Origin of the sequence: Massilia sp. CCM 8734, assembly GCF_011682155.1 — a bacterium.
Lineage (GTDB): Bacteria > Pseudomonadota > Gammaproteobacteria > Burkholderiales > Burkholderiaceae_D > Telluria_A > Telluria_A rubra.
Genome location: NZ_WHJI01000040.1, coordinates 1 through 57,671, shown reverse-complemented (window position 1 = coordinate 57,671; position 57,671 = coordinate 1). Strand labels below are relative to the sequence as shown.

Sequence of the window (57,671 nt, the reverse complement as noted above, 5' to 3'; positions counted from 1 at the left end):
TGTGCTGCCCTACGGCGTGCTGGCCCAGTCGGGCGTGGCCGAGGTGGTCGGCGTGGCCACCGGGGCCGGCCCGCTGCTGCTGCCGCCCTTGAAAATACGGCCCGGCGCCAGCGTCGCCGAATTCGACCAGCGCTATCCCGATGGCGCCGACTACGTCATCATCCCCGCCGTCAAGCACGCCGATGACCCGGCCTTGCTGGCGTGGATCGGCGCGCAGGCGGCCAGGGGCGCGACCATGGTCGGCATTTGCAATGGCTCGATCGTGCTGGCCCACGCCGGCCTGACGCGCGGCCACCGCGCCACCGGGCATTGGAGCACCCACGCGGCGCGCATCAAGCAGTTCCCCGGGACGACCTGGCTGAAAAACACGCGCTATGTCGCCGACGGCAAGATGGTGACCAGCGCCGGCATCAGCGCGGCGCTACCGACCTCGCTGGCGCTGGTCGAAGCGATCGGCGGCACCGAACGCGCGCAGGCCCTGGCCGCCCGGCTCGGCGTAGCCGACTGGAGCGCCACGCACGACAGCGACGCCTTCCGCCTCACCTTCGGCGACCGCGTCAGCGCCGTGACCGCGTATTTCTTGCGTCCCAGCGACGATATCGGCATCGAGGTCGCCGACGGCGTCGATGAACTGGCGCTCGCCCTGAGCGCCGACGCCTACACCGCCACCCTGCGCGCCCGCGTCCATGCGCTGGCGCACAGCGGCGCGCAGGTCACAACGCGCAACGGCTTGCTGCTCATGACCGAGCCGATTGGCGGACAAGCCAGGCCGATGGACTGGACCCTGCCCGCCTTCGATGCCACGCCGTCCGCCCAGGTGCTGGACAAGGCCCTGACCGACATCACCACCCGCTACGGCGCGGCGGCCGCCCGCTTAGTGGTGCTGGAAACCGAATACCCGTGGCAGCGGCGATAATGCGGGTCCGGATCAACTAACATCACACGCATGCTCGTTTCCCCACCGCGCCGCATCGTCTTCCTGGCCTACGACGACATGAACCTGCTCGACCTGGCCGGGCCGCTGCAGGCGTTTGCCACGGCGGACCGCTTGAGCCAGGCCGCCGGCGCGCCGGCCTTGTACCAGACCGTCATCGCGTCGATTGGCGGCGGCAGCGTCATGTCCAGCGCCGGGCTGGCGGTCGACACGCAGTCCGTCGCCACGCTCGATGCCGCCGGCATCGATACGCTGATCGTCGCCGGCGGCTGCAAGGGAGAAGAATTTACCGTCAGCCCTCGGCTGGCCGGCTGGATCGCAGAAAACGCGGGCGGCGTGCGCAGGCTTTGCTCGGTGTGCAGCGGGGCCTTCGTGCTGGCCGCCGCCGGCCAATTGCAAGGGCGCCGCGTGGCGACCCACTGGGCCTGGGTCGAGCGCTTGCGCCAGCGCCACCCGGATGTGGACGTCGATGCCGACGCCCTGTTCATCCATGATCGCGGCGTCTGGACCTCGGCTGGGGTCACGGCCGGCATCGACATGAGCCTGGCGCTGATCGAAGCCGACTACGGCCACCAGATCGCCATCCAGACCGCGCGCCAGCTGGTCATGTTCATCAAGCGCGCCGGCGGACAATCGCAGTTCAGCGTGCCGCTGGCGGCGCAGGCGCGCGACGACGGCAATTTTGCGGCTTTACATGCGTGGATCGCCGCCCATATCGATGAAGACCTGAGCGTGGCGCGCCTGGCCGGGATGGCCAATATGTCGCTGCGCACCTTCGTGCGCGTGTATGCCGCCACTGTGGGCCGTACCCCGGCCAAGACGGTCGAGGCGATCCGCATGGAAGCGGCGTGCCGGGCGCTCGAATCGAGCACCCTGCCCTTGAAAGCCATCTGCAAAAAAATTGGCTATGCCGAAGAACAAACGCTGCGCCGTGTCTTCCTGCGCAATTTCGGCGTCAATCCGCTGCAGTACCGCGCGCGCTTCTCGCAGCGCGCGCCGTTGTGAGTGGCCGGCTGGCTTACCACATCAAGTCGTCGGGGATCTGGAACGCCGCGTACGGATCGTCCGCATCGACCTCGGTGCTCGCTTTGTTCACGCGCACCACGATCGACGCATCGCGCTCGGCGATCTTGTCGGCGATCACGCGCGGCACCAGTTCGGTCGAATCGCCCTGGCGGATGATCACCAGCCGCCCGGCCACCAGGTGCGCCTGCACTGCCGCCGACACGTAAAAACGCTCGATCTTGTTATTGTGGGTGAAGTTGTAGGCGATATCGCCATTGCCCTTGCTCTGGCGGTTCTTCTGCACCATCTGGGCGATCTGCGCCACGATCGCTTTTTCGTTGGCGGCCGCGTCGCGCTGGGCATTGAGTTCGCGCGCCCGCTCGGCGTTCTTGCGCTGGGTTTCCAGTGCGGCCAGGCGGGCCTCGTCGACGCTCTGCGTACCGGTGCGACGCTCGACCTTCTTCTGCTTGGTCTTTTCCTGGTTGGCCTGTTTGGCCTTGTTTTTGTCGACCAGGCCGGCTTTCAAAAACTGCTCTTGCAACGAGGCCATATGCACTACTCCGTAAATGAGGTTCGCCGGCCCGCGCAAGGGCGCCAGCCGGTGGAAAGTCGATAGCATAGCAAAAATGCGGCCGCTGTTAGAATCCCCGCATGACATTCTTCGCTCCACACTGCCGTTCCACCCATAAGCCGCTGCGCTGGCTTCTCGCCAGCCTGGCCCTGGCCACGCTGCCGGCCGGCGCCCAGCAACGCACCACGCTCATCGAACTGATCAACGCCTACCGCGCCGTCCCGCACACCTGCCACGGCGCCACGCTGGGACCGGTGGCGCCATTGCTGGCGCATCCGGCCTTGTCCAGCGTCCAGGTGGCGTCCGGCACCCTGCTGGCGCCGGCGATCGAGCGCGCCGGCTATCCGGTGGCCCAGGCCGACGCGATTTACGTGGCGGGGGTGTCCGATCCGGTGCGGGTCATGGCCAGCATCGAACGCAGCTACTGCAAGACACTGTTAAACGCCCGCTTTGCGCACGTGGGCGCGCGCCGCACCGGCGACAGCTGGCTGATCGTGCTGGCCGAGCCGGCCCCGCCCTCGGCCGCCTCGCGCCTGCCGCCTTCGCGCGAAGCCGGGCTGCGCATCCTGGAGGCGGCCAACCGGGCCCGCGCCAGCGCCCGCAACTGCGGCGCGCAAGCGTTCGAGGAGGCGCCACCGCTGGTGTGGAACGAGGAACTGGCCGCCGCGGCGCTGGGCCACAGCGCCGACATGGCCGCCAGGCGCTATTTCAGCCATACCGGAAAAGATGGCCGCATGGTCGGCGAACGCGCGCTGGCGGCCGGCTACCAGTGGCGCCGCGTCGGCGAAAACATCGCGGTCGGGCAGGATTCGCCCGACGAGGTGGTCGCCGGATGGCTCGACAGCCCCGGCCACTGCGCCAACCTGATGGACCCGCAATTGAGCGACATGGGCGCCGCTTACGCCATCCACCATGCCGGCGCGAGTGCGCGGGTGTACTGGACCCAGGTGCTGGCCGACCCCGTCACGCCGCTCAACCCGGCCAAGTAAGCTGCTGGCCGCCAAGCGGCTGTTGCAATGCACAATAAATACACACGCACAAGATCTTAACCGCAACTTTTTCTCAAAATAAATAAATAGTTACCTGTAGAATTAGTTGGCTTCCCCGTAAAATTCCGGCTGGATATTTTTACAACAAAGGTCCTGTCGCTCAGGACCAATGACGGAACGGAAAACGGAAATGCTATCAAGGATTGTGATCGCCGGCGCCGTGGCGCTGTGTTTTAGTGCCTGCACCATGCCACCGACACGGGTCGCGCTCGACCCCGCGGCGAAAGAATTGACCCAGGTGCCGGTGACGAGCCTGCTGCCCCAGGACGAAATCATCGTGCGCGCCGAAGCGTTCGGCGCCGGCGCCGCCCTCGGTGGCGGCCTGATCGGCGCATTCATCGACTCGAAAGTGGCCGAATCGCGCCAGAACACCATTCATGGCACCTTGGCCCCGTTCTACGCCTCGGTCGACGACTACGATTTCCGCTCGCACTATCTGCAGGCGCTGGCCGCCAACCTGGCCAGCGGCACGCCGCTCAAGTTCGGCGCTGTCGAAACCCAGCCGATGCCGTCGACCATGCAGCAGATCACCGACCGCGTCAACGCGGTCGGCGCCGGCAAAGGCCTGATGGTCATCCAGACCAGCTACACCTTCTCGCCCGACTTCAAGCAGCTGAGCGTGCGCTCGGTGGCCACCCTGTCGCGCCCGAACGTGGAACAGAAGTCCTTCCTCAATACCTATGTCTTCCTTTCCAGCCCGCTGGGCGCGGGCGGCACGGACTCGCTCAAGGCATGGGGCGAGAACAAGGGCGCGGCCTACCGCAGCGCGTCCAAGGACGCCATCGACAACATCATGCTGATGATGAAACTCGACCTGATGGCCGGCCCGGCCGACGCCGCCGATCTGCCGAAAGGGACCATTCCGATGATCCAGGGTGTCAGTGTGGCCCAGCAGAACGCACCCGTGCTCGCATCCGGCAACGGCCGCGCCGTCCTCCGTGCGCTCAACGGCCACCTGTATTCCATCGCCCAATAAGAAGCGGAACCGACCATGATGAAACCATCGATCCACCTGTTTGCCCCCTTGTTGTCGTGCCTGCTGGCAGTGAGCGCCGGCGCGGCCGAAACCAAGGTAGCGCTCAATTATGAAGCGGCCAGCAGCGACGTTGTCGCCAAGCCGGTCGCGGGCGCCTGCGCCATCAATATCGTCAGCATCAGCGACCAGCGCCCGACCAAAGACGGTATCGGCGCCGACATGCCGGTACCGACCGACAGCCCGGAACCGTTTATCAGCGCCAGCCTCGATGCGCTGAAAGAATACGGTTTCACCGTTTCGCACAGCAAAACCGCCGTGCCGCAGGCCGTCAACCTCGATGTGCGCCTCATCCGCGCCTACACTTGGTTCGGCCACATGCGCATCAACGCCATGGTGGCGCTGGACGTGACGGCGCAAGGCGCGGCGCAGGAAAAATTCCGCGCCACCGGCAGCAAGGCGAATATGTGGGGCGCCCAGTCGGAGCACGTCACCGCCCTGAACTATGCCACCAACACCATGCTCGCCAGCATGGCGCCGGCCCTGGCGGCCCACTGCGGCAAAGCCGGGATCGCGGCGCGCTGAGGAACGCCGCTGTCGCCATCACGCCACCTTCGGGTGGCGTTTTTTTGGGCCAATCGCGTGTTTATGCAAGTAGCGTATATTGCTTGCTTGACCATACCGACATCAACGGGCCCGCGGCCCCTGGGAGAGAACATGCACCGTACCGGCCTTGCGCACACCCTGCTTCTCCTGCTGGCCGCCAGCGCACCGGCATGGGCTGAACCGCCCCCGCCGACCGGGACCAAGGTCGCGCCGCTGCCGCCGGGCTTTACCAAAAGCGTACTGGCGAGCGGCTTCGCCAATCCCCACAATATGGTGCTGGGACCGGATGGCCAGCTGTGGCTGACCGAGCAGACCGGCAAGCGCGTGCTGCGCGTCGATCCGGCCAGCGGCCAGAAAACCGTGATCGCCACCATCGACGAGGTGGTCTCTTCCGACAAGGCGCAAGACGGCTTGCTCGGCCTGGCGCTGCATCCGGACCTGCTCAGGAAACGCGGGCGCGATTATGTGTACGTGTCGTTTTCGTACGCCAGCGGCGACGGCGGCGCTTTTCCCAACCGTACCGCGATCCGCCGCTATACCTACGATGCGAAGACCCAAAAACTCGGCGCGCCGAAGGATGTCATCAAAGGCTTGCCGTCCTCGCACGACCACCAGTCGGCGCGCCTGCTGTTCGGCCCCGACCAGAAGCTGTACTACGCGATCGGCGACCAGGGCGCCAACCAGATGACCTATCTGTGCGTGCCGAACCAGGCGCAGGTGCTGCCGAGCGCCGCCGAGGTGCGCGCCGCCGACTGGAGCGCCTATCGCGGCAAGATCCTGCGCCTGAACCAGGACGGCTCCATCCCGCTTGATAACCCGGTCATCCACGGCGTGAAAAGCCATGTCTACGCCTGGGGCATCCGCAATACCCAGGGCATGGTGTTCAGCCCCGCCGGCCAGCTGTTCGCCACCGAACAGGGACCGAATACCGACGACGAACTCAATCTGATCCTGGCCGGGCGCAATTACGGCTGGCCGAACGTGGCCGGCTACAAGGATAACGCCGCCTACGCCTACGCCAATTATTCCAAGGCCGAAGGCGGCTGCGAGGGCGTGAAAGACCCGGCTTTGAACGGCGCCGGCGTGCCGCCGGGGGTGCCGGTGCAGAAGGAATCGGCATGGTCCGATCCCGATTTTGTGGAACCTTTGAGAACCTTCTACACGGTCGACAACAGCTTCAGTTTCAAGGACCCGGTGTGCGCCGAGAACAGCCTGTATTACATTTGCTGGCCCACGGTCGCGCCGTCCTCGGTCGCCTATTACAAGGGCGGCAAGGCCGGCGTGCCGGGATGGGAGAATTCGCTGCTGATCGGCAGCCTGAAACGCGGCGCCATCTACCGCGTGCGGCTCGATCCGACAGCTCACTTGCCGCTCGGTGACGCCGAGCCGCTGTTTCGCTCGGTGAACCGGTATCGCGATGTGGTGGTCAGCGCCGATGGCGCCACCATTTACGTGGCCACCGATGTCGAAGGCTCGCTCGGCACCGGCGAGAACGGTGCGCCGGCCACCAGGCTGGACAATCCGGGCGCGATCCTGGTCTTCAAATACAGCGGCGCCAGGTAAGCAGCGCCGCCGTATCCGGGGCCGTGCGCTGTCACCAGCGCGCCGGCCGGCCCTGGTCGCCGGCGCGATAGTCGCACACCCCTTGCGGGAAGATCCGCTCCAGCCACTGCCTGTCGTCCGCGTTGAAGCGGGCCGCGTCCGGATAAGTGCCATCGCCCATTGCGGCGGCCACCGGTTTGAGCTTGCATTTGAAGATATCGCCCTTGATCGAGTCGCCGGCCACCATGCGCGGGCTGGCAAAGATCGGAAAAGCCGCGCTGCAGGCGCCCTTGGGCTGCTGGTTCAACACCCCATCCCAGCTTGACGGTCCGCTGGCGATTACCGCACCGCTGGCATCGAAACACTGGTCGGTAAAGCCGGCGGGCGCTGCGCCTTCGCTCAGGTAACGGTCCAGCACCGCCAGCGCATCGAGGGCGCGCGCACTCTGGTCGGCTTTCTCGGCCGCGAACCAGATCACCTGGTTCTTGGCCGCCGTGCGGTTGGCGTCCAGCAGGCGCGCGCGCACCGAAAACGCCTGGCGCGCATTGTGCATATTGAGCGACGGCTCCAGGTACGGGCGCACGTCGATCATGGGAATATCCAGGCGCTGCCCGGTGAACACGTGGCCCGATGCATAGGCCGCGTGCATGGCCGCCATGTCGCCCGCGCGCCGTGGCGACGGCACGCCGCCCGGATCGCGGCAGCTTGCGCTGCGCTGCATGTTGCGCGCGTCGAAAGGATCGGCGGCCGACTCCCACATGACAAATTGCGACGGCTCCTTCCAGCTGCCCACGCAGGCATTGATGCGCAGGAATTCATCCTTGCCGATCTGTCCCTGCGCCAGCGCGCCAAGGCCGTACTGCACGCCGACGTTATCGACCGCGCTCGGGGCATGGCCGTCGCCATCGGTGCCATAGATATTGGCCAGGTCATTCCAGTGCGTCCATTTGACCTTGGCGAAGACGTCGGCCGGATAGCCGTAATTTTGTGCTACCAGCTCGTAGCGCGGATCTTTGAAGACGGGATTGAGCACGGTGGGCACCGCGCCCTGCCAGCCGTTGATGCATTCGGTCGATCCGGGTTTGCCGGTGACCGGGTTGCCGGCCGTGTCGCTGGCGTTCGAGCCTTCGATCAGGGCGCGCCGGCTCCAGCTTGTCCAGGACGAGGCCGGATCGCGCGCCACCTCGTCGCTGAAATACTGCTCCAGCAGCGGACAGTCGGCCACCGGAATGGTTTGCGTGACCATGTCCGGATACGATTGCACCGGAATCCCGGCGTCCAGCAGTCCCGGCCGGTTTTGGGCGAACAGATACTGCTGCACCGCCCCGCCCGAGCCGCCGATCCCGATCGTGAAGGTGGGCACGCCGACCGCTTCGATAAAGCGCTCCTTGCTCATCATGGCGGTTTCTTCGGCCAGGCGCATGTTGTAATGCACGCCCGCTTCGTTACCGGACGAACTGAGCACCGCATAGCCCTGCGCCAGGATGCGCGAAATAATCTGGCGCTCGATGCCGCGCAGGCCATTGCTGAACCAGATCGCCGTGCCCTGCTGGTGGCCCAGGCCGACGCCGCCGCGCAGCCAGTAGACCAGCTTGCGGTTCCAGGACGCGCTGTCGAAGCCCGGCGCCGCACCCTGGCCCTGCGCCACCGGCGCCAGCATGGCGATGGTGTACACAAAACGGTTGATGGTGCCCGCTTCGACCCGCACCACATACGGCACGCTGGCGCCATGGAGCGTGACGGTTTTCAGGTCGGCCGGGGGCGTGGCGTAGCCAGTGGCGGCATCGAATGGCTTGAAGCCCTCGCCGTTAAAATAGAAGTAGTGGATCTGGGTCTTGATGGCGCACGACTTGCTGTGGCCGATCGGGCGCCCGCCAACCGTGTCAAACACCGGATGGCCGACCCCGTCCTGGTTATCGACCAGCGGCTGGCCCAGGCCCGACTCCTGGGTGCGGCACACGAAGGGCTGCTGCTGCGGGCCGCTGAAAACCGGACCGTTCAGCGGATGGTTGGTCAGCACCAGCGCGGCCGAAGCACCCCGGCCGCCATCGGCGGCGTAGCGCACCTCGAGCGTATTGGCGCCGTCGGCCAGGCCCGACACCACCCCTTCCATGCGCGTGCCGGCGGCCACCATCGGCGGATCGATCGGCCGGCCATTGAGCAGGAAGGTCATCTTCCCGGGCGCATCCGGGGCCGCGTTGACGGCAATGCGGGCGTCGCCGCCGGAGACTTCATGCGGCTTGCTCGACAACACGGTCAGCGACAGCTTCCTGTCCGGCGCTTGTACCGCGCCGCCGCAGCCGGCCAGTACGACGGGCACGAGCATGGCGGCGAGCGCGCAGGCGAACGATGGGTTCCAATGGGTCATGGCGATTGCCTCCGGAGTGATTGAACGGGACCGACCAGTCTTCAATCCTGCTCTGCGACGCCCGGACAGCATTGACGATAGTCAATTTCGTGAAGCATGGAGCGCGACATTATCGGGCCAGGCGCGTGTAGCCGAGCAGGCGCTTGGCGCCCGCTTCAAACACCGGATGGCCGATGCCTAGCAGCCTGTCGGACTTGGGATCGTCGGCTGCAAAAATACCTGGGACGGTCCATATTTCGCCGCTTTCTCGGCCAATAGCTCGCTATTGGCACTGCGAAATCGTCAAAATCTGGCCTCGCCCAGCTATTTTTTCGCTTCGACTCCCCAAGTCCGACAGGCTGCTAGCTGGTTATCCAAATGAAGGGCTGTTGCTGCGGGCCGCTGAACATGGGGCCGGTCACGGGATAGTTGGTCAGCACCAGCGCATCGGTCCTGACCCTGCCGCGCGGATCGGTCAGCGCCACTTCCAGCAGTTTGCGCCCGTTGACCAGGCCGCTGACGACGCCCTCGCTCCGCTTGCCGGCCGCCGCCATGGGCGGGTCGATGCGGCGGCCATTGAGCCGGAATGCCAGCCTGCCTTCCAATCCGGCCGGCGCGGCCACCTCGACGCGCGCGTCGCCGCCGGATACATAGTCCGGCTCGCCGGAAAGCACCCGCAGCGTGATGCCCGGCTCCGGGGACGGGATGGCGCCCGTGCATCCGGCCAGGGCGATAGCGGCAAGCGTTCCGGGCTTCAAGCATGTCCAATGGTTCATGGCAAAAGTCCTCCGGCGGAGTGTGCAACACAAAGTATTGTCAATCTTGCTCTGCCGTTTGCCGCCAGCATTGGCGACAGTCAGTCGGCCGGACATTGTTCCAACCCCTTGCGTACGCTAAAACAACACCTTGGCAAGTAGCGTCGGGAGCAGCTTTTCTACGCACGCCGCATGGCGCGCCAGTCGCCCGTAGAGGAAACGGCGCGCCGCCCCTGCGCGCGCCGCGCCGGCATGTCCTGGACGCTGCGGATTCTGTTTGCATGGGGCATTACTCAGAGTAGACTGGATCATCAACGCAAGCTGGGGAACACCGAAGCATGCCTGCCCGATTTCGCACCGCTGTTCATCAACCGACGCACCCGGCACACCCCGGCGCCGGCGCCCTTGTCCTGTCCACGCCGTCCCGTTCGCACTCCCTTTCCTCACGCCGCGACTGACCTTCAAAAGGAAGCCCCATGCCCGCACTCTCCGCATTTTTTCAGAACGTCAAACTCCCGGTGATTTCCGAAGTGGCCCACGCGCTCATCAAGACGCTGGACGATGAAGATGCCTCGGCCAAGGCGATCAGCGCCATCATCGCGCGCGATCCGTCGCTCACCGCCAAACTGATGCGCCTGGCCAACAGCGCCCGCTTCGGCGTCTCGCGCGGCGTCAATTCGCTCGACGACGCCATCGCCATGACCGGCATGGCGCACGTGCGCACCCTGGCGCTGGCAGCTTGCTTCGCCGAATCGTTTCCCGACCTGCCAGGGCTCGACAGCGATGAATTCTGGAAAAGCAGCATGGCTTGCGCCGGCTACGCCAAGTGGCTCTCGACGGGCCTCGGCAACGACGGCCAGGATGCCTGGCTGGCCGGGATGATGGTGCGCCTGGGCGAACTGCTGATTTACCAGGCCGAGCCGACCGCGTTCGCCGAAATCGAACAGCAGCCGCACTTGCCGGGCGGACGCTGGGAGCGCGAGCAGCGCTTGCTGGGGTTTTGCGAAGGGGAAATTACTGCCGAGTTGGGCCGGCGCTGGAACTTTCCGGTGCCGATCGTGCGCGCGCTGGAATGCTCATCGGACCCGATGGCGGCGCACCCGTTCAGCAAACTCGGCGCCATCATCCACCTGGCCAGCCTGCTGGCCGATACCCCGAGCGACGACCCGGAGATTCTCGATACGCTGCCGGCCGACATCGTCACCGCCCTGCAACTGAACGATGAGTGGATGAAGAAGAAGTTTCCTTCGCATAGTTCGTTTTCGGCGGCGCCGTAGCGGACGCCGTAAGCGCCGGCGCGGATTAATCCCCCGCCAGCGCCAACCCGCCCATGGCCGGATCGCTGATCGCATCCTTGCCCGTTTCCACGCGGCCGGCAAAGCGCCGCACGTAGCCGGGCAATTCGCTCACGCGCACGCTGAAGTCGTACCAGTTGCCGCAATCGCACAGCGGCCAGGCTTGCTCCGATATGGCGCCGGCCGCCACCGTCACATTCCACGCCGGCGCATCAAAGTAGGCGTTGGCCTTGAGCACAAAGGTGGCCGCCACCGCGCCATCGTTGCGCAACTTGGCCGAGACGGCGCCGTTGACGATGTCGTAGCACACCTGGATTTCCGGCTGCGGCCCCTGGCGCGACGCCGTGCCGCTGAAGTGACGGTGAAAACCGTTCGGCCCAAGCACCCACAGGTCGTACTTGCCCATCTGCTCGCCCAGCGCCCAGGCCCCGTTCAAGTCCTTGCCCGCTTCCACCGTGTAGCGTCGTGGCGGCTTGTTCAGCTGGTTCTGGTCGTACACATGGAACACCGCCGCCGCCGCGCCCGTGTTCGAGAACAGCAGTTCGACCTCGACCTTGTCGGGATGCACGCGCGCGCTCACGTGCAGCTCGTACGGCAAGGCGCGCGAGGGCCGCGTGCCGGCCACCTGGGTCGGCAGTTCGGGCAAGGCCGGCAGGTCCGGGGTCTTGGTGTCGCCCAGCGCGCGGGCGCGCGCGGCCAGCGCCTTGGTGTCCGGCAAGGCGGTCGCAAACGCGGCGCCGTCCGGGTTCTTGAAGTTGAAGGCACTCATCAGGTCGCCGCACACGGCGCGGCGCCACGGCGTAATGGTCGGTTCCATCACCCCGAAACGGGTTTCGATGAACCGAATCACCGAGGTGTGGTCGAACACTTGCGAATTGACCCAGCCGCCCTTGCTCCACGGCGAAATCACATACATCGGCACGCGCGGACCGAGCCCGTACGGGCGGTGCATGAGGGCCGCCGCTTCGCTCGTTTCGGTGGAAGCGATCTCATGATATTCGCCTACGGTGCTGACGGTCGAGGCGCCGGCCAGCAGCGCTTGCTTCGGGTCGCTGTTCCATTGCACATACGATGGCGCGGCAGGCGGCGGCACGTGGTCGAAAAAGCCGTCGTTTTCGTCGAACATCAGGAACAGCACGGTCTTGCTCCAGACCTCGGTGTTCGAGGTCAGCGCGTCCAGCACGGCCGCGGTGTACTCGGCGCCCTGCGCCGGGCTGGACGGGCCGGGATGTTCCGAACCTTCGGCCGTGGCGACAATGAACGACACCTGCGGCAGCTTGTTGCCCTGCACGTCGAGCTTGAGCTGGTCGAGGTCGCGCGTGCTCATGCCCCGTTCGCGCAACTGCGGATCGGACCCGGGCAGGTTGGCGAAGGCATCGCGGAAGCGCCGGAAGCCGGCCAGCGGATTGTCGGTAAAATTGTCGGCCATGTTCTGGTACACCTGCCAGCCGATGCCGGCCGCCTGCAAGCGTTCCGGATAGGTGAGCCAGGCGTAGCCGCCGGTCGGGTCGTGCTCGACGCTGTCGTAGCTGTTGCCGATCACCGGGCCATGACCCTGCTTGAGCGGGTCGTTGGCGCCGGTCCAGGCGTACACCCGGTTCGGGTTGGTGCCGCCCTGGAACGAGCAGTGGTAGGCGTCGCACATGGTAAACGCGTTGGCCAGCGCGAACTGGAAAGGAATATCGGCTTCCTTGTAGTAGCCCATCGAATGGTTTTGCTTGTGGGTCGGCCAGGTGTCCATGATGCCGTGGTTCCACGCGTACTGCGCGTTCGGCCAGCTGTGCGGCGTGCCCGACACCCGCATGGCATTGAAGCTTTGCTGGGTATTCAGATGGAAGGGCGCGATCACGCGCGGCGCCGCCGGCACGCTGTCGTTGAGCTGGTACCAGACCCGGTGCTTGCCCATTGCATTCGAGGCCGGCAGCGGAATCGGGAAGCGGTCGCCGAAACCGCGCACCCCTTTCAGGGTGCCGAAGTAATGGTCGAAGGAACGGTTTTCCTGCATCAGGATCACGATATGCTCGACATCCCGGATGGTGCCGGTGCGGTTGTTGGCCGCGACCGCAAGTGCCCGGCTGATCGCGGGCGGAAACATGGAAAGCGCGGCGGCGCTAGCGCCGACCTTGGCGGCCTGGCGCAAGAACGCGCGTCTGCTGGTGGGTGTCATCGTCATTTTTTGTCGGTTTTATCGGGTGGCGCGAGGTCCCCGCGAGGGAAAGCGGCGCTCACGGGGCACAACGCATGCTGGCTGACTTGGCGCTGCAGGCGCGCGACGGATCGGCCGCGCCGGGCGCGGGCGCCGGTTCTTGCGCGACCGGCGCCGCCGGCGCCGGGTCGTCGTTGCCGCAGGCGGCCAGGCTTGCGCCCATCAGCGCGGCAAACAGGAGGCGCGCGGCAAGGGGCGTGCAGCGGGGTGTTGGCGGGCAATACTGCATGGCTGTCTTTCTTGAAAAATCATCAGGGTCGTGACCTGTCTTACAGGCAAGAAAGATAATATTGCTCTAATGTTACGGCAGAGTGACACCCGCATGACCTTGCTATTACACATTATTTCCAGATATCGATGAGATAACTATCCGGCGTGTTGCTTTTCAGGCGGGCCGACGCACTTTCCGCATGCCTGCGCCAGTCAATGTTTGACTGTCCACTTTCTATGGCGTAACTTTTCCTGAAAGTACTTTATTCAGGCTTGACGGCCGCCCGATCCGGCTTCCCCGTCAGACCCGCAGTGGCGTGCTCGCGCGATCCGCGCAAGCCCGGCTGGCCGCCTGCAGCGATGCGGGGCGGCAATCGCACTCTGTCGCCAGCCAGCCCCGGTGGCGTTCCAAACAGCTCCCAAAAACCCGTTGCGCATGCTATCTTTCACAAGACAGACCAGCTCGCAGATCGCACGCACAAGGACGTCACCATGAATATTGCCTTTCTCGAATCGATGAGCATTGCGAAGAAACTTGCCACATTGATCATCAGCAGCATCATCGGCATCGTGGTCCTGACCGCGCTCTTCCTCATTTCCGAAAAACGCATGATCCTGGAAGAGCGCCAGAACAATGTGCGCCAGGCGGTCGAGACCGCGCACGGCATCATCGCGTATTACCACGGGCTGTCCGAAAAGGGGGGCATGAGCCGCGCCGACGCGCAAAAAAACGCGCTGGCCGCCATCAAGGTGCTGCGTTACAGCAATACCGAATATTTTTGGGTGCAAGACCAAAGCCCGATGGTGTTGATGCATCCAATCAAGCCGGCGCTCGACAATACCGACGTCAGCGCCAACAAGGACCCGACCGGCAAGCATTTTTTCGTCGAGTTCGCCCAGACCGTGAAAACCAGCGGCGCCGGCTTCGTGTTTTACATGTGGCCCAAGCCGGGCAGTGAGAATCCTGTGCAAAAAGTGTCGTACGTCAAAGGCTTCGCGCCGTGGGGCTGGATTGTCGGCTCGGGCGTCTACATCGATACCGTCGACGCCGCCATCCACGCGCGCTTGCTCAGCTTCTCGCTGGGCGCGCTGGCGCTCGCTGGCGTGCTGCTCGGCATCGGCCTGCTGATCGGACGCGGCTTGCTGCGCCAGCTCGGCGGCGAACCCGGCTACGCGGCCGGCATCGCGCGCAGCATCGCCGAGGGCGACCTGAGCATCAATATCGACCTCAAGCACAACGACAGCAGCAGCTTGCTGCACGGCATCCGCACCATGCGCGACGACCTGGCCAAGATCGTGATGCAGGTGCGCATGGGGACCGACACCATCGCCACCGCATCGAGCCAGATCGCGTCCGGCAACCTCGACCTGTCCTCGCGCACCGAGCAGCAAGCCAGTTCGCTGGAAGAAACCGCCGCCTCCATGGAAGAGCTGACCGGCACCGTCAAGCAAAACGCCGACAACGCGCGCCAGGCCAACCAGCTGGCGGCCACTGCGTCCGAGGTGGCCATGCAGGGTGGCGCGGTGGTGGCCCAGGTGGTCGACACCATGGCCTCGATCAACGACTCGTCGAGGAAAATTGTCGACATCATCAGCGTGATCGACGGCATCGCCTTCCAGACGAATATCTTGGCGCTGAACGCGGCGGTGGAAGCGGCGCGCGCCGGCGAACAGGGCCGTGGGTTTGCCGTGGTCGCCTCGGAAGTGCGCAACCTGGCCCAGCGCAGCGCCGCGGCCGCCAAGGAAATCAAGACCCTGATCGGCGATTCGGTCGAGAAGGTATCGGTCGGCAACAAGCTGGTGGCGGACGCCGGCGGCACGATGGACAATGTGGTGGCTAGCGTACGCCGGGTGACCGACATCATGGCCGAGATTTCGGCCGCCAGCCACGAGCAGAGCGCCGGCATCGCCCAGGTCAACCAGGCGATTGCCCAGATGGACGCGGCGACCCAGCAAAACGCGGCGCTGGTCGAAGAAGCGGCAGCCGCCGCCGAGAGCATGCAGGACCAGGCCGCGCGCCTGTCGCAGGTGGTCGGCGTGTTCCGCCTCGACGGCATGGTCGGCGCCACGGGCGAGCGCGGCACCCTGCCGGGCCGCTCCCCGGCCCGGCGGCGCCTGCCATAAACAGCGCCGCTGTCCGCCACCGGCTGCATGAATTGCCAGATTCAATTGCCTGGTCACATGTGGACAAAACGCCTTTTAAACGGCGCGCCCGTCCCCATGTGGGTAAGACCGCGCTGCACTATCAGAGGCCGCGCCGCCCCCTTACCGACCCAAGGCATCGACAATGATCCCCTTTTCCGTACTCGACCTGTCCCCGATCACCCAAGGCAGCACCGCGCGCGTTTCTTTCCAGAACACGCTCGACCTGGCGCAGCATGCCGAACGCTGGGGCTTTAACCGCTACTGGCTGGCCGAACACCACGGCATGCCCGGCATCGCCAGCGCCGCCACCGCCGTGCTGCTCGGCTACGTGGCCGGCGGCACCTCCACCATCCGGGTCGGCGCCGGCGGCGTGATGCTGCCGAATCATTCTCCGCTGGTCATCGCCGAACAATTCGGCACGCTCGAGTCGCTCTATCCCGGCCGCATCGACCTCGGCCTGGGGCGCGCTCCCGGCTCGGACCAGGCCACCGCGCGCGCCATGCGCCGCAACCTGCAGTCCGACGCCGACGAATTCCCGCAAGACGTGGTCGAGCTGATGGATTATTTTGCGGAAAACTCGCGCCGCCCGGTCATGGCCGTGCCCGGCGCGGGCTTGAAGGTGCCGGTCTGGATCCTCGGTTCGAGCCTGTTCGGCGCCCAGCTGGCCGCCCACCTCGGCCTGCCGTATGCCTTCGCTTCGCACTTCGCGCCGGCCCAGATGATGCAGGCCGTGGACTTGTACCGCGCCCAGTTCCGCCCGTCGGCCCAGCTCGACAAGCCCTACGTCATGCTCGGCTTTAACGTCTTCGCCGCCGATACCGACGAGCAAGCCGCGCTGCTGGCGACCTCGATGCAGCAAGCGTTCGTGAACCTGCGCAGCGGCCGTCCGGGACGCTTGCAACCGCCCGTGTCAGGCTACCTCGACGCCCTCGGCCCGCAAGAACGCGCCATGCTCGACCAGGTGCTGTCGTGCTCGGCCATCGGTTCGCCGCACACGGTCGAGCGCCAGTTGCAGCAGTTCATAGAACGTACCGGCGCCGACGAGCTGATGATCACCTCGCAGGTGTTCGATCACAAGGCGCGCCTGCACTCCTACGAGATCGTCGGCCAGATCCACGCCGAGGCGCACGCGCCGGCCTGAAATCGCATATATTCCTCCCGCTTTCCATTCATTACTTCATACAGGAGCATGCACTTATGAACAGCAAAACCTCGCAAGCCCCCATGGTCGACCTCGGCATTGCCGACGACGACCGCAAGCAAGTCGTCGAAGGCCTGTCGCGCCTGCTCGCCGACAGCTACACCCTGTACCTGAAAACCCATCAGTACCACTGGAACGTGACCGGTCCCATGTTCCAGACCCTGCACACCATGTTCATGACCTTATACAACGAGCAGTGGCTGGCGGTCGACCTGATCGCCGAGCGCATCCGCGCGCTGGGTGAACTGGCGCCGGGTTCCTATCAGCAATTCGCCGCGCTGACCTCGATCACCCCGACCAGCGGCACGCCGAACGCCAAGGAAATGATTCGCGACCTGATGGAAGGCCAGGCCACCGTGGTGCGTACCGCGCGCGCCCTGTTCAGCGTGGCCGAAAAAGCCAACGACCAGCCAAGCTGCGACCTGCTGACCCAGCGCATGCAGACGCACGAAAAGTACGCCTGGATGCTGCGCAGCCTGCTGGAAGACTGATCCCCCGCGCCAGCCGCGCCGCGCGCCCGGCTGGCGCTTGCCTGCGACCGAACGTCGCATCGCGCGCACACGCGCCGTCGCCAACGCCCTTTGCTGCATCGCAGCATGCTAGTATTGAAAAATCAATCACTTTCCCGGGGCTGGCAGATGAAACGTGTGATTTTCAACCAGAAGGGTGGCGTCGGAAAATCGACGATTGCGGTCAACCTGGCAGCCATCGCGGCCCATGAGGGCAAGAAAACCCTGCTGATCGACCTCGATCCGCAGTGCAACGCCAGCCGCTACCTGCTCGGCGCGGCCATGAACGAGGTGGCCCCGACCATGGGCGCCTACTTCGAGCAGATGCTCAACTTCATCGTCTTCCCCAAACCAGCCGCCGACTTCGTCCATCCCACCCCGTTCGCCAATTTGTCGATCATGGTCTCGCACCCGGAACTGGGCGACTTGCAGGCCAAGCTCGAATCGCGCCACAAAATCTACAAGCTGCGCGATACCCTGAACGAACTGGCCAGGGACTTCGATGACATCTTTGTCGACACCCCGCCCGCCTACAACTTCTTCACCCAGTCGGCCCTGATTGCCGCCGACCGCTGCCTGATCCCCTTCGATTGCGACGATTTTTCGCGCCAGGCGCTCTACACCCTGGTGGCCAACGTGGCCGAGATCAAGGCCGACCACAATCCCGCGCTTGCGATCGAAGGCATCGTCGTGAACCAGTTCCAGGCGCGCGCCCTGCTGCCGCAGCGCCTGGTGAACGAACTGAGCGCGGAAGGCTTGCCGGTGCTCGCCAACAAGCTGTCGAGTTCGATCCGCATCCGCGAATCGCACGACCGCAACCTGCCCATGATCCACCTCGACCCGCGTCACAAGCTGAGCCAGGAAATGCTGGCGCTGTATCACGAACTGCAGGCCGCATAAGGCTGGCCTCGCACCGCGGTCGGTTCGCCGGGGCGCGCCAATGCTGATGCGGCCGCGCGCGCCGGCGCGCCCTGCGCACGGTGTTTGATCTATCTCAAACACCGTGCGCCGGACGGCCGCGCCAGGCGGCGCTGGCGAACCACTCCCGCCGCACCCGGTCAAACTCCCATCAGCTAATGAGCTAAACGGGAGAACACCATGATGATGTATCGATCCATGTTTCCAGGCGATGTGTTCGCCGAATTGGACCGCCTCCAGCGCGAAATCGAGCAAACCTTGGACCTCGGTCCCAGCATTCGCGGGCTGGGCCGTGGCGGGTTTCCGGCGCTCAATGTCGGCAGTACGCCGCACAGCGTCGAGATGTACGCGTTCGTGCCCGGGCTCGACCCGGCATCGATCGACGTCCAGCTCGAACACGGGGTGCTGACCATCGCCGGCGAGCGTGCCGACGATCTGTCGAGCGCGCAGCAGCAAGCCACGGTCCAGATCAACGAACGCTTCGCCGGCCGCTTCAAGCGGGTGGTCAGCCTGCCGGACGACATCGACCCCGAATCGGTGTCGGCACAGTATCGCGATGGCGTGCTGCACGTCACCGTGGCGCGCCGCGAGGCAACGCAGCCGCGCCGTATTTCAGTTCACTGAACAGGAGAGCGCACCATGACGAGCAACGAGAATGAACACAGCGAAGAACACAGCGGCGCGGCAAGCGCGGCAGGTACGGCCAGCCAGGCGGGCAATCCGGGGCCGATGGGTGATCCCTCAGATGCCGCCATTGCCGGCAGCGCGGGCAATACCGGCAATGTCGGCGGCGCTAGCGCGGCCACCGGCAGCGGCGCTGGCAGCGAGGTGGGCGGCGAGGAGATGCGTAGCGCCGGTACAGGCGGCGCTGGTGATGCCGGTTCAGGCGGCGCTGATGATGCCGGCGGCCAGTCCGCCGGTTCCGCCAGCGACCAGGGCGGTACGGCGGCGGGCGCCGGCGAGATGACCAGAACCCGCTCCACGGACCAGGCCGGCGGCGGCGGCATCGCGGCCCGCACCGGCATCCTGATACCGCCGGTGGACGTGATCGAAGACGCCAACGGCATCACGCTGCTTGCCGACATGCCGGGAGTGTCCAAGGACAAGCTCGACCTGCGGCTGGAAACGAACAGCCTCACCATCAACGGCGCCGTCTCGCTTGATGTACCGGAAGGAATGGAATCGCGCTACGCCGAGGTCAAGCACCAGCAATACCAGCGCACGTTTGCATTGTCGAAGGAGCTCGATGGCGAACAGGCCAGCGCGGAACTGACCCACGGGGTACTCAAGATCCGCATTCCAAAAACGGCGCACGCGCAACCGCGCAGGGTGCAGATCAAGGTCGCGTAACTGATGGATGGGTCCGTCGCCTTCGACCACGATGATCCGGACCGCAATCCCGGCGTGGCTGGCCGGCCTTGCCTTACGGGTGGCCGACCACCGACGCGCTGGCCATCAGTTCGTCGATCAGCGCCAGCGAATTCTTGCCCGACATGGCATGCGGATTCAATCCCGGCAAGTCTGAAAAACGCAGCAGGGTCGACGGATTGATGCGCGCCAGGTTGGCCTTGCCCATGGTCCAGCCGGCGTAGCGCCGCTCGTTGATTTCTTCATAGTGCAGCAGCACCACATCGGTATGGCGCGGATCGCGCACGATTTTCGCGTACAGCCCGTTGATCGCCTCGCGCCCGCCTTCGAGCACCTGCATGTAGACGTGCTCGCTGTGGCACAGGATGCCCGTGATGCCCTGGGCGGGATTGTGCGCGTGCGACTGGCACATGATGTCGTGGATCGTATCGGGCTGCGGCGAAGCAATGGCGCGGCTGGCGTACAGGAGACGGACGAGCATGGTGTGATTCTCCGAAGATCAGCGTTTAATCAGGGACAAAAACTCGCGCCGCAGCGCCGGATCTTTCAAAAACGACCCGTGCATGACGCTGTTGATCATTTTCGCATCCATATCCTTCACGCCGCGCCACTGCATGCAAAAATGGTCCGCTTCCATCACAACCGCCAGCCCGTCCGGCTGCATTTTTTCCTGCAACAAGTCAGCCAGTTGCACCACGGCTTCTTCCTGGATCTGCGGACGGCTCATGATCCAGTTGGCGATGCGCGCGTACTTCGACAAGCCGATCAGCGCCGAATGCTCGTTCGGCATCACCCCGATCCAGACCTTGCCGATCACCGGGCACAGGTGGTGCGAACACGCGCTGCGCACCGTGATCGGGCCGATAATCATCAGCTCGTTCAAATGCGATGCGTTGGGAAACTCGGTGACCGGCGGCATCGGCACATAACGGCCGCCGAACACTTCGTTGATGAACATCTTGGCCACGCGGCGCCCGGTGTCCTGGGTGTTGTGGTCGCTGACGGTATCGATCACCAGGCTCTCGAGCACGCCTTGCAGCTTGGCGCTGACCTCGTCGAGCAGCTCGTCGAGTTCGCCCGGCTCGATGAAACGCGCGATATTGTCGTTGGCGTGGAAGCGCGTCTTGCTGGCGACCAGGCGCGCGCGGATGCGCTCCGACACTGTCACGGTGCTGGGTTGGTATTCGGTAGTCAGTCCGTTCGACATGCTCAATTCCTGTTTAAAAAGATAAAAATGGCGGCCCGGCTCACGCCAGCCCATCCGGCAGCGGCAAGCCTTCGGCGCGCGCCAGCCGTTCCAATGCATGTTCCAGCAAGGCGCGCGCTTGCGCCGCGGCCTGCCCCAACTCCTGGTGCAAGGCCGCGTCGCCCGGATTGCGCGCTCCGCACTGCATACTGTAACGCTCAAAACTGCCGATCATCAGCAAAATCTCGGCCAGGTGACGCGGACATTCGCAGATCACGCTGTTGCTGGCCGCCGCCAAGGCCGCCAGCGCCTGCTCGTCCAGCCGGCGCGGCGCCACTGCGTCGGCGCGCTGCGCCAGCGGCGCGCGTGGCGGCGCGGCAAGAGGCGCGCGCCGGGACGGCAAGGCCACCTGGCACAACAATGCTACCTCGGCCATGTCGGACGGCGCGCGCGCCACCAGGCAACCGAGCGCGCGCAGGTGGCGGATCGTGGCGCTGGCGCAAAAGCGGTACAGCACCACCGCCGCCGGCGTGCCGCACGCCAGGCGCGCCGCCGCCACCAGCGGCAGGGCCGCATCGTCCAGTTCCGACAATTCGATCAGCAGCACGTCGGCGCCGACGCCGCGCAAGGCGACAGGCGCCTCGTCCAGCCGGGCGCAGGAATGGCGCACATCGAGCGTGCGCAACTCGCGCCCGCCGGCGGTCAACTGGCGCGCCAGTCCCGCGCCCACCACCGCTACCCGGATCGGGCCGCTGGCCCCGGCATCGGTTTCCAAAGGCTCGGCCAGGTGCTGGAGCTGTTCCAACGGCAAATGGGCCATGGCGCCGATCGGATGGCCCTGGTCGACCAACTGCTTGATCAGGCTCAGCCTGCGCACCTGGGCGCTCGAATACAACCGTTGCCCACGCGCCGAACGTTGCGGCGTCGACACGCCATAACGTCGCTCCCACACCCGCAAGGTTTCGACGGGCAAGCCTGCCAGACGCGCGGCCACGCCGCTGCGATAGGCGCCGGTGTCGTCGGAGCGCACCGTATCGTGATCGGTAGAAAGTTCATTCATGGCGTCATCCCTCATGTTGAACCGCTTGTGAACCGTGAAAAATCAATTATACCGCTTCAAATCATGGACAGTTGGAAGCGCCTCAAAAAGCGCCGGGCGCAAGAAAAAGTCGCGGCGAGCATGGCATCTGACGTATATTTATCTTGTTGCAAGTCGGAACAATCCAACAACCTGAGGACAATCATGATGAACAAGATGTTGATGAGCTGCGCCCTGCTGGCCTTCACCAGTGCCGCCTTCGCTGCGCCCGAGACAGCGGCGCCAGCGGCCAAGTCGGCGCAGCAGAACAAGATGGTGAGCTGCAACGCCGACGCCAGTGGAAAAAAGGGCGACGAGCGCAAAGCCTTCATGAAGGAATGCCTGAGCGCCAAGCCGGCGGCCCCGGCCGCCACGCCGCAGCAGAACAAAATGAAGACCTGCAATGCCGATGCGGCGGGTAAAAAGGGCGACGAGCGCAAGGCGTTCATGAAAAGCTGCCTGAGCGCCCCCAAATAACCCCACCCCGGTGTTCAGGCGCCGGGACGGCGCCCGCCCAGGTCTACTCCGGTGTCACTCCAGTCTCACTCCGGTGTCCACTCCGGTGTCAGGTCTGACAATCGGACACGAGCTGGACAATCCAGGGAGCGCCCAACTGCCTGGAAATGCCGAGGCCGTGTCCGATTGTCCGACCTGACACCGGAGGTGGAAATGCCGAGGCCGTGTCCGATTGTCAGACCTGACACCGGAGGTGGAAATGCCGAGGCCGTGTCCGATTGTCAGACCTGACACCGGAGGTGGTCAGGCGCCGGGACGGCGCCCGCCCGGCGTCACCCCGCCCAGCCGGTACGACAATCCCACATAGACCAGCCGTCCATCGGAGCGCCGCAGGCTGCTTTCGCGCAGGATGTCGCTGTCGATCCGCGTCTGGGTCTTGTTCGAATCGAACACATCCGTCACGTTCAGCACCACATTCAGGCGCGGCGTCAGGCTGTGCCGGAAGCTGAGATTGAGCGTCGCATTCGGCTCCCGAACGCCTTGCCCGATCAAGGTCTTGCCCTGCCTGTTGAGCACCACCTGCAACTGATCCGCCGCACTCACCTGATAATTGATGCGCCCGCGCACGTTGAGCGAGGTGGCCGAGCGCCGCACCGCCGCACCGCCGCTGTTCAGGTACGCCTGCTCGCTATACCCCACATTCCCGCTGGTGCTCAGCGACAAAGTCTTGCCGACTTTTCCGCCCAGCCTGAACTCCAGCCCGCCCGACTGACGGCTGCCGCCGTTGTCGCGCGTGGTCAGGAGCACGTTTTCGCCAATAAAATAGCGCCGCTCGGAAATCAGGTCGTGTTCCTTGCGCAAAAACGCGCGCAGGTTGGTCGCCACCGGCCCCAAGGTGGTATCGAGGCCGAGCTCGAGCGAATCGGCCTCCGACGGCAGCAATCCCGGATTGCCCGACGATACATTGAGCTCATCCCGGTACACCACGAAGGGATTGAGGTCCCCCGCCGCCGGACGCTGGATGCGATGCGCATAAGACAGCCGCACGGTGCTCTGGTCGGATGCCTTGTAACTGATAAAGAAGCTCGGAATCGTGCTCAGGTAGTCGTTGCGCGCTGCCGTGCGCGCCGTCAATTGCCGGATATCGAGCCGGGTATATTCGGCCCGCAAGCCGCCCAGCACGCCCCAGCGTTCGTCCACCCGCCACTGCCACGAGCCGTACAGCGCGGCCGTGGTTTCGTCGAGCTCGAAGCGGTTGCTGCGCGCCGCGTTATCGGTCTCGTCCATGGTGAGCGCATCGATGTTGACGTAGCGCGCGTCGACGCTGCCGGCGTTGCGCGCCAGTTTGTAGCCAAGCTTGAGCATGGCCGCATCCACCGAGCGCTCGTAGTCGCCGGTCCAGTCGGTCATCCGGTTGCGGATGCCGCTGCCCTGGCGGCTGAACGCGCGCTGTCTGCCGTCGCTGTCGTAGACATAACGATGCGCGTACGCGCTGTCGTTGCGGTTGCTGCTCGACGATACGCGCAGATCCATCTTGAACGGTTCGCCGTCGGCATCGCCCTTGTGCTCGCCGCGCACACCCCAGCTATTGCTCCCGCTACTGCCGCTGCGCTCGCTGGTGCGCGTGACATCGCTGTCCAGCTCGCCCGTCGCGCTGTGGTTCGCATAGTGGTCGCGCCCGTGCTGGTCGTTGCTGCGCTTGCTGTACGCGATCGTCGCGGCCAGCTTGCTGCGCGTGCCCAGGTTGTAGCCCACGCCGCCATTGATGCCGAACGCATCGTTGAGCCCTTCCCCGCGCGCTTCCTGGGTGCTGCGCCGCACTGCCCCGCTGACCGGATCGATGCGCTCGCGCGCCACCGTGGCACGCGTATCGCGCCCGTCATGGCGCACGTTGACGCCACCCTGGAAACTGAACCGTCCCTGGTTGTAGCTGCCCGACAGCGCCGTGTTGGCGCGCCCGCCCGTGCCCGCATTCAGGTTGGCCACGCCCATGCCGCCGGCACCCCGGTTGCGCCGCGTTACCAGGTTGATGATCGGCCCGCCGCCGCCGTCGTTGCCGAACTGCGCCCCCGGGTTGTTGATCACTTCCACCGATTCGATATCGTCGGCGGCCATCGCGGCCAGCGCCGCACCACGGTTCTCGCCCTGCAACATGGCCGACGGCTTGCCATCGATCAGGATCTGCACATTGTTGTTGCCGCGCAGGCTGACGCTGCCGTCCAGATCGACCGCCACCGATGGCACATTGCCCAGTGCATCGGCCGCCGAGCCGTTGCTCGTGCTCACGTCCGCCTTGATGTCGTAGACCTGGCGGTCGATGCGGTTGCTCGGGCGCTCGCCTTCGACCGTGACCGAGGGCACGGCAAGGTCGCCTTCCGGCGGCGGCTTGGGTGGCGCGCTTCGGGCGGCCTGCGTGATGGCGGGCGGAGTACCGGCGCCCGGCGTACGGGCGGCCGGCGTACGGGCAGCCGGCGTACCGGCGGCCGGCGTACGGGCAGCCGGCGTACCGGCAGCCGGCGTACGGGCAGCCGGCGTACGGGCAGCCGGCGCCAGCGCGCCTTGCGCCTGCGCGACATGCACCGCGCACAGGGCCAGCAGCGCCAGCAGTGCCAGCGACCATGGTCTTGCGTGGCGGGCGCCGGCGGCGCCGGGCAATCGAAACTGCTTCATCGGAAAACTCGGGCGACATCCAGGCGCTGGATGGGGATTGATGGAATTGTCCAGCGGGCACTATACACAGGCTGCGCTCATAACGTTCCGTCAATCAATTGATTCAGTCGCCGCCAGGGCCGCGCCCAACGCGTCAATACGTCGCTGGCGAAATAATTTGGCTCAACACAGGCACTTTCTTGCAGCATGCGTGTCTTATATGTTCGGTGGGCTCGGCCGAGCTCCTCCTCTCCCCGCAGAAACACCATGCAACGATGCTAGCGGCCCTATCCCACTCCCTCTCCGCCGTCACGATCGACGCCTTGCTGGAGCACATTGTCGTGATCGACCAGCGCGGCATGATCGTGTCGGCCAACAAGGCCTGGCGCGACTTCGCGCTCGCCAACGGCGGCGATCCGCTGCGCGTGTGCGAAGGCATCAACTACCTCGATGTGTGCGACCGCGCCGCCTTGTGCGGCTGCAGCGACGCCGCCCGGGTCGCCTCCCTGGTGCGCGACATCCTGGCCGGCCGCTGCCGCAGCGCCACCTTCGACTATCCCTGCGACGCCCCGCACGAGCCGCGCTGGTTTTCCCTCAAGATCAGCGCGCTCGACCATGAGGGCGCGCCGGCCCTGGTGCTGGTGCATGACAACATCACCACGCTCAAAAGCTGCGAACGCCAGATCCAGTTCCAGGCCAGCCTGCTGGCCTCGGTCGAGCAAGCCGTCATCGCCACCGACGTGGCCGGCACTATCCTGTACTGGAACCCGTTCGCCGAAAAGCTCTACGGCTGGGCGGCCGCCGAGGCGATGGGCCGCAACATCATCGACCTGGTGCCGGCCGAAACCTCAGCCGAACGCGCCGCCCAGATCATGGCGCGATTGCAGGCCGGGTGCAGCTGGTCGGGCGAATTCCTGGTGCGCAACCGCGACGGCACCACCTTTCCCATGCACGTGACCGCCTCCCCGATCCGCGACGACCAGGGCCGCCTGATCGGCGTGATCGGCATTTCCACCGACATCAGCGAATGGAAAAAGGCCGAGCGCGCGCTGAACCTGTCGGCCATGGTGTACGAGGCCATCGGCGAAGCGATCATGATCACCGCGCCGGACGAGCGCATCGTCGCCGTCAATCCCGCGTTTATCCGCCTCTCCGGCTATGCCGAGCCGGAGCTGATCGGCCAGCCGGCCCGCATGCTGCTGACGGGCGTGCTGGGCCGGGAGCACAACGGCGAATTGCTGCAGCGCCTGGAAAAATCGGGCCACGCGCAGGGCCGGGTGTGGACGCGTCACAAGAACGGCGACGAATGCGCCGAATGGCTGCGCATCGACACCATTTACGACGAACGCGGCCAGGTGAAGTTCCGCGTGAATATGTTTTCCGGCATCACCGACCAGAAACTGGCGGAAGACACCATCTGGCGCCAAGCCAACTTCGACTTCCTCACCGGCTTGCCCAACCGCAGCATGTTCCACGACCGGCTCACGCACGAACTGCGCAAGTCGCACCGCTCCAACCTGCCGCTGGCGCTGATGTTCATCGACATCGACCACTTCAAGGAAGTCAACGACACCCTCGGCCACGATACCGGCGACAAGCTGCTGCGCGAGGTGGCGGCGCGCCTGTCGTCCTGCATCCGCCAGGCCGACACGGTGGCGCGTCTGGGCGGCGACGAATTCACCGTCATCCTCGGCGAGCTCGACGAGCTCGACAGCGTCGAGCGGGTCGCCCACGGCATGCTCGCCGCGCTCGCCAAACCCTTCGTCATCGGGGTCGAAACGCTGTACCTGTCCGGCTCGATCGGCATCACCCTGTTCCCGCACGACGCCAGCGACGTCGACACCCTGCTCAAGAACGCCGACCAGGCCATGTACGCGGCCAAGAATCGCGGGCGCAACCAGTTCAGCTACTTCATGCCCGCCATGCAGCGTGCCGCGCAGAACAAGATGCGCACCTTGAACGACCTGCGCGCCGCGCTCGCGCAGGGCCAGTTGCGGGTGCTGTACCAGCCCATCGTCGACCTTTCCAGCGGGCGCATCCGCAAAGCCGAAGCGCTGCTGCGCTGGGAGCATCCGCAGCGCGGCGCGGTCAGCCCGGCCGAATTCATCCCGCTGGCCGAGGAATCGGGCCTCATCGTCGGCATCGGCGAATGGGTGTTCCAGCAAGCGTTCCACCAGGCCATGCGCTGGCGCGGCAACATCGATCCGGAATTCCAGATCAGCGTCAACATGTCGCCGGCCCAGTTCCGGCGCCAGTCATGCGGCAACGGGCAACCCTTGCATGCGCCGCATCTGCGCAGCCATCCGGTGCTGGGGCGCTACGCCGGCACCGAAATCGTGGTCGAAATTACCGAAGGCATGCTCATGGAATCGACCCACAGCATCCACGAACAACTGCTGTCGTTTCGCGAAAGCGGCATCCAGATGTCGCTCGACGACTTCGGCACCGGCTATTCCTCCCTGTCCTACCTGAAAAAATTCCACATCGACTATCTGAAGATCGACCAGTCCTTCGTGCTCAAGATGGTGGCCGGCTCGGACGACCTGGCCTTGTGCGAAGCGATCGTCGTCATGGGCCACAAGCTCGGCATCAAAGTCATCGCCGAGGGCGTCGAAACGCAGGAACAGCGCGACCTGCTGACCGGCGCCGGTTGCGATTTCGGCCAGGGCTACCTGTTTTCGCGGCCGCTCACCGCCGCCCAGTTCGACCGCCTGCTGCGCTGCCACGATACGCGCCGCTAAGCGGTGCACCAAAACGGATGCGCCGCCGTGGTGCAGCGCTCGCCTCCAGCCGCGCCCGCACGATATTTTCCGCCTCAAAATCAAGCACTTGCATCGACGCACCAAAATGGAACGATTATTGCTTACTTCAAGGACGTCAATACTTCCATGCACCTTTATCGGGAATCGTCCAATGAACGGAACCAACCACGCCGCCGACGCGCTGTTTATCTTGCTCGGCGCCATCATGATCCTGGCGATGCACGCCGGCTTCGCCTTTCTGGAACTGGGCACGGTGAGGAAAAAGAACCAGGTCAACGCCCTGGTCAAGATCCTGGCCGACTTTGCCGTCTCGACGATTGCCTATTTTTTCATCGGCTACGGCATTTCCTACGGCGTCGATTTTTTCGCCAGCGCCGACGTGCTGGCCGAGCGCAATGGCTACGAACTGGTCAAATTCTTCTTTTTGCTCACCTTCGCGGCCGCCATTCCGGCGATTGTCTCGGGCGGCATTGCCGAGCGCGCCAAGTTCCATCCCCAACTGATCGCCACCGCCTTGCTGGTCGGCTTCGTTTATCCCCTGTTCGAAGGCATTGCCTGGAACGAGCGCTTCGGCATCCAGGCGGCCCTGAAACTCGCCTTCGGCGCCGGCTTCCACGACTTTGCCGGCTCGGTCGTGGTGCATGCCGTGGGCGGCTGGATCGCCCTGCCCGCCGTGCTGCTGCTCGGTGCGCGCCGCGGGCGTTACGGGCGCAACGGCGCCATCGCCGCCCATCCACCCTCCTCGATTCCCTTTCTCGCGCTGGGCGCCTGGATCCTGGCGGTGGGCTGGTTCGGCTTTAACGTCATGAGTGCGCAAACGCTCGACAAGATGAACGGCCTGGTCGCCGTCAATTCGCTCATGGCCATGGTCGGCGGCACCCTGGCCGCGCTGGTGCTCGGCAAGAACGATCCCGGCTTCACCTACAACGGCCCGCTGGCCGGGCTGGTGGCCGTGTGCGCCGGCTCGGACCTGATGCATCCGCTCGGCGCGCTGGCCACCGGCGCCATTGCCGGCGCGATTTTCGTGGCCATGTTCACCCTGACGCAAAACCGCTGGAAGATCGACGACGTGCTCGGCGTGTGGCCGCTGCACGGCCTGTGCGGCACCTGGGGCGGCATCGCGGCCGGCATCTTCGGGCTGAAAAGCCTGGGCGGCATGGGCGGGGTGGCCTTCATGTCGCAACTGGCCGGCACCGCGCTTGGCGTGGCCATCGCGCTCGCCGGCGGCTATCTGGTGTATGGCGTACTGAAAAAGACCATGGGCTTGCGGCTGGACCCGGAGCAGGAATTCCAGGGCGCCGATTTGTCGATCCACCACATTTCATCGACACCGGAGCGGGAATCGAACTGGTAGCGCACCGGAGGGGGAGCCTTGCAACATTGGCCATACCGAACTAAAATCAGGCGAGCATGTACACCCCCCCTCACGCCTTACCCCGGATCCACATAATCAATGAAGAAACCCTCTGCGCCGCAAGAATCGACCTCGGCTGAGCCGCGCCTGTACCGGGTCGTGGCCACCCGCATCCAGGCACTGATCCGCGACGAGAGCATCAAGGCCGGCGAACGCCTGCCGGCCGAGCGCGACCTGGCCGCCAAGCTGAGCGTGAGCCGGGCCTCGTTGCGCGAAGCGCTGATCGTGCTCGAACTGAGCGGCATTGTGGAAGTGCGCGGCGGCTCGGGCGTGTATGTCAGCGAGCAAGCCACGGCGCAGGCCGATGTGCCCGAAGTCGGGCCAGGCCCGTTCGAAGTGCTGGCCGCGCGCCGCATGATCGAGTCCGAAGTGGCGGCGCTGGCGGCCAAGATGGCCACCGATTCGGCGATCGACGCGATTTTGACGGCGGTGCTGGAGATGGAACACCATCACGAGGACCGCGCCAGCAACGAGCAGGCCGACCGCAATTTTCACCTGGCGATCGCACGCGCCACGGGCAATACGGCGCTGGTCGGCGTGGTCGATTATCTGTGGAACCAGCGCGGCAGCTTGTGGCACAAGCTCAAGGAACATTTCCAGACCGAGGATTTGCGCGTGACCACCTTGACCGACCACCGCAAGATTCTCGAGGCGATCGCCTCGCACGATGTGGCCGGCGCGCGCCAGGCCATGCGCGCGCACCTGGAACGCGTCACGCGCACCTTCTCGCGCGGATAAGCCGTGGCGGCCTTGCCCGCACCCTTGCACCCGCGCTGGAACCACCACAATAGAGGAGTACAGCATGCCCTATCACGTCGAACCGGTTGCCTTCGTCCACGCAGCGCGCAGCGCTCCCGAGGATGACCTGTGGGGTGGCGAACAGGCACGTATCGTGCTGGTGGACGCACTGCAGCCGGCCGCCCTTGCCGGACTGGCGTCGTTCTCCCATGTCGAGGTGCTGTTCCTGTTCCACCAGGTGGCAGCGGAAAAGATCACCTACGATGCGCGCCACCCGCGCAACAACCCGGACTGGCCGCAAGTCGGTATTTTTGCCCAGCGCGGCAAGAACCGGCCGAACCGCATCGGCAGCACCATCTGCCGCCTGCTGTCGGTCGAGGGCAAGGTCTTGACGGTGGCCGAGCTCGACGCTATCGATGGCACGCCGGTACTGGACATCAAGCCCGTGATCCGCGAATTCCTGCCGCGCGAGGCAACCCGGCAGCCCGCATGGGCCACCGAGCTGATGCGTGATTACTGGTCCGGCAAGCCGTAAAACCCGGCTTCACCTTCAAAACGCCCAACTGGCAAGTCCACCTTGATTAATTGGTCAGGCCAAACTAGAATTGGCCTAACCATAAAGGCAATTCTAATCAGGAGACACGCCGTGCCCACACCACCCCGGTTCCCGCAACCGAAGCTACTGCTTTCCTCTATCGCCATCGCGGTCCTGACCCTGATGAACCAGGCCTCGGCCCAGCAGGGCGACGGCGGCATGACCCGGATTGAAGTCACCGGTTCCTCCATCAAGCGCCTGGCCAGCGAAAACGCCCTGCCCCTGACCACCATCAAGGCCGAAGACCTGGTCAACCGCGGCCTGACCACGATGTCCGAAGTGGCCACCTCGCTCACCGCCGGCGCGACCAATGAACCGGTCGGCGGCGGTGGCGGCGGCACCATGATCAATATGCGCGGCCTGAACACCAACCGCACCCTGGTCCTGCTCAACGGCCGCCGCCTGGCCAACGAAGCCATTGGCGACAGCGCGATCAACGTCGACGTCATCCCCATGAACGCCATCGAACGGGTCGAAGTGCTGCGCGACGGCGCCTCGGCCATCTACGGCACCGACGCGATTGCCGGCGTGGTCAACTTCATCACCAAGCGGGCCATTTCCGACACCACCGCCAGCGCCAGCGTCATGGCGCCCGAACGCAGCGGCGGCGGCGAGCAGCGCCGCTTCAGCCTGACCAGCGGCACCGGCGACCTGGCCAAGGATGGCTGGAACGTCTACGCCGCCTTCGACACCCAGAAACGCAGCGCCCTGATGCAGCGCGACCGCCCCAACATCAGCGATCCGGACGACATCGCCCGCCTCGGCGGCACGGCGTTTACCAGCAACACCTCCGGTTCCTCGTCGGCGCCGGCCAACTACACCGTCTACGCCAACGGCAAGCCGACCAGCGTCACCGGCAACCCGTATTTCGGCGCCGGCTGCGTCGCCCCGTACCAGGGCCAGTACACCATCCCCTCGACCAAGCCGAGCGGCGCCGGCAGCAAGACCTGCGTGCTCGACCCGAACCTGTATCCGCAACTGCTGGCCGACAACAAGCAAACCACCCTGCTGACCAAGGGCAGCCTGCGCCATGGCGACGGCAATCTGCTGACCGTCGAACTGCTCAGTTCCGAATCCTACATCGACGCCCTCAATCCGCCGCAGCCGTTCGGCGCCCAGACCGACTACGACAAGCTCAACCCCGGCCTGCGCAAACCGCTGATGATCACCAAGGCCAGCAAATGGTATCCCGGAGGCGCAGGCGGCGTGCCCGCCGTGGCCGGCCTGAACGGCGCCGACCTCGCGCTCACCTGGAGCCTGGACGAACTCGGCCCGGCCATCACCGACGACCGCCAGAACAGCCACCGCCTGGTGCTCACCGAAGAAGGCCAGTTCAAGGGCTGGGACTACAAGGCGGGCTTTAACTACGCCTACAGCAAGCGCACCGTCACATTCCTGAGCGGCTACCTGCGCACGCCCGAGCTGTACAAGGGCGTGGCCGACGGCGTGTTCAACCCCTTCGGACCGCAGGACGCAGCCGGCCAGGCCTACCTGGAAAGCATCTCCGCCGACGGCCTGGTCAACCGTCGCGCCGAAGTCCACTACTACGGCCCCGACCTGACCCTGAACCGCGAACTGACGACCCTGGGCGGCGGCGCGCTGGCGCTCGCCGTCGGCGCCGACCTGCACCGCGAAACCTACCGCGACGCCTCCGGCGACATTGGCGACGCGGTGGTCTACAAAGTCTCCGGCACGCCCAACCGCTACCCGCATGGCGCGCGCACCGTGCTCGGCACCTACCTGGAACTGGACGCGCCGTTCACCAAGCAGCTCAACCTGAACCTGGCCGTGCGCGCCGACCGCTTCAGCGACTTCGGCACCACCTTCAACCCCAAGGCCAGCGTGCGCTACGAGCCATCCAGGGCCCTGATGCTGCGCGCCACCGCCAGCACCGGTTTCCGCGCCCCGACCCTGCCCGAACTGTACGGCACCCCGCAAACGCGCGTGCCGTCCACCTCCAAGTGGGATGACCCGCTGCTGTGCCCGAGCGCCACCCCCGGCGTGAGCGGCACCGGCGCGCTCACCACCGACCCGAAATACGCGGGCCTGAACCTGGACGCGGCCAAGGTCTGCGGCAGCACCCTGACGGTGCTGACCGGCGCCAACCCCGACCTCGAGCCGGAAAAATCCAAGACCTTCACCGCCGGCATCGTCATCGAACCGATCAAGAACCTGGTCGCCTCGCTCGACTTCTGGAACGTCGAGATGACAGGCACGATCGCGCAGATTTCAGAAGACACGATCTTCGGCGACGTCAACAAATACAACAATCTGTTCGTACGCAATGCCGACGGCACCCTGGCCTACATCACCAAGACGCGCCTGAACATGGGCGGCCTGCGCACCCAGGGCATCGACGCCAGCCTGAACTACACCCTGCCGACCGCCAGCATGGGGCGCTTCGGCATGTCCTTCGACGGCACCTACGTCAACAAATACGAAGGCCAGAACGAAGAAGGCGGCGACTGGATCGACAGCGTCGGCAAACCCGGCGCGCTCTCGACCGGCGCCACCTCCGCCAACACCTACGTCTTCAAATGGAAGCACAACCTGCGCCTGTCGTGGAGCCGGGGCGGCTTCGGCACCCAGCTGACGCAGTCCTACACCTCGCGCTACATCGACACCAACGCCTTGCCGAGCCAGAAACCGGGCCAGCCCTTCTACAACGAAATCGAGCCCTACATCCTGTACAACCTGAGCGCCAACTACGCCTGGAACAAGCGGCTCAAGTTCACCTTTGGCGTGAACAACCTGCTCGATGTCGACCCGCCGCTGTCGAACCAGCGCCTCAGTTCGCGCGTGGTATTCGCGCAAAACATCGCCAAGCCGATCGGCCGCGCCTACAACATACGCGTGAACTACACCTTCTGATGATGAAGCCATTTTCTTCCCTGATAGCGGTCGCTGGCCTGGCGCTGGCGGTCGCCGCGCCCGCGCATGCGGCCGCTGAAGCGGCCAGGCCGGCGCGCCTCATCCTCGTCGGCGACTCGACCATGGCGACCCGCTCCGGCTACGGCGACGCCCTGTGCCAGCGGCTGCGCGCCGGCGCGGCCTGCATCAACCTGGCGCGTGGCGGACGCAGCTCCGGCAGCTTTCGCGCCGAGGGGCGCTGGGACGAGGTGCAAGCGCTGCTGCGCGACGGCGCGGCGTACAGCGCCAGCTACGTGCTGATCCAGTTCGGCCACAACGACCAGCCGGGCAAACCGGGGCGCTCGACCGACCTGGTGACCCAATTCCCGCAAAACATCGCGCGTTACGTGAGCCAAGCGCGCGCGCTCGGTGGCGTGCCGGTGCTGGTCACGCCGCTGACGCGGCGCAGCTTCAAGGGTGCGTACTTGCGCGACGACCTCGGTCCGTGGGCATCCGAAGTGCGGCGCGTGGCGAAAGAGAGTGGCACATTGCTCGTCGACCTGAACAAGATCAGCGCCGACGCCGTGCAAGCGATGGGGTCAAACGAAGCCGACACACTGGCGCAAGCGCCGCCGCCGGACCCGGCTGCGGCGCCCGTGGTGGCGGGGTCGGGTGCGGCGGTCGAACCGCAAGGCGCACCAAAAACCAGCTTCGACCGCACCCACGTTGGCGCCAAAGGTGCGGCCCTGTTTTCCGGCATGGTCGCGCGCGAACTGCGGCGCCAGATTCCCGCCTTGCGCCCCGCCCTCGCCCCCGAGCCATAAGCCCCAAGGTTCAACATTCCTACAACCAGGCTCTACCCCGGTGTGGATGCAAATGTCGCGTATCCCTTTTCACTCTGAGTCCCGAGCCATGTCCCAGCGTCTGACCTCTCATCTGCTCCTCGCCATGCTGCTGCCAACTGCCACAATGGCTGATACACAGGTAAAACCGCCTACAACCGGGGTCAGAGCCTTAATTAGCAATGTTTCGAATCAGAGGTCAGACCCCGGTTTGCTGAAGATGGCGGCAACAGCGCCCAAGGCGCTTCGTCTCGACCAAAGGCCGGCCGCAGTGCGCACGCTGTTCACCCATGTAGCGCCCGCCACCGACTATTTTGTCGAGGCACGCGTGCGCGCCTTGCCCGGCCCGCCTGGCCAGTTGTACTTGATCGGCCGTCATGTCGACGCCAATCACTGGCTCGGCGCCGGATTGCAGATGAGCGACGCCAGCCCCACCGTCCAGGCCAACATCGTGCGCCAGCAAAACGCCAAACTCGGCCGCCTGAAACAGGTCAGACGCACCATCCCCAGCGCAGGCCGCTTTCTCACCGTCCGCTTCGAGATGATCGGCGAGGCGCTCAGCGTCTACCTCAATGGCGAAAAACTCACCACCGCCACCGTGCCCGGCTCGGCCATCCCCGGCGCGCTCGGCGTCTACAGCAGCGGCAAAGGTTTTGAGCTCGACGCTATCCGCATCGGCGACCCGGCACAGAAACCCATGCGCATCGCGCCCGCCGTCGCCGCCAGCAGCTTTCAAGCCCAGGCCGGCGATCCGCCATCGACCTTGGCTATCAGCGCGTTCGACGGCGATGGCGTCACGCCGGCGCGTTTCAGCGTCCGTTCCAGCAACCCGGCCGTGGCCAGCGCCAGCGTGCGCGGCAGCGACATCGTCGTCACGCCAAAAAAATCCGGCAGCGCCAGCCTGATCGTCAGCAGCGTCGCCGATCCAAGCGTACAGAGCATCATCGACGCGCGCATCGCGCCCGCCTTCGCGCCACCGGCCGCGTACCGGATCGACCTCGACGGCGCTATCTCCCCGCCCGCGCGCGCCGATGCGGTCCAGCCCGACACCCTGCTGCGCCTGCGCTTCGACCAGCCGCCGCGCCTCGGCAGCACCGGTTCGGTGCGCATCTACCGCCAGGCCGACCACAAGCTGGTCGATATCATCCGTCCCGGCGCTGAAGTGGCGGCCATCGGTTACCCCGGCCAGGACCAGATGCGCTACGTGCGCCACGCGCCGATCACCATCGACGGCAACAGCGCCACCGTGCGCCCGCACGCCAACCGCCTCGCCTACGGCGGCGCCTACTACGTGGTGATCGAGCCGGGCGTGTTCGGGAACGCGACGATCAAGGGCGCGCCGTTTGCCGGTGTCGGCCGCGCCGCCGGATGGACCTTTCGTACCCGCGCCAGCGCGCCATCCGGCACCCTGCTCAGCGTGGACGATGACGGCCCGGCCGATTTCCGCACGGTGCAGGGCGCGCTGAACCACGCAATGCGGCACGCCGGCCAGGCCACGCCGGTTACGATCGCCGTCCACAACGGCCGCTACGATGAGATGCTGTTCATCCGGGGCAAGGACAAGCTGACCATCAAGGGCGAAAGCCGCGACGGCGTCCTCATCCACAATGGCAACAACGATGGCTACAACCCCGGCTCGGGCCTCAGCCAAGGCCCGCAGTCGCCATCGTTCACGGGCGGGCGCGCGCTGCTGATGGTCGAAACGTCCGACCTGCTCACGCTCGACACGCTGACCCTGAAAAATACGACCCTGCGCGCCGACAAGGTGGCCGGCCAGGCCGAAACCATCTACTTCAACAACGACAGCGGCCGCCTGATCGCGCGCAACGCCAGCTTTTTCAGCGAGCAGGATACGATTCAGGTCAAAGGATATTCCTGGTTCTACCGCACGCTCATCGAAGGCAATGTCGACTTCATCTGGGGCGCCAACCGCGCAGCCCTGTTCGAAGAAAGCGAACTGCGCTCGGTCGGCGACAGCGCCAACCCGTCCAGCGGCGGCTATGTGGTGCAGGCGCGCACGGTGAGCGCGACAGACCCGGGCTTCGTGTTCCTCAACAGCGCGCTGACCCATGGGCCGGGACCGGGTCCGCTGGCCAACAAGATTGCGCGCGGCGCCACTTACCTGGCGCGCAGCCCGGGTACAAAGGCCACCTGGGATAACGTGGCCTACATCAATTGCAAGATGGGCGAGCATATCGCCCCGGTCGGCTGGGCCGGAAACGGCGTGCAGCGCGATGCGACGCGCGATGCGACGCGCGAGCCGGCGCCCAATCCGGCCAGCGCGACAGCGCAGAGCGGCTGGCGCGAATCCGGCAGCATGGACCTGGACGGCAAGCCGCTGGACCTGTCGCAACGCGCCGGCGGCGCGGTTCTCAGCGCGCAGGAAGCGGCCGCGCTCTCGAGCCGGGCGGCGGTGTTTTCCGGCTTCGATGGCGGCCGGGGATGGCACCCGGAAGCGGGGCAAGCGACGCCCTGAACGGCGTTCGTGATACGCTAGCCGCCTGCGGCATCCCTATTGACCGAACTTCGACACATGCAAAAAATGAACTCAAAAGCCCAGCTCAACTGGATCCTGCTGCGCGGCCTGATCGCGTTCGCCCTTGGCGCCGGCGTGGTCATCACGCGCAACATGGATGCCAGCGCCTGGCTGGTCGTGATCGGCGTGCCCGCCGCGCTGACCGCCTTCAACGTGTGGCGCTGGCGCCGTTCGCGCATGGCGGCGAACGATCCGGCGTTTTAAGCGCATCTCGCCACCGCGTCGTCTCCGGCATTGCCGGGGACGACGCGGTGCAATTGCTATTTGCTGACCCGGAAATAATCCACATCCGCATGCGCCTGCGCGCCACCGGCGCTGAATAAGCCCATCTGCGCCCCCACCCAGCGCCCCATGCTGGCCTTGAACGGCTGCCCCGCCTCCACGAACTTGCTGTTATCCACGCTGTACGAGAACGTCGCCACGCCGTCGGCCATCGTCATGCGCAGGTACGCCGCATTTCCATCGACCGGCACCACCAGCTGATCCTTCTCGGTACACGTATTTTCATTGCCTTCGCACACCCCCAGCACCAACTGCGATCCTGTCCCCGCGCGCCGCAATCCCAGCCACGCATACTTCATCCCCAGCAGCACCAGCCCGGCGCGATCTCCCTCCTGCGTGGCCGACAGTGCGATCCGCGTGTCGACCGTGAACGCCGGCGCCGGCAGTTTCTGCGTCAGCACCGACGCCATCTCGCGCAGATTGGTCCCCGGCTGCGCTTGCAGGCGCAACTGGCCGGGCCGGGCCGCCAGCGACGTCCACTGCGGACTGCCGTTCGCGCTCCACTGCCATTGCGGCCCCAGCGCCGCGCTTGAGAATTCGTCACCGGTCGGCGGCTCCCGCACCGGCCCGGCCGCCAGCGGCTTGGCATGCCGTGCAAACGGCTGGCCCACGCCGCTGGCGTTGACTTCCTCGCCGATCAGCGGCCAGCCATCCTTCCAGCGCATCGGCTGCAGATGCACCACGCGCCCGTACGCGCGCTTGTCCTGGAAGTGGAAGAACCAGTCGCTGCCATCGGCCGCCGTCACCCATGCGCCCTGGTGCGGACCGTTGATGCCGGACTTGCCCTGCGCCATGACGATCTTGTCGTCGTACGGCCCGTTAATGCTGCGCGAACGGAACACCGACTGCCAGCCTTCCTCCACCCCGCCCGCCGGCGCGAAGACATAATAGTAGCCATCCTTCTTGTAGAATTTCGGCCCTTCCAGCGTCTTGTAATTCGGCAGCTTGTTACCGTCGATGATGACCTGGCCGCTGGTGTCGAGCAGGCTGCGCCCGTCCGGCGCCATGCCGCGCAGGGTCAACACGTTATTGAAACCGGCGCGGCTCTTGGCCCAGCCGTGCAGCAGGTACGCCTTGCCGTCGTCGTCCCACAGCGGCGTCGGATCGATCAGGCCCTTGCCGCCGGCCAGCAGGTGCGGCGCCGTCCACGGTCCGTCGAAACTGGTGGCGGTCATGACATAGATGCCAAAGTCCGGGTCGGGATAAAATATCCAGAATTGACCGTCATGAAAACGCAGGCACGGCGCCCACACGCCCTTGCCCGGCTGTGGCGTGGCGAAGACGTTTTCCGGCACCAGCCTGGGCAGCGCGTGGCCGACCAGTTCCCAGTTGACCATGTCTGTCGATTGCAGCAGCGGCAGGCCGGGGGTGTTGCTGAAGCTCGACGCGGTCATGTAATAGGTGTCGCCGACGCGGATCGCATCCGGGTCGGAATAGTCGGCGTGCAGGATCGGGTTCTGGTACTGGCCGTTGCCCAGGTCGGCCGTCCATGGTTGCTGCGGGGCGGTCGGCGTGCCCTGGCAGGCGCTTAGCGCCAGCGGCAGGATCAGGAGCGCGGCCCGGTGCAATATAGTCGTTGTGGTCATGGAGCTGGTCTCGTTGTTGTTGGAATGTGGGTATGCAGGAAGGCGGCGATCGCGTCGGCCGTGGGGTCGATCCATGGCTCGAACAGCCAGAAGGAATGGGGTGAATCGGGCAGCATGACGACTTCAGTGGCGACGCCGGCCGCTGTCATTTTGTCGACCATCTCGTCGCGCCCGACTGCAAAGCGCGGTTGCGCGCTGCCGATGAACAGCATCGGCGGCGTGCGGCGGTTGACGTAGAAAGTGGGCGAGGCTTCGCGCCACAGGTGCGCCGCTTCGGCGTAGCTGCCGCCGAACCAGAAGCCGGCGGCCGATGGCTTTTTTTTCGGATCGTCTTCGTTGGCGCGCGCGGCCGGAGAAGTAAAATCGGACAGGCCGTCGATGTTGATGACCGCCTGCGCCGCGCTCGATACGGCGTTCCCTGCGGCGTCGGGATCGAAGGTCGGCATGCCGTTGGTGACGCCGGCCAGGCTGGCGATTTGCCCGCCGGCCGAGCCGCCGGCCACCGCGATGCGTTGCGGGTCGATGTCGTGGGCGGCGCTGTTGGCGCGCAGCCAGCGCAGCGCGGCCTTGACGTCGTCGATGGCGGCCGGGTAGCGCGCTTCGTCGGCCAGGCGGTAGTCGATGACGGCGGCGGCAATGCCGCGCGCGGCAAGGCGCGCGGCCAGCGGCGCCATGTTGGCGCGCTCGCCGGAACGCCAGCCGCCGCCGTGCACCAGGACCACCGCCGCCAGCGGTCCCTTGTCACGCGTCGCCTGCCCCGGCAGGTACAGGTCGAGTTGCAGCAGATGTGGGCCCCGGCGCACGTAGCCGATGTCGCTGATCGTGATCGTCCCGGCGTTGGTGACGGTATCGGCGATCTTGATGAAGGGGTAGGCCTTGACCAGCTTGGCGTAGGAGGTCGCCGCGTTGTAGGGCACGGCGGACAGCGCGGCAGCGGGCGCGGCGGCGCTGGCAGCTTGTTCGGTCACCATCTTCTTATCCGTCATTCCCGCGACGGCGGGAATCGAAGGCATCGTCGAGCCGCAAACATGCCTTCGATTCCCGCCGTCGCGGGAATGACGGTCTTCGGTATGGGGGCCAGATCCAGCGACGCACCCCACCAACAGCAGCCCGGTAAATACGGCGCCCCAGCCTTGAACAGCATTCTCCATCGCCGACCTTCCCAGTTCATCCACGTGTCGATAAAGTATGCCATGGGCTGACACAAGTGGCTAGTCCGCCTTGCACATTTGGCCTGACCAAACTAGAATGGCCTGACCAAATAGCGCGTAAAAAATCATCACCAATAACAGGGGACAATGTGAATACAGCACTTAAACTGTTTGCCGCCATCGCCACGGTGGCCTGCATGGGCAGCCCGGCGTACGCCGACGGCCCATTCCGCAATCCGGACAACAAGAACCTGAACGACCCGGGCGAAGGCAGCTATCCGGTCCCATACAAGAAGCCCGTCGTGGCCGACATCAGCGCCGCCCTGCACCGCATCCGCGGCTTCATGGAAACGGCCACCCCCACCCGCGTGGTCGACAAAAAGACCGGCGCGCCGATTACCGATTTCAGCAAGCCGAACGCCAACGCCATCACCGAAGCGAGCCATGCGGACATGGGCATCATGGTCTACGAAATGGGCGTGGTGCATGCCGGCATGATCAAGGCCCAGGAAGTGACCGGCGACAAGCGCTTCACCGACCTGACCGCCCGCCATTTCAATTTCTTCGCCGACAAACTGCCCTACTTCCAGGCCCAGGAAAAGCAATTCAAGCTCGAACGCGCCAACAGCTTTTCGCGCTTCCTCGACCCGCGCGCGCTCGACGACGCCGGCTCCATGTGCGCCGCCATGATGCGCGCGCGCGCCCTGAAAATCGGCCCGGACCTGTCGCACGTCATCGCCACCTGCGGCGACTGGGTGGTCAACAAGCAGTTCCGCCTGCCGGACGGCACCATGGCGCGCGAGCGCCCGCAGGCGGTGTCGCTGTGGGCCGACGACCTGTACATGTCGGTGCCCGCCTTGGCCGAACTGGGCCGCATGACCGGCAAGCGCGCCCATTTTGACGATGCCGTCAAGAACGTGCTGCAGATGACGGGCTACCTGTTCAACAAGCAGACCAGGCTGTACACCCACGGCTGGAACGCCAACAACCCCGACGCCCCGAACTTTTACTGGGCGCGCGCCAACGGCTGGGCGGTGATGAGCATGTCCGACCTGCTCGACGTGCTGCCGAAGGACCATCCCGGCTATCCGCAGGTGCTGGCGCAGTTGCGCACCACATTGACGAGCATCGGCGAGCGCCAGTCCGGCAGCGGCCTGTGGCACCAGATGCTCGACCGTAACGATTCCTACCTCGAAACCTCGGCCAGCGCGATGTTCGTCTACGTGTTTGCGCACGCCATCAACCAGGGCTGGATCAGCCCGACGACCTACGGCTCCATCGCCCAGGCCGGCTGGGCCGGTTTATCGACCCGCATCAACGACAAGGGCCAGGTCGAGGGCACCTGCGTCGGCACCACGTTTGCCAGCGACCAGGTGTATTACTACAACCGCCCGACCAGCCCGTTCGCGCTGCACGGCTACGGCCCGACCCTGCTGGCCGGCGCCGAGATGATCAAGCTGATCAACAACCCGAACATCGAAGTCCAGCACAAGGTGCGCACCTATCACTACATGCCCAAGGGCGCCGGCCAGACCAATTACCGCGAACATCATTGAGAACGCCATGACCAGATCACTCGCCTCGTTTTCCTTCCTCGCCCTGGCCGCCGCGGGGGCTTGCCCGCTGGCGCAGGCCGGCCCGGCCGCCACCATCACGGTCAGCCATGGGCTCGACATTGCACGGCCGTCGGAAACCATCGTCCTGCCGTGGAGCGAGATCAACCGCGCCCTGCCCGGCGCGCTGATCCAGCGCATCGCCGTCAGGGATGCCGCCGGCCGCGTGCTGCCCTACCAGGTAACGAATATCGCGCCGCTGGCCAAGGACCCGAAGAACGTCGGCATCGCCTACGGCGAGCTGATTTTCCAGCACAATTTTGCGGCCGGCGAAAAGCGCGCCATCTTCACGGTCGAGAAAATCGACACGGTGGCGCCGCCGTTCCCGGTGAAAGCGTTTGCGCGCTTCGTGCCGGAGCGGCTCGACGACTTCGCCTGGGAAAACGACAAGCTCGCGCACCGCACCTATGGCCCGGCCCTGGGCGCGCCGGTCCCGGCGGGCGGCGCCAAGGAAGTGTTGGTCACCAGCGGACTCGATATCTGGTTCAAGCGGGTGCCGTATCCGGTCGTCGACCGCTGGTACAACAAGGGCCACGACCATTATCACAAGGATGAAGGCGAAGGCATGGATATGTACAACGTCGGCAAGACGCGCGGCGCCGGCGGCACCGGGGTGTGGGATGGCAAGCTTCTCTACACCGGCAACAACTTCACCGGCTGGAAAGTGCTGGCCAACGGGCCGGTGCGCGCCATCTTCGAGCTCAGCTACGACAGCTGGGATGCGGGCGGCACGCCGGTGTCCGAGGTCAAGCGCTTCACGGTCGACGCCGGCCACTACCTGGACCGCATCGAGAGCACCTTCACCTTTGCCGGCAAGGCCGGCATCGAGGTCGGCGTGGGTTTGAACAAGACCCCCACCGACAAGGGGCAGGTGCCCGATATCAAAATCGGCAACAAGGCGCCCGGGATCCTGATGCAGTGGGTCGAACAGGCCAGCAACGGCGCCATGGGCACGGCGGTCATCCTGCCGTCGGCGACCGGCTTTGGCGAGGATGCGCTGAACCACCTGGTGCTGGCGCCGGCAGCGAGCGGCAAGCCGCTGCGCTACTACGCGGGGGCGGCGTGGAGCCGTTCGGGCGACATCCAGAGCGGCCAGGACTGGGAACGCTACCTCGTCGCGGCGGCTGCGCGCGACGCGAATCCGGTGACCGTGAGCGTGGCCACCACGCCATAAAAACCACAAAGCGGCCTGACCATAAAAGATTGCGGACTGACCAATTGTGCAAATATATAAACCGGCCTAGAATTGGTCAACCGCTCAATAAACTGGCAGCACAAGCCAGGCGCCACGGGGGAATCCGTCATTCCCGCCTGCGCGGGAATGACGGTGAAATCGGCGCGCGGTAACCCGGCCGGTTGTTGGATCAGCGGCAGCAAGACCGCGCGGCATCCGGCTGTATTCTCATAACGATAGGAGACAGCAGCATGCGCATCACCGACCAGACCCGCGCGCTCGGCAAATTCGCCGCGCGCCTCGTGGGCAGCACATCCGTCACAGCCCTGGCCATCAGCGGGGCTTACGCCCAGACCAGCGCGCAACCGAGCTCGCCCGCCGCCGACCAACAAGCCCAAACCGTCATCGTCGCCGGCTTGCGCGCTTCCTTGGAGAGCGCCCTCAACAAGAAAAGGGAAGACTTCGGCATCGTCGACGTCATCAAGTCCGAAGACATGGGCAAGTTCCCGGACACCAACCTGGCCGAGTCCCTGCAAAGGGTCCCCGGCGTGGTCATCGACCGCGACGCCGGCGAAGGCCGCAACATCACCGTGCGCGGCCTGGGCCAGGATTTCACCCGCGTGCGCATCAACGGCGTCGAAGGCCTGGCCACCACCGGCGGCACCGACAGTTCCGGCGGCGCCAATCGCTCGCGCGGCTTCGACTTCAATGTGTTCGCCGCCGAACTGTTCAGTTCCCTCACGGTGCGCAAAAGCTCCTCGGCCGACGTCGACGAAGGCTCGCTCGGCGCCACGGTCGACCTGCAAACCATGCGCCCGTTCGACCTGAAGGGTTTTAACGCCACCGTCATGCTCAAGGGCCGCTACAACGACCTGTCCGACAAGACCGACCCGCGCGTCGCCTTTTTGGTCTCGAACACCTTCGCCGACCGCAAGCTCGGGGTGCTGGTCTCGGGCGCCTATTCCAAGCGCCAGGTGGCCGAAGAAGGCTTCAGTACCGTGCGCTGGGATAACGGCCCGTCCTCGGGCGGCTGGTGCGCGCCGATGGGGCTCGCCGCCAACCCGGCCAACTCCACCGCCACCACCTGCGGCCCGGCCGCCCAGGGCGTGGCGCGCCTGCCGAACACCCCCGGCGCCGTGGCCGCCTACAACGCCGCCAGCAGCGCCAACAACTTCGCCCCGCGCATTCCGCGCTACGGCCGCCTGACCCACGACCAGGACCGCCTCGGCCTGACCGCCTCGGTCCAATGGCGTCCGGCCGCCGGCACCCGCCTCACGCTCGACATGCTCTACTCCAAGCTCGACGCCACGCGCCAGGAAGACTTCCTGCAGGCGACCTCGTTCAGCCGCGGCGCGACCCAGGGCGGCAAGCCGCAGACCAGCGTCGTCGACACCGCCTACGCCCCCAACGGCGCCCTGCTGTACGGCACCTACAACGGCGTCGACATCCGCGCCGAATCGCGCTACGACGAACTGAACACCACCTTCACCCAGCCGACCCTGACGTTCGAGCACGAACTGAACGAGCGCATGCGCTTGAACGCCCGGGTCGGCCGCGCCACCTCCAAGTTCCGCAACCCGATCCAGACCACCACCACGCTCGACGCCCTCAACGTTAACGGCTACAGCATCGATTTTCGCGGCAACGACCGCCTGCCGGCGATCAGCTACCCGTTCAATGTGAACCAGCCGGGCGGCGCGCTCGGCATCGTCGGCGTGCCGCAGGTCGCCAGCGGCGCCCAGCCATCGAGCATCGTCAACACCAGCCCGAGCGAAATCCGCATGCGTCCGCAAGGCGCCAACAACCGCAACGATGTCGGCCATGTCGACGTCGCCTGGGACGTGGTGCCCGACAAATTCACCCTGAAAGCCGGCGCGGATTATAAAAAGTTCGCATTCGATTCCTACGAGTTCCGCCGCGTGAACCAGGGCGACACCGTCTTCGCCCCGGCGGCGGGCGTCCCGGCGGCCAGCCTGAGCACCCAGATCAAGGGCTTCGGCAACGGTCTCGGCATGCCGGCCGGCACCCCAAGCGGCTGGGTTTTGCTCAACCTGAACGCCATCGCCCAGGTCTACGACATCTACTGCAACTGCATCAAGAGCGGCCCGGCCGGCGGGCCCGGCGACTTCACCCTGTCGTCGATCACCAACGCCAATGCGCGCGGCAACAACCGCTCGGTCAGCGAAGAAGACAACGGCCTGTTCCTGATGGGCGAGTTCACAAGCGAGCTGGGCGGCATTGCGCTGCGCGGCAACCTGGGCGTGCGCTATGTCGAGACGCAGCAGAGTTCGACCGGCTACCAGGCCATCGGCAACGGCACCGCGGTCACGGTCGACAACGACTACCACGACGTGCTGCCATCGTTCAACATCGCCGCCAACATCACCAAGAACTTCATCGTGCGCGCGGCCGCCGCCAAGGTGATGTCGCGGCCGCAGCTGGCCAACCTGACCCCGGGCGGCAGCGTGGCCACCACCGGCACCCTGTCGATCACCAGCGGCAACCCGATGCTCAAACCGTTCCGCGCCAAGGCCTTCGACACCAGCTTCGAATGGTACTTCGACAAGAACGCGTTTATCGGCGTCGGCCTGTTCCAGAAAAACATCGCCACGTATATCCAGAGCATCCGCAACGATGTGAAATTCAAGGATACCGGCCTGCCGCTGGCGCTTCTGCCGACCAACTTCACGGGCGACGAAATCTTCCAGTTCACCGCCCCGATCAACACCGAAGGCGGCAAGCTGCGCGGGCTGGAACTGAACTACCAGCAACCGTTCACCTTCCTGCCGGGCTGGGGCCGCAACTTCGGCAGCTTGCTGAACTACACCTACGTCAAGTCGAAGATGGAATACGTGGTCTCGCCGTCCAGCAACCAGACCGTGACCGACGACCTCTTGAATCTGTCGCCGACATCGTGGAACGCCACCCTGTACTACGATGACGGCAAGCTCAGTGCGCGCGTGTCGACCTCGCAGCGTTCCGGTTTCGTCACGCGCGTGCCGGGCCAGAACAACAACGATGTCGAAGGCAAGAACAAGACCTTCAACGTCGACCTGTCGTTCTCGTACAAGGTCAACGAGAAGCTCGAACTGACCCTGGAAGGCGTAAACCTGACCAACGAGGAAAACGACCAGTTCGCCAGCCGCGCCCGCAACAGCGTGGTGGTCAACAACGTCACCGGACGCGAAGTGCTGGCCGGGCTGCGTTACAAGTTCTGAGCGCAAGCGGCCAGAGCGTCGGGCGTCATCTCACCGAAAGGATGAACTGACGCCCGTCGTGATTCAACCGGGGTCTGACCTCTGATTAGCAATTAAAATCCAGCCAGCAACGACTCCCCCACCGGGGTCAGAGCTTTAACTAGCAACAAAAAAGTTTACCCAGAGCGATTTGTCTGCTTTTTACGACGGTTCAGGCGACTCAACACAGTTCATGCCGATATTGCCCCAGCGTTCTGCCACTTTTTCCGGCACCTCAGTTGCTTCAGTAACTAATTGCTAGTTAAAGCTCTGACCCTGGTTGTCTGGTTTAGGGCTGTTGGGCAATCAATTGCTAATCAGAGGTTAGACCCCGGTTGGAGGGCGATCAGCGCCGGGTCCAGCGCAGCGCCAGCGCGCCGTGCGTGATGCGCCCGCGCGCGGCCTTGAAACGCCAGTGCCGTCCCCCACCCTGCCCGGGAACTGCCGGGCCGTCTTCCCACATGATCTCCACCCGGCCTTCGAGTTCGAGCACGTCGCCGCTGGCGTCGTCGATGAACAGCAGGGCCGCGCGCGCGTCGAGCAGCACGTTGCCGAGGGTGTTGAAGTAACGGTTGCCGCCATAGTCGGGCACGGTCACGCTGTCGCCGTCGATACGCACGAATCCCGCCGATCCGCCACGGTGCGAGATGTCGACGCCGTGCACGCCGCCGCTGGTCGCGATAAAAAAGGTCTCGGCGCGTGCGATCATGGCGCGCTCGTCCAGGCCGTCGAACTCGCGCACGCGTGCCGCCGTCGGCGCGACCGCCCGCACGTCGCGCAGCACGATATGCTGCGGGCAGTTGCCGAAGCTTTCGCGCACATCGACCAGCAAGCCGCCCGCACCCGCGCTGCGCACCACGCCATTGACCCGGTTGCGCCGGCGCGTGCCGAAGTCGAGTCCCAGCAGCCCGATCGGCTGCCCGGCGCGCAGGGCGCTGTCGTCCACGCCGATGCGCACAGTGCCGGGATCGGGACTGTCGATGAAGCCGGGCGCACCGCCGAACACGCGTGCGCGCGGCTGGCCAGCGGCTCCGATCGTCCCCGCCAGCACGAACGGCAGCGCCGCAAAGAAGTCGCGATGTTGCTCCAGCATGAACGGGCGGATGCCGTTGCCATGACTGATCTCGCCGGCCAGCGCTTGCGCTTTCAACTCGCCTTCGTGGTACGGCGCGCTCATGCGGCCGCCGGCAATGGCGAGGCGGGCAGCGCCACAAAGCCCGGCAGGGCTTCGATCCGCGCCAGCCACGCGCGCAAGGCCGGATACGCGGCCAGCCCGATGCCGCCTTCCGGCGCGTGCGCCACGTAGCTGTAGCAGGCCAGGTCGGCGAGGGTGGGATGCGCGGCCGCCAGGTAGCGATGCGCCGTCAGGTGCTGCTCCATGAAGGCCAGCAGGCGCTGCGCCAGCGCGCCGGCCTGGTCCAGGTCGGCCGGCACATTCCACAGCGCGTGGGCGCGCGCCTTGGCCGGGCCGAAGGCCAGTTCGCCGGCCGCGATCGACAGCCAGCGCTGCACGCCGGCCGCACCGGCCGCATCCTCGGGCAGCCAGTCGCCGCCGGGCGCGTAGCGCCTGGCCAGGTAGACCAGGATGGCATTGCTGTCGCTGATGACCAGCTCGCCATCCTGCAGCACCGGAATCTGCCCCAGCGGATTGAGGGCGCGGAAGGCGGCGCCGGCGCGCACCTCAAGCGGCGCCGGCACGAAGGTGAACGGCAGCCCCAGCATGCGCAGCAGCAGTTCGACACGGTGCACATGGCCCGACACCGGCAGGCCGTGGAGGATCAGGGAAGTGGTTGGCATGGCGTCTCGATTCAAAAGAGGAACAGGAAAGCCATGCTATCGCTTGCACGCATTAACGAGAATACTGGTAAATTGAAAATGATTATTTCAATTTTTGGAAGAATACATGGACCGGTTCGATGAGTTGCAGATCTTCGTGGCGATCCTCGACGCGGGCAGCCTGAGCGGCGCGGCACGGCGCTTGCGCCGCTCGGCCCCGGCCGTCACGCGCGCGCTGGCGGCGCTGGAGGAGCGCGTCGGCACGCGCCTGGTCGAGCGCACCACTCGCCGCCTGGCGCCCACGGAAGCGGGCCTGCGCCTGGGCGAGATGGCGCGCCGCGTGCTGGCCGATTACGACGACGCCGTGCGCGAGGACGACAACGCGCCCCTGCGCGGAAGCCTGCGCATCACGGTGCCGACCGTGTTCGGGCGGCGCCATGTGGCCCCGGCCATGATCGACTTCCTCGACCTGCATCCGGCCTTGCAGGTCGAGCTGGTGTTCAACGACCGCAACCTGGACATGATCGAACACGGCCTCGACCTGGCCGTGCGCATCGGCGCTCTGCCCGACACCGGCATGATGGCGCGCCAGGTCGGCCAGGTGCGGCGCGTGCTGGTGGCCAGCCCGGCCTATCTGGCGCGGCGCGGCAGCCCGGCCAGTCCGCGCGAGCTGGACACCCACGACATCATCTTTGCCGAACAGCGCGCGACCAGGGAATGGCGCTTTCGCGACGACGCGCGCGCCGATACACGCGAATTCGCGGTGCGCCTGGCCCCGCGCCTGATCGTCAACGAAATCGATACCATGCTGCTGGCGGTGCTGGCCGGACGCGGCATCGGCCGCCCGCTGTCCTATCAGGTAGCCGAACAATTGGCCGATGGCGCCCTGGTGCGCCTGCTGCCCGGCTACGAACTGGCGCCGCTGCCGGTGCAGTTGCTGGTGCCAAGCGCGCGCCACATGGCGCCGCGCGTGCGCGCCTGCATCGACTTCCTGGCGCGCCGCCTGGCCGCCCTGCCGGTGCTTGATCCCACTGTGGCCTGAGCTCGGATGAATACGCATTCCACGCCCGCCGTGTTGCAACACCGCGTTCCGAGGTGTCGCGGGTTTGCAAACAACGCGGCGGGTGCGGCGCAGCCCTTGCCGGCCTCACTTCATTGACAGGATGAACTGGCGCCCGTCGTGCTCTTCCACGAAAGCGAGCTGCGTGTCGCGCGCAAAGACGATGACTTCGCGCATGCGTCCGGCCACGTCGGCCAGAGCTGCGCGCAAGTCGGCTTGCTCGCCGTCGAAGGTCGAGCGGCCAAAGACGTAGCAGGTCTTGCCGGCCCCCTGTTTGCGCATCAGCGCCAGCAGCTGGTCGGGGTCGGACAGGGTCGGCACGAGTTCCCGGCTGCGATCGGCGCGCAGGTCGCGTGCGTCATGCAGCAACTCGTCGAGCAACTGCCCGCGGCGTTTCGATTTTTCCCAGAAATAGAGATAGCGCGCCTTGCGCGACGGTTCGACGAACAGCTCGATGATCTCACGCAGCACGGGGTGATTGTTTTCCATGACGAATAGTACAGGCACCGCGTCAAGCGGGCTCAGCGCTTTTCAACCAGGGTCAGAGCTTCAATCAGTAACAAAAAAGCTCTCCCAGCGCTATGTTGTCTGCTTCCTGCGACAGTTCAGGCGCCACAACACAGCAGACGCGCCGATTGGCGCTGCATTCCACCGCCTTGACCGAAAATCCAGTCGGTTCATCAATTAATTGCAGTTTAGAGCTCTGACCCCGGTTGTAGGAATCTGCGGAGGGCGGCTGGCGCTTGACAGCGCGCCAGCACTCGGGCACTATCCAAACCTACTAGTTGGTAGGAAAACGGAGCCAGGGTGGTCAAACAATTTTCGGAACTGTCGGCCTCGGCCGAGCGGGTGGTGGACGCGGCCCAGCGCCTGATCCAGCAGCATGGCTATAACGGTTTTTCGTACGATGACATCGCGCGCGAGATCGATATCAAGAAGCCCAGCATTCACCATCACTTCCGCACCAAGGCCGACCTGGTGCAGACCATCGTGCAGCGCTACGCCGACCGTTTCGCCACCCTGCTGCGCGCCATCGACGCGACCGGCGAGGATGCGCCGGCGCGCCTGGCCCGCTACGGAGAACTGTTCGCGGCCACCTACCGCCAGGACCGGCGCCTATGCGTGTGCGGCATCCTGGGCGCGGAGGCGGCGGCGCTGTCGCCCGAGGTGGCGCTGGACGTGCGCGCCTTTTTCCAGCTGAACCTGGACTGGCTGGCGGGCACCATCCGCCAGGGTCAACAAGCCGGCCTGCTGCGCGTGCGCGGCAGCGCCGAAGAACAAGCCTACGGGCTGCTCAGCGCGCTGGAAGGGGCGATGATGGTCGGCCGCGGCGTCGGCACCGACCACAGCCCCGCCAACGCGGGCGCCACCTACGTCTCGAACATGCTGGCCTGAGCGATTTTTCCCCTTGCCGGCTGCGGCCGGCCTTTTTTGGCAACATCAACCTACCAACTAGTTGGTATAGAAAGGTCTAGCATGAATCATGCTTTTGAAGGACAAACCCTGCTCGCTATCGGCGGCAACAGCGGGATCGGCCTGGCGTCGGCACGCGCGGTGGTCGGTGGCGGCGGCACGGTGGTGCTGCTCGGGCGCGACGCCGCCAAGAACGCGCGCGCCGCCGCCGGGCTCGACGTTCCCGGGCGCGTGCACACCCTGGCCGGCGACATCGGTAACCAGGCAGACCTGGACCGCCTGCGCCAGCGGCTGGCCGCCGATCATCCGCAAATCAACCTGATCCTCAACGCCGCCGGGGTCTTCTTTCCCAAGCCTTTCCTGGAGCACGGCGCGGCGGACTACGACCAGTACCAGGCGGTCAATCGCGGCCTGTTCTTCCTGACGCAGTCGGTGGTGGCGAGCATGGTGGCGCGCGGCGCCCCGGGGGCGATCGTCAACATCGGCTCGATGTGGGCGCGCCAGGCGGTCGCCGCCACGCCGTCGTCGGCCTATTCGATGGCCAAGGCCGGCATCCACGCGCTGACCCAGCACCTGGCGATGGAACTGGCGCCGCACCGGATCCGCGTCAACGCGGTCGCGCCGGCGGTGGTCGACACGCCCGTGTACGAAGGCTTCATTCCGAAAGACCAGGTGGCGGCCGCGCTGCGGGGCTTCAACGCCTTCCATCCGATCGGACGCATCGGCACGGCGCAGGATGTGGCCAATACGGTCGCCTTCCTGCTCTCGGGCGAGGCGGCCTGGGTCACCGGCGCGGTGTGGGATGTGGATGGCGGCGTGATGGCCGGGCGAAATTAAGAACACATCGTGCCCCGCTTGCAAAGCGGGCATCGATCCGGGATGATGGGGCATGAAAAAAACCGCCCCCTCCTCCTTCTTGCGCCTGTGCATCGCAGCCGCCCTGATCGCCGCCGGCACCGCCTGCAGCGAGCCGTCCAACACGTCGGCCGCGGCCGTACCTGCGCCGGCCGCACCTGCGCCGCCCGCACCGCTTGCCGCCAGCGATGCGGCCGGCGGTTCGCTCGGCGCGCGTATCACGGCTGAAATCGGCGACGCCGCCTGCGACAACGCCAGCCAGTGCCGCACCCTGCCGGTCGGCAGCAAGGCGTGCGGCGGCCCGGCCGGGTTCCTGCCCTGGTCGGTCAAGCGCAGCAACGGCGACCTGCTGGCGCGCCTGGCGGCCGAACAGGCGGCGGCGGAAAAGAAAGTCAACGAGAAAAGCGGCATGATGTCGACCTGCTCGGTCGAGCAAGACCCGGGCGCGACCTGCAGCGCCGGCAAGTGCGTGCTGCAAGCACGCGGCCTGGGCGGCAGCGAGGCGCGCTGAGCGATCGGCACACCCCATGAAAAAGGCTGCGGGCAAGATTGCCGCAGCCTTTTTCACTAACGAAACACACGAGCGCACCGTGCGGCGCGCCCGTCCTGCCAGATTACTTCGCCAGCACCACGGCGCGACGCGGCGCGTCGAACTGTGGCAGCGGATCGTTGGTGTTTACTTCCACCATCGTCAAGCCCTGGGTGGCGCCGCCGACCACATACCGCAGTGCGCCCAGATGACGCTGGTTGGCCGCCAGGCCCGACCAGCTCATGCTGACCGTGCCGGTGCTGCCGACATACGAATACGCCGGCACCAGTGCCTTGAAGTTGCCGTTGTTGGCGCCTTCCGGCAGGACCCACGACGACAGCTTGTACTCGGCTTCGCCGCCGGCCGGCTCGTAGCCGATCACGCACACCTTGTAGGCGCCCGCTGCCGGCTGGACCAGTTCGACGCGCTCGTTCGAGCCGCCATTGCCACTGCTGGTGATGGCGCCGTTCGGGCCGACCACGATCAGGTCGAGATCGGAGTTCGCGCCGCCGGCGGTGTCGTCGTTAAACAGCGCGAAGCGCGCCGCCATGGTCGATGCCGGCACGTTGACCGTGTGGACATTCACGCCAGGACCGCCGCCAGCCAGGCAGGCTGCCTGGTAGACCGTCGCGTCGGTGCCCGATTCGCCGATGCTGCGCGTTTCCACGACCGCCGGCAGCAAGCCCGACTTGACCGAGGTCATGGCGCCGGTGAAGCCGGTGCCGATGGTGATGAGCTTACTGCCCGTGGCAAATTCGCTCGACACCGAAGCCGCCGCCGCCAGTGCCGAGCCGCGCACGGTCAGCGGGCTGCGCACGTTGGTCACGCCGTCCGACCAGACCAGGCTGCCATAGACCCAGGTATCGACCGGGGCGTTGGTGCGCGTGACCTTGACCTTGAAAGTGGCTTTCTGGCCGGCGCCGATGGTCAAGCTTGGCGGTTGCACGTCGACCGTGTAGCCGGGCACGCTGGCCGTGGCGTTGTAGGTCGCCGTGCTGGCGCCGACGTTGGTCACGGTACGGGTCAGGGTCAGGCTGCCCAGCACGTTGCCGGCGGTCAGCGAGGCCAGGTTCAGGTTATACGGCAAGATGGTGCCGACCGCCGTGCAGGTGGCGGCGCTGTAGACGCCGGCGTTCAGGCCGCACAGGAAACGCGCGTAGTCGATTTCCGTCGCGTCGTACACCAGGCCCGGATTGGCGGCGCCGTTCGGCGTCACGTGGCCGGCGCCCTGGCCCCATGGCAGGGTGCCGGTGGCCTTGGCGGTCTTGTCCCAGGCAACCGAGGCGGTGATGCCATCCGGCTGGGTCGGGCTGGCGCTGGTCATCAACGCCGACTTGATCGCCGCCGGGGTCCAGCTCGGGTGCAACTGCTTGAGCAGCGCGGCCAGGCCGGCCACGTGCGGGCTGGCCATCGAGGTGCCCGAGTAGAAAGCCCAGTCGGTCGACGGCGCCACGCCGCCGGCGGCCACCGCGTCGCGCTGCGCGCGGGTCAGGTCGGCGGTGACGCCGGCCAGCACGTCGCTGCCCGGCGCGGTGACGTCCGGTTTCAGGATGTTGGCATTGGCCACGTTCGGTCCGCGCGAGGAGCTGCCGCTCATCACCGGCGCCGCCACGTTCGGGTTGACCACGCCTTTCAGGTCGCCCAGCGACGCGATGGCGCTGCTCGGGTTGGCGGCGATGTAGCTTTTCAGCGTGGTGCCGTCGGCCACCGTCAAGTGTACGGTCGACAGTGCGTGCGACTGGTTGATGATGGCGTTGTTGTTGACGGCCACGTTGGCGATGATGGCGCCGACCGCGCCGGCATCCTTGGCGTTCTGGCTCTTGTTGACCAGCACATTGTTGCCGCGATCGCAGACCAGGATCTTGCCGGCCACCTTGGCCGGGTCCAGCAGCGGGCTGAGCTTATCGGCTGCGCCAAAGCATTGCAGCAGTTGCGCATTGGTCGGATCGACCCCGGCCATGCCGGCGTCGCGCGCCAGGATCAGCGCGGCCGAGGTGGTCGAGGCATTGCTCGACGAACCGGTCAGCTTGACGCCGTTGCCCAGGGTGGCGGTGCCGACGAACAGGCGGTTGTGGGTCGAGTTGCCGACCGTGGTCAGCCACGGGCTGATGTGCGAGACCGGTGCCGGGACCGACGGCGCGGTCACGGTCGGACCGGAATTACCGCCCGAGGCCGCCACGAACACGCCGGCGCTGGCCGCGCCCAGGAAGGCCACTTCGGTCGCTTCGTTGAAGGCGCCGCCGCCGGCGTTCGGGCCGATCGAGAAGTTGATCACGTTCACGCCGTCTTTCACGGCTTGTTCGATCGCGGCCACGCTGTTGGCGGTGGCGCAACCGTTCTTGCCGGACGCGGCGTCGGTCCAGCACACCTTGTACGAGGCGATGCGCGCGCGCGGCGCCATGCCGCTGGCCAGGCCCAGGGTCAGCTTGCCGTTGACGATAGGCGTGTTGGCGTTGCCGCCGGCCGTGGTCGCGGTGTGGGTGCCATGGCCGCCATGGCCTTCGGCGCCGGCGACCGAGTCGCGCGAGGAGTTAAATTCGGTCCAGTGCAGGGCCTGGGTCGGCGACTTGAAGTAGCGCGCACCGATCAGTTTGTTGTTGCAGTTGGTCAGCGCAAAACCTTCGCCGGTGTCGCACGAGCCTTTCCAGCTGGCCGGCGGCGCGCCGTAGGCCGAGACGGTGCCCGAGTGGCTCGGCACGCCGTTGGCGTCGACCTTGTCGGCGAACGACGGGTTTTCCGGCCACACGCCGCTGTCGACGATGCCGATGACAATGTTCTCGCCCGCGGCCACCTTGCCGCCGACCTGTTCCCACAGGCCGCCGGCTTTGTCCAGGCCGAGGAAGGTCGGGGTGTAGTTGGTGTCCATCTGCATGATGGAGTCGGCCGTGATGTTGGCCACGCCGGCGTCTTTTTTCAGCGCGCGCACTTCGGCGTCGGTCAGCAGGGCGGCAAAGCCGTTCAGGACCACGTTGAACTGGTGCGTGATCTGGGCCGCGTTGACGGTCGAGATGACTTTCGATTTCTTGGTTTCGAGATAGCTGATGTAATTCTGCACATCGGTCGCGTCGACATCGAGGCGCTGGCCTTCGGCCGGCTTGGTGGCGGGCAGGCCGGCCACTTGGCCGGTGTAGGTGGCGACCGGCTTGTCGACCAGTTGCACGATGTAGGAACGGCGGGCTTCGTCAGCGGCGGCGGTGGAAGTAATTCCAGCAAGCATCAGCAGGACGGCAAGGGATACGGGGCGTAATGTCATGGTCAATTTCCTTGCGGGCTCAGATGGTGGCCGGGGTCGATGGGGATGCTTTGCTGCGGCGGCGGGTCAGGCCGATGGCGCCGATACCGAGGCCCACCAGCAGGAACGAGCCCGGTTCCGGCACGGCGTTGAAGCTGATGTCGTCGAGCGCGAACTGGGCCTTGCCCTCGGCCGAGTTGGCCAGCGAGTTGAAGCAGCCGCCATTGCCGTCGAACAGGCAGGCGTTCACGGTCAGGCTGGTCAGTACTTCATTGCGGAATTTCTGGTCGATCAGGGCCGAACCGAAGGTAAAGCTGCCGTTGCCGGCCTGGCCGGGAAAGGCCGCGGTGCTCGAGACCACGGTGCCGTCGCCACGGATGCCGGAAAATTGCAGCAAGCCATAGTCGCCGTCAGGGACGCTGATCGGCGGCAGGAACGCCAGGCTCAGGCTGCCGAGTTGGAACTGCTGGCCGGCGCGCGTGAATTTGACGCCGCCGTCATTGAGGATCGCAAGAAATTGTCCGCTGGCGCCTGCCGGGCAGCCGATCGCGAAGCAAGTCTCCGGATCTTTGCTGTTGACAACGGTGCCGAACGAGCCGAACAGGCCCAGCTCGTTGGCGATCGGGCTGCCGAGAACGAGCATCTCGTAGCCGCCTTCGCTGATCGACTCGCCGTTGAACAGGGCGTTCGGCAACTGCGTTTCGAAGGTGATGGGAGTGGCCATGGCCGGCAGCGCGCAAAACAGCGCGGCGACAGCGGCGATCGTGTGGAGTGCGCGGGTGGCGCGCCGTGGGATACCCAGCGGGGTGACTGTGCGATTCATCTCTTGCCTTATGTTTGATTAGTTCGATCAATGGGCGTACAGGTCGATTTGCCTGCTTGCTACTTTTCTTAAAAGTGCAAAAGACTATAGCAAAGGAAATAATTGTTGTAGCAATAATCTCAACGTAATAAATTCATATTTTTAGGGGTTTCACCAGAGTTTGTTTCGTTTCCTCTATGAAAAGATGCTAAAAAAGCCCGTGACAATTTCACCACATTTGCCAACATTGTTTGTGTTAGCTTCACTTGACTCTTTTTGCGTTCTCGCGCGTAATTGCGTGCGCGCGGCGCCGAGGGTGTGTATGATGGTCATTCGTGTATAAGCGTAAGGATCGATCATGAACCCACGCCGCTCCTTTCTAAAGAGTTCGGTTGTACTGGCATCGGCACTGAGTCTTCCCGCCATGGCCCGTACCGCCAAGGCCGCACCAGGCGAACGCACCTTGCGCCTGTATAACACCCACACGGGCGAAAGCCTGCGCAGCGTGTTCTGGGCCGAGGGCCGTTTCCTGCCCGAGTCGCTCACCGACATCAACAAGCTGTTGCGCGACCACCGCAGCAACTCGGTGGCTGAAATCGACCCGCAACTGCTGGTGCTGCTCAACAGGGTCAGCACCCAGCTCGGGCGCGATCCGGTCCTGCACGTCATTTCCGGTTACCGCTCGCCCGAAACCAATCAACTGCTGGCCGAAGCGAGCAATGGCGTGGCGCGCCACAGCATGCACCTCGAAGGCAAGGCCATCGACATCCGCATGCCGGGCACCAGCCTGTCGCACGTGCACAAGGCGGCGCTCAACGCGCGCGGCGGCGGGGTCGGCTACTACCCGGATTCGCAATTCGTCCACCTCGATACCGGCCGCCTGCGCCGCTGGTAAGCGTGCCAGCCGGGCCGCGCCGCATCGCTGCGCGCGCCGCCCGGGCGCATGGCGCCATGTCATCCCTGACAATCCTTTTCCGCCTCGCCGTTGCCATGTTGTCCACCTCGATCCTGCCCGCCGGCGCGGCCCGGGACGACGCGGCCGCGCCCATGCAAACCGTGCTCGTTCCCTACGTGCGCGATCCGGTCGACAAGTCCTACCGCAAAATGATGGCCGGGGTGGCGCGTTTCGAACGCGAGCATGCGCTGGCGAGCGCGGCCAGCCTGCGCTTCCGGCTGCTGCCGCGCCTGCCGACCACCGACATGCGCGGCGTGGCCGTGCGCATCGCGGGCGAGCGCATCAGCGTGCCGCTCGCGCTCGATGGCGACAACAGTTTCGTCTTGCCGCGCAATGAAGCGGCGCTGCGCGAGGACGCCGCCGTCATCGCCAACCGGCGCGGCGACAGCCTGACCTGGCGCGCCGCCATCCACAGCCCCGGCGTGGCGCCCGGCACGCGCCGCCTGGGCGACCTGCGGCTCGAATGCCGGGTCGGGATCGAAGCGGGACTGGTGTCGAACAGCTCGCCCCTGTTCGGCTGGCTGTCGGACGCGCTGAGCAATGCCGACCAGGTCTGCGCCAGCGCCGATGGCAACTACCTGTTCTTCGCCGAGCGGCCCGTGTTCGCCGTCACCGTGCGCCACGGCGCGCGCGTCGAAGTACTGCCGTTTGCCATGCTGTACGCGGGCGGGCGGCTCACCGCCAACGACCTGCGCTTTTGCGACTGCCAGGTGCTGCTCGATCGCAGCTATTACGCCCCGATTTTCGACGCCAGCTGGCCGGACGACGCGATTGTCGAGTTCGAGTACATGGACGATGCGGCGGGTGGCGCGCCATGAGTGCGGCCGCTGCGCGCTGCGCTGCCGTGCTGGCCGCGGCGCTATGGCTCGGGGCCTGCGCCCAGGCGCCTGCGGCGCCGCCCGGGACCCAGGTAACGGCGGAGCAGGTGCGCGCCATCCGCCCGGGGCAGAGCACGCGCGCGAGCCTGCTGGCCAGCCTGGGCGCCACGCGCAAGGTGGCCTTCGACAACGGTGTCGAAACATGGCTGTACCAGTTGGCCGTGCCCGGCGGCTTCGACGAGATCGTGGCGCTGCTCGACCCGCAAGGGGTGGTGCGCAAGGTGCGCCGGCGCGCGCAGATTCCCCCGTCCCGACCTGCATCCTAGCAGCCTGTCGGACTTGGGATCGTCGGCTGCAAAAATACCTGGGACGGTCCATATTTCGCCGCTTTCTCGGCCAATAGCTCGCTATTGGCACTGCGAAATCGTCAAAATCTGGCCTCGCCCAGC

48 protein-coding genes (1 of these 48 running past the window's edge) are annotated in these 57,671 nt (G+C 65.6%); 32 read left to right on the top strand and 16 right to left on the bottom strand.

Features of this window, described 5'->3' with window-relative positions; genetic code table 11:
- Positions 1–916, top strand: partial view of a DJ-1/PfpI family protein gene (locus F2P46_RS28165; RefSeq protein WP_166896492.1) — the 3' portion only. Its footprint begins 215 nt before the window's first position; only the last 916 of its 1,131 coding nucleotides appear in the window; its start codon lies off the left edge, out of view; its stop codon occupies positions 914–916.
- A 30-nt stretch (positions 917–946) separates the two neighbouring features.
- A complete protein-coding gene (locus F2P46_RS28160) occupies positions 947–1,939 on the top strand; it encodes a GlxA family transcriptional regulator (protein ID WP_166896490.1) in 993 nt (330 codons plus the stop codon).
- Between the two features lie 13 nt (positions 1,940–1,952).
- On the opposite strand, the gene F2P46_RS28155 is transcribed toward F2P46_RS28160, so the two are convergent.
- Positions 1,953–2,489, bottom strand: a complete 537-nt coding sequence (locus F2P46_RS28155; RefSeq protein WP_166896488.1) for a DUF2058 domain-containing protein — start codon at positions 2,487–2,489, stop codon at positions 1,953–1,955.
- Positions 2,490–2,590: 101 nt separating this feature from the next.
- Here F2P46_RS28155 and F2P46_RS28150 point away from each other — a divergent pair, with 101 nt between their 5' ends.
- The 4 genes from F2P46_RS28150 (at position 2,591) to F2P46_RS28135 (ending at position 6,701) form a co-directional block, all read left to right on the top strand.
- Positions 2,591–3,499: a CAP domain-containing protein gene (locus F2P46_RS28150; RefSeq protein ID WP_166896486.1), complete on the top strand. Its 909-nt coding sequence runs from the start codon at positions 2,591–2,593 to the stop codon at positions 3,497–3,499.
- A gap of 190 nt (positions 3,500–3,689) precedes the next feature.
- Positions 3,690–4,535 (top strand): hypothetical protein, encoded by an 846-nt coding sequence (locus tag F2P46_RS28145; protein ID WP_166896484.1) that lies wholly within the window; start codon positions 3,690–3,692, stop codon positions 4,533–4,535.
- 15 nt (positions 4,536–4,550) lie between these two features.
- Entirely contained in the window at positions 4,551–5,117 is a 567-nt protein-coding gene (locus F2P46_RS28140) for a hypothetical protein (protein WP_166896482.1), read from the top strand.
- Between the two features lie 132 nt (positions 5,118–5,249).
- On the top strand, positions 5,250–6,701 hold the full coding sequence (locus tag F2P46_RS28135) for a glucose/sorbosone family PQQ-dependent dehydrogenase (RefSeq protein WP_166896480.1): 1,452 nt from the start codon (positions 5,250–5,252) through the stop codon (positions 6,699–6,701).
- Between the two features lie 31 nt (positions 6,702–6,732).
- Here the strand turns inward: F2P46_RS28135 and F2P46_RS28130 are convergent, their stop codons facing one another.
- Entirely contained in the window at positions 6,733–9,048 is a 2,316-nt protein-coding gene (locus tag F2P46_RS28130; protein WP_166896478.1) for a DUF6351 family protein, read from the bottom strand.
- A gap of 341 nt (positions 9,049–9,389) precedes the next feature.
- Positions 9,390–9,803: a DUF6351 family protein gene (locus F2P46_RS28125; protein ID WP_166896477.1), complete on the bottom strand. Its 414-nt coding sequence runs from the start codon at positions 9,801–9,803 to the stop codon at positions 9,390–9,392.
- Positions 9,804–10,258: 455 nt separating this feature from the next.
- Between F2P46_RS28125 and F2P46_RS28120 the strand changes: the two genes are divergently transcribed.
- Positions 10,259–11,059, top strand: coding sequence for an HDOD domain-containing protein (locus F2P46_RS28120; protein ID WP_166896475.1), 801 nt, complete (start codon positions 10,259–10,261; stop codon positions 11,057–11,059).
- 25 nt (positions 11,060–11,084) lie between these two features.
- Here F2P46_RS28120 and F2P46_RS28115 read toward each other — a convergent pair whose 3' ends face one another.
- Together F2P46_RS28115 and F2P46_RS28110 are read right to left on the bottom strand one after the other, a co-directional pair.
- Positions 11,085–13,244 (bottom strand): phosphocholine-specific phospholipase C, encoded by a 2,160-nt coding sequence (locus F2P46_RS28115; protein WP_166896543.1) that lies wholly within the window; start codon positions 13,242–13,244, stop codon positions 11,085–11,087.
- Positions 13,245–13,302: 58 nt separating this feature from the next.
- A complete protein-coding gene (locus F2P46_RS28110; protein WP_166896419.1) occupies positions 13,303–13,512 on the bottom strand; it encodes a hypothetical protein in 210 nt (69 codons plus the stop codon).
- Positions 13,513–13,985: 473 nt separating this feature from the next.
- Between F2P46_RS28110 and F2P46_RS28105 the strand changes: the two genes are divergently transcribed.
- The 6 genes from F2P46_RS28105 to F2P46_RS38330 all read left to right on the top strand — a co-directional run bounded on the left by F2P46_RS28105 (position 13,986) and on the right by F2P46_RS38330 (position 19,616).
- Positions 13,986–15,617, top strand: a complete 1,632-nt coding sequence (locus F2P46_RS28105; RefSeq protein ID WP_229509492.1) for a methyl-accepting chemotaxis protein — start codon at positions 13,986–13,988, stop codon at positions 15,615–15,617.
- A gap of 163 nt (positions 15,618–15,780) precedes the next feature.
- The gene (locus tag F2P46_RS28100; RefSeq protein WP_166896473.1) at positions 15,781–16,779 is read left to right on the top strand and encodes an LLM class flavin-dependent oxidoreductase; all 999 of its coding nucleotides are present in this window, start codon (positions 15,781–15,783) and stop codon (positions 16,777–16,779) included.
- A gap of 56 nt (positions 16,780–16,835) precedes the next feature.
- The gene (locus tag F2P46_RS28095; protein WP_166896471.1) at positions 16,836–17,330 is read left to right on the top strand and encodes a Dps family protein; all 495 of its coding nucleotides are present in this window, start codon (positions 16,836–16,838) and stop codon (positions 17,328–17,330) included.
- A 147-nt stretch (positions 17,331–17,477) separates the two neighbouring features.
- The gene (locus tag F2P46_RS28090; protein WP_166896469.1) at positions 17,478–18,248 is read left to right on the top strand and encodes a ParA family protein; all 771 of its coding nucleotides are present in this window, start codon (positions 17,478–17,480) and stop codon (positions 18,246–18,248) included.
- Between the two features lie 204 nt (positions 18,249–18,452).
- A complete protein-coding gene (locus F2P46_RS28085) occupies positions 18,453–18,890 on the top strand; it encodes an Hsp20/alpha crystallin family protein (RefSeq protein WP_166896539.1) in 438 nt (145 codons plus the stop codon).
- Between the two features lie 15 nt (positions 18,891–18,905).
- On the top strand, positions 18,906–19,616 hold the full coding sequence (locus F2P46_RS38330; RefSeq protein ID WP_267875893.1) for an Hsp20/alpha crystallin family protein: 711 nt from the start codon (positions 18,906–18,908) through the stop codon (positions 19,614–19,616).
- A 73-nt stretch (positions 19,617–19,689) separates the two neighbouring features.
- Here the strand turns inward: F2P46_RS38330 and F2P46_RS28075 are convergent, their stop codons facing one another.
- Genes F2P46_RS28075 through F2P46_RS28065 form a run of 3 tightly spaced genes read right to left on the bottom strand, consistent with a single transcriptional unit; the run spans position 19,690 to position 21,880 of the window.
- Entirely contained in the window at positions 19,690–20,115 is a 426-nt protein-coding gene (locus F2P46_RS28075; RefSeq protein ID WP_166896467.1) for a BLUF domain-containing protein, read from the bottom strand.
- Between the two features lie 18 nt (positions 20,116–20,133).
- Positions 20,134–20,841 carry a GTP cyclohydrolase I gene (gene folE / locus F2P46_RS28070; RefSeq protein ID WP_166896465.1) on the bottom strand — a complete coding sequence of 236 codons (708 nt, stop codon included), beginning with the start codon at positions 20,839–20,841 and terminating at the stop codon, positions 20,134–20,136.
- A gap of 40 nt (positions 20,842–20,881) precedes the next feature.
- Positions 20,882–21,880, bottom strand: a complete 999-nt coding sequence (locus F2P46_RS28065; RefSeq protein ID WP_166896463.1) for a MerR family transcriptional regulator — start codon at positions 21,878–21,880, stop codon at positions 20,882–20,884.
- A 186-nt stretch (positions 21,881–22,066) separates the two neighbouring features.
- On the opposite strand from F2P46_RS28065, the gene F2P46_RS28060 reads away from it, so the two are divergent.
- Entirely contained in the window at positions 22,067–22,375 is a 309-nt protein-coding gene (locus F2P46_RS28060; RefSeq protein ID WP_166896535.1) for a PsiF family protein, read from the top strand.
- A gap of 282 nt (positions 22,376–22,657) precedes the next feature.
- Here F2P46_RS28060 and F2P46_RS28055 read toward each other — a convergent pair whose 3' ends face one another.
- Complete coding sequence (locus F2P46_RS28055; RefSeq protein WP_166896461.1) at positions 22,658–25,024, bottom strand: TonB-dependent receptor; 2,367 nt, start codon at positions 25,022–25,024, stop codon at positions 22,658–22,660.
- Positions 25,025–25,278: 254 nt separating this feature from the next.
- On the opposite strand from F2P46_RS28055, the gene F2P46_RS28050 reads away from it, so the two are divergent.
- From F2P46_RS28050 to F2P46_RS28015, 8 genes are all read left to right on the top strand, one after another.
- A complete protein-coding gene (locus tag F2P46_RS28050; protein WP_166896459.1) occupies positions 25,279–27,744 on the top strand; it encodes an EAL domain-containing protein in 2,466 nt (821 codons plus the stop codon).
- A gap of 172 nt (positions 27,745–27,916) precedes the next feature.
- Entirely contained in the window at positions 27,917–29,119 is a 1,203-nt protein-coding gene (locus F2P46_RS28045) for an ammonium transporter (RefSeq protein WP_166896457.1), read from the top strand.
- A 99-nt stretch (positions 29,120–29,218) separates the two neighbouring features.
- Positions 29,219–29,917 (top strand): FadR/GntR family transcriptional regulator, encoded by a 699-nt coding sequence (locus F2P46_RS28040; protein ID WP_166896455.1) that lies wholly within the window; start codon positions 29,219–29,221, stop codon positions 29,915–29,917.
- Between the two features lie 64 nt (positions 29,918–29,981).
- Positions 29,982–30,452, top strand: a complete 471-nt coding sequence (locus F2P46_RS28035; protein ID WP_166896453.1) for an SAM-dependent methyltransferase — start codon at positions 29,982–29,984, stop codon at positions 30,450–30,452.
- A 111-nt stretch (positions 30,453–30,563) separates the two neighbouring features.
- Positions 30,564–33,383: a TonB-dependent receptor gene (locus F2P46_RS28030; protein ID WP_166896451.1), complete on the top strand. Its 2,820-nt coding sequence runs from the start codon at positions 30,564–30,566 to the stop codon at positions 33,381–33,383.
- Positions 33,383–34,186, top strand: coding sequence for a rhamnogalacturonan acetylesterase (locus F2P46_RS28025; protein WP_166896449.1), 804 nt, complete (start codon positions 33,383–33,385; stop codon positions 34,184–34,186). The genes F2P46_RS28030 and F2P46_RS28025 overlap by 1 nt, the downstream gene beginning before the upstream one ends.
- 289 nt (positions 34,187–34,475) lie before the next feature.
- Complete coding sequence (locus F2P46_RS28020; RefSeq protein ID WP_166896447.1) at positions 34,476–36,680, top strand: pectinesterase family protein; 2,205 nt, start codon at positions 34,476–34,478, stop codon at positions 36,678–36,680.
- 66 nt (positions 36,681–36,746) lie between these two features.
- Positions 36,747–36,944 carry a hypothetical protein gene (locus F2P46_RS28015; protein ID WP_166896446.1) on the top strand — a complete coding sequence of 66 codons (198 nt, stop codon included), beginning with the start codon at positions 36,747–36,749 and terminating at the stop codon, positions 36,942–36,944.
- Between the two features lie 56 nt (positions 36,945–37,000).
- Here the strand turns inward: F2P46_RS28015 and F2P46_RS28010 are convergent, their stop codons facing one another.
- Entirely contained in the window at positions 37,001–38,608 is a 1,608-nt protein-coding gene (locus F2P46_RS28010; protein ID WP_166896444.1) for a glycoside hydrolase 43 family protein, read from the bottom strand.
- Complete coding sequence (locus tag F2P46_RS28005; RefSeq protein ID WP_208296805.1) at positions 38,605–39,621, bottom strand: alpha/beta hydrolase; 1,017 nt, start codon at positions 39,619–39,621, stop codon at positions 38,605–38,607. The genes F2P46_RS28010 and F2P46_RS28005 overlap by 4 nt, the downstream gene beginning before the upstream one ends.
- A 287-nt stretch (positions 39,622–39,908) precedes the next feature.
- Here F2P46_RS28005 and F2P46_RS28000 point away from each other — a divergent pair, with 287 nt between their 5' ends.
- The 3 genes from F2P46_RS28000 (at position 39,909) to F2P46_RS27990 (ending at position 45,764) form a co-directional block, all read left to right on the top strand.
- Positions 39,909–41,315, top strand: coding sequence for a glycoside hydrolase family 105 protein (locus tag F2P46_RS28000; RefSeq protein WP_368737966.1), 1,407 nt, complete (start codon positions 39,909–39,911; stop codon positions 41,313–41,315).
- A gap of 7 nt (positions 41,316–41,322) precedes the next feature.
- Positions 41,323–42,546: a DUF4861 domain-containing protein gene (locus F2P46_RS27995; RefSeq protein ID WP_166896442.1), complete on the top strand. Its 1,224-nt coding sequence runs from the start codon at positions 41,323–41,325 to the stop codon at positions 42,544–42,546.
- 251 nt (positions 42,547–42,797) lie between these two features.
- Positions 42,798–45,764, top strand: a complete 2,967-nt coding sequence (locus tag F2P46_RS27990; RefSeq protein WP_166896440.1) for a TonB-dependent receptor — start codon at positions 42,798–42,800, stop codon at positions 45,762–45,764.
- Between the two features lie 364 nt (positions 45,765–46,128).
- Here the strand turns inward: F2P46_RS27990 and F2P46_RS27985 are convergent, their stop codons facing one another.
- Together F2P46_RS27985 and F2P46_RS27980 are read right to left on the bottom strand one after the other, a co-directional pair.
- Positions 46,129–46,959 (bottom strand): pyridoxamine 5'-phosphate oxidase family protein, encoded by an 831-nt coding sequence (locus F2P46_RS27985; RefSeq protein ID WP_166896438.1) that lies wholly within the window; start codon positions 46,957–46,959, stop codon positions 46,129–46,131.
- Positions 46,956–47,579, bottom strand: coding sequence for a glutathione S-transferase (locus F2P46_RS27980; protein WP_166896436.1), 624 nt, complete (start codon positions 47,577–47,579; stop codon positions 46,956–46,958). Before F2P46_RS27980 ends, F2P46_RS27985 begins: the two co-directional genes overlap by 4 nt.
- 106 nt (positions 47,580–47,685) lie before the next feature.
- On the opposite strand from F2P46_RS27980, the gene F2P46_RS27975 reads away from it, so the two are divergent.
- The gene (locus F2P46_RS27975; RefSeq protein ID WP_166896434.1) at positions 47,686–48,600 is read left to right on the top strand and encodes a LysR family transcriptional regulator; all 915 of its coding nucleotides are present in this window, start codon (positions 47,686–47,688) and stop codon (positions 48,598–48,600) included.
- A 105-nt stretch (positions 48,601–48,705) separates the two neighbouring features.
- Here F2P46_RS27975 and F2P46_RS27970 read toward each other — a convergent pair whose 3' ends face one another.
- Positions 48,706–49,107 (bottom strand): hypothetical protein, encoded by a 402-nt coding sequence (locus tag F2P46_RS27970; RefSeq protein WP_166896432.1) that lies wholly within the window; start codon positions 49,105–49,107, stop codon positions 48,706–48,708.
- 318 nt (positions 49,108–49,425) lie between these two features.
- Between F2P46_RS27970 and F2P46_RS27965 the strand changes: the two genes are divergently transcribed.
- The 3 genes from F2P46_RS27965 (at position 49,426) to F2P46_RS27955 (ending at position 51,397) form a co-directional block, all read left to right on the top strand.
- Positions 49,426–50,013 carry a TetR/AcrR family transcriptional regulator gene (locus tag F2P46_RS27965; RefSeq protein ID WP_368737965.1) on the top strand — a complete coding sequence of 196 codons (588 nt, stop codon included), beginning with the start codon at positions 49,426–49,428 and terminating at the stop codon, positions 50,011–50,013.
- An 81-nt stretch (positions 50,014–50,094) separates the two neighbouring features.
- On the top strand, positions 50,095–50,868 hold the full coding sequence (locus F2P46_RS27960) for an SDR family oxidoreductase (protein ID WP_166896430.1): 774 nt from the start codon (positions 50,095–50,097) through the stop codon (positions 50,866–50,868).
- A 52-nt stretch (positions 50,869–50,920) separates the two neighbouring features.
- Complete coding sequence (locus tag F2P46_RS27955; RefSeq protein WP_166896428.1) at positions 50,921–51,397, top strand: hypothetical protein; 477 nt, start codon at positions 50,921–50,923, stop codon at positions 51,395–51,397.
- A 103-nt stretch (positions 51,398–51,500) separates the two neighbouring features.
- Here F2P46_RS27955 and F2P46_RS27950 read toward each other — a convergent pair whose 3' ends face one another.
- Both F2P46_RS27950 and F2P46_RS27945 read right to left on the bottom strand, forming a co-directional pair.
- Entirely contained in the window at positions 51,501–54,668 is a 3,168-nt protein-coding gene (locus F2P46_RS27950) for a S8 family serine peptidase (protein ID WP_166896427.1), read from the bottom strand.
- Positions 54,669–54,687: 19 nt separating this feature from the next.
- Positions 54,688–55,470, bottom strand: a complete 783-nt coding sequence (locus tag F2P46_RS27945; protein ID WP_166896425.1) for an NF038120 family PEP-CTERM protein — start codon at positions 55,468–55,470, stop codon at positions 54,688–54,690.
- 337 nt (positions 55,471–55,807) lie between these two features.
- Here F2P46_RS27945 and F2P46_RS27940 point away from each other — a divergent pair, with 337 nt between their 5' ends.
- Genes F2P46_RS27940 through F2P46_RS27930 form a run of 3 tightly spaced genes read left to right on the top strand, consistent with a single transcriptional unit; the run spans position 55,808 to position 57,548 of the window.
- Complete coding sequence (locus F2P46_RS27940) at positions 55,808–56,344, top strand: DUF882 domain-containing protein (RefSeq protein ID WP_166896423.1); 537 nt, start codon at positions 55,808–55,810, stop codon at positions 56,342–56,344.
- 56 nt (positions 56,345–56,400) lie between these two features.
- The gene (locus tag F2P46_RS27935) at positions 56,401–57,222 is read left to right on the top strand and encodes a hypothetical protein (RefSeq protein ID WP_229509491.1); all 822 of its coding nucleotides are present in this window, start codon (positions 56,401–56,403) and stop codon (positions 57,220–57,222) included.
- Positions 57,219–57,548 (top strand): hypothetical protein, encoded by a 330-nt coding sequence (locus F2P46_RS27930; protein WP_229509490.1) that lies wholly within the window; start codon positions 57,219–57,221, stop codon positions 57,546–57,548. The genes F2P46_RS27935 and F2P46_RS27930 overlap by 4 nt, the downstream gene beginning before the upstream one ends.
- The last annotated feature ends 123 nt before the right edge of the window (positions 57,549–57,671 follow it).

Coding starts and splice junctions, on each gene's coding strand:
- F2P46_RS28160 (WP_166896490.1), top strand. CDS start 947: ATGCTCGTTTCCCCACCGCGCCGCATCGTCTTCCTGGCCTACGACGAC.
- F2P46_RS28155 (WP_166896488.1), bottom strand. CDS start 2,489: ATGGCCTCGTTGCAAGAGCAGTTTTTGAAAGCCGGCCTGGTCGACAAA.
- F2P46_RS28150 (WP_166896486.1), top strand. CDS start 2,591: ATGACATTCTTCGCTCCACACTGCCGTTCCACCCATAAGCCGCTGCGC.
- F2P46_RS28145 (WP_166896484.1), top strand. CDS start 3,690: ATGCTATCAAGGATTGTGATCGCCGGCGCCGTGGCGCTGTGTTTTAGT.
- F2P46_RS28140 (WP_166896482.1), top strand. CDS start 4,551: ATGATGAAACCATCGATCCACCTGTTTGCCCCCTTGTTGTCGTGCCTG.
- F2P46_RS28135 (WP_166896480.1), top strand. CDS start 5,250: ATGCACCGTACCGGCCTTGCGCACACCCTGCTTCTCCTGCTGGCCGCC.
- F2P46_RS28130 (WP_166896478.1), bottom strand. CDS start 9,048: ATGACCCATTGGAACCCATCGTTCGCCTGCGCGCTCGCCGCCATGCTC.
- F2P46_RS28125 (WP_166896477.1), bottom strand. CDS start 9,803: ATGAACCATTGGACATGCTTGAAGCCCGGAACGCTTGCCGCTATCGCC.
- F2P46_RS28120 (WP_166896475.1), top strand. CDS start 10,259: ATGCCCGCACTCTCCGCATTTTTTCAGAACGTCAAACTCCCGGTGATT.
- F2P46_RS28115 (WP_166896543.1), bottom strand. CDS start 13,244: ATGACACCCACCAGCAGACGCGCGTTCTTGCGCCAGGCCGCCAAGGTC.
- F2P46_RS28110 (WP_166896419.1), bottom strand. CDS start 13,512: ATGCAGTATTGCCCGCCAACACCCCGCTGCACGCCCCTTGCCGCGCGC.
- F2P46_RS28105 (WP_229509492.1), top strand. CDS start 13,986: ATGAATATTGCCTTTCTCGAATCGATGAGCATTGCGAAGAAACTTGCC.
- F2P46_RS28100 (WP_166896473.1), top strand. CDS start 15,781: ATGATCCCCTTTTCCGTACTCGACCTGTCCCCGATCACCCAAGGCAGC.
- F2P46_RS28095 (WP_166896471.1), top strand. CDS start 16,836: ATGAACAGCAAAACCTCGCAAGCCCCCATGGTCGACCTCGGCATTGCC.
- F2P46_RS28090 (WP_166896469.1), top strand. CDS start 17,478: ATGAAACGTGTGATTTTCAACCAGAAGGGTGGCGTCGGAAAATCGACG.
- F2P46_RS28085 (WP_166896539.1), top strand. CDS start 18,453: ATGTATCGATCCATGTTTCCAGGCGATGTGTTCGCCGAATTGGACCGC.
- F2P46_RS38330 (WP_267875893.1), top strand. CDS start 18,906: ATGACGAGCAACGAGAATGAACACAGCGAAGAACACAGCGGCGCGGCA.
- F2P46_RS28075 (WP_166896467.1), bottom strand. CDS start 20,115: ATGCTCGTCCGTCTCCTGTACGCCAGCCGCGCCATTGCTTCGCCGCAG.
- folE (WP_166896465.1), bottom strand. CDS start 20,841: ATGTCGAACGGACTGACTACCGAATACCAACCCAGCACCGTGACAGTG.
- F2P46_RS28065 (WP_166896463.1), bottom strand. CDS start 21,880: ATGAATGAACTTTCTACCGATCACGATACGGTGCGCTCCGACGACACC.
- F2P46_RS28060 (WP_166896535.1), top strand. CDS start 22,067: ATGAACAAGATGTTGATGAGCTGCGCCCTGCTGGCCTTCACCAGTGCC.
- F2P46_RS28055 (WP_166896461.1), bottom strand. CDS start 25,024: ATGAAGCAGTTTCGATTGCCCGGCGCCGCCGGCGCCCGCCACGCAAGA.
- F2P46_RS28050 (WP_166896459.1), top strand. CDS start 25,279: ATGCTAGCGGCCCTATCCCACTCCCTCTCCGCCGTCACGATCGACGCC.
- F2P46_RS28045 (WP_166896457.1), top strand. CDS start 27,917: ATGAACGGAACCAACCACGCCGCCGACGCGCTGTTTATCTTGCTCGGC.
- F2P46_RS28040 (WP_166896455.1), top strand. CDS start 29,219: ATGAAGAAACCCTCTGCGCCGCAAGAATCGACCTCGGCTGAGCCGCGC.
- F2P46_RS28035 (WP_166896453.1), top strand. CDS start 29,982: ATGCCCTATCACGTCGAACCGGTTGCCTTCGTCCACGCAGCGCGCAGC.
- F2P46_RS28025 (WP_166896449.1), top strand. CDS start 33,383: ATGATGAAGCCATTTTCTTCCCTGATAGCGGTCGCTGGCCTGGCGCTG.
- F2P46_RS28015 (WP_166896446.1), top strand. CDS start 36,747: ATGAACTCAAAAGCCCAGCTCAACTGGATCCTGCTGCGCGGCCTGATC.
- F2P46_RS28010 (WP_166896444.1), bottom strand. CDS start 38,608: ATGACCACAACGACTATATTGCACCGGGCCGCGCTCCTGATCCTGCCG.
- F2P46_RS28005 (WP_208296805.1), bottom strand. CDS start 39,621: ATGCCTTCGATTCCCGCCGTCGCGGGAATGACGGATAAGAAGATGGTG.
- F2P46_RS27995 (WP_166896442.1), top strand. CDS start 41,323: ATGACCAGATCACTCGCCTCGTTTTCCTTCCTCGCCCTGGCCGCCGCG.
- F2P46_RS27990 (WP_166896440.1), top strand. CDS start 42,798: ATGCGCATCACCGACCAGACCCGCGCGCTCGGCAAATTCGCCGCGCGC.
- F2P46_RS27985 (WP_166896438.1), bottom strand. CDS start 46,959: ATGAGCGCGCCGTACCACGAAGGCGAGTTGAAAGCGCAAGCGCTGGCC.
- F2P46_RS27980 (WP_166896436.1), bottom strand. CDS start 47,579: ATGCCAACCACTTCCCTGATCCTCCACGGCCTGCCGGTGTCGGGCCAT.
- F2P46_RS27975 (WP_166896434.1), top strand. CDS start 47,686: ATGGACCGGTTCGATGAGTTGCAGATCTTCGTGGCGATCCTCGACGCG.
- F2P46_RS27970 (WP_166896432.1), bottom strand. CDS start 49,107: ATGGAAAACAATCACCCCGTGCTGCGTGAGATCATCGAGCTGTTCGTC.
- F2P46_RS27960 (WP_166896430.1), top strand. CDS start 50,095: ATGAATCATGCTTTTGAAGGACAAACCCTGCTCGCTATCGGCGGCAAC.
- F2P46_RS27955 (WP_166896428.1), top strand. CDS start 50,921: ATGAAAAAAACCGCCCCCTCCTCCTTCTTGCGCCTGTGCATCGCAGCC.
- F2P46_RS27950 (WP_166896427.1), bottom strand. CDS start 54,668: ATGACATTACGCCCCGTATCCCTTGCCGTCCTGCTGATGCTTGCTGGA.
- F2P46_RS27945 (WP_166896425.1), bottom strand. CDS start 55,470: ATGAATCGCACAGTCACCCCGCTGGGTATCCCACGGCGCGCCACCCGC.
- F2P46_RS27940 (WP_166896423.1), top strand. CDS start 55,808: ATGAACCCACGCCGCTCCTTTCTAAAGAGTTCGGTTGTACTGGCATCG.
- F2P46_RS27935 (WP_229509491.1), top strand. CDS start 56,401: ATGTCATCCCTGACAATCCTTTTCCGCCTCGCCGTTGCCATGTTGTCC.
- F2P46_RS27930 (WP_229509490.1), top strand. CDS start 57,219: ATGAGTGCGGCCGCTGCGCGCTGCGCTGCCGTGCTGGCCGCGGCGCTA.